Below are 57671 nucleotides of genomic sequence, written 5' to 3'. Positions count from 1 at the left end.
TATTGAATTAGGTCAATTTCCACTTCCCCACCCCCATTTTTAAGCATAAAAAAAGCCCCAAAAGAGACTTTATAAAGCGTGCCATGTTATTTTTAAATCAAAGTTTTCAGTTGTGCTTGATGAACGATTGTAAAACGTCAATTTCAGAGCAATGACTTCTGGGTCATCGGGATCAGGCATTAAGTCGGCATCATATAAATAAGTGTAGCTTTTACCGAACACTTTTGGATCAAGGATATAGACTCCATAGTTTCCTTCCCTCCTTCCAGTGACTTGTCCAGAGTTACCAGAACTGTCAACGTAAGTACCCCATATTGAACGTCCTAAACCGTCTGCATTGTTCGCTGACTTACGTCCAACAACCAATGAAGCACCATAAGTGTATTTATCGTAGTCACTTCCATCAGTTCTAGTTATAGAAATAGATGCTGACCGTTTACCTTTTCCAAGTTTAAGATAATGGGTTTCGTATTCTTTTCCTGTGACATTGAGATTAATCGTTTCAGCTCCGTAAGGAGTACCCCCTATCGCAATATCATCACCAGATGCACGTACAAGACGTTCATCTCTGTATCTACTATCGTGATAGATTCGTTCTTTGAATACAGGTGTGCCATTACTATCATAATCCTTAATCGTAACTAAAGTACCATCAGGCTCTTCAGTCCCATACCCAACTAAAATATATCCAAGTCTTACACTACCTTCAGGTGGATCAGGAGGGTAGTTACTAAGCCCTCCGCTAGTTCTAGCACTTTTATAATGGATATCTCCATTCGCATCTAAATAAAGATACCTAAACTCCCATCCATCATAATCATATACATTAGCGCCAAGAGTTTGATTTTCAAATCTCTTTTCTGGAATAATATATTTCACACCATTTGGCATTACAACTGTCATTGGAGATATTACAATATCTGCTCTAGGTCTTGAGTACTTGATAATTTTATCCCCTTCTTGCCAAGGATATAACCCACCTCCGTCCATATCTGTATCTGTCAAAGTTGTTGCTGTCTTCCCAGTCCAAGATATTGAATAATAATCATTATCAAGTTCTCTAATGACGTAATACTGATTATGTCCACTGCTTTCTGGCAAATTTGAGGTATCATCAAATAAGCTATAGTATACGATCCGTCTTGTGTCATAGTTGCTAAAATCTCATTATCAGCAGGAACATAGTTTTCTATACTAATTGTTCCACCTTCGATAATACCACTGCCTGCAACTTCCTCTAAATTTAAACCTTCTTCATTAACAACCACTTGACCATATTTATCTACGATGTAAATTTCACCATTCTCAACCTTCTCTTTTGTCTCGGAATATTCAGTATCAGCATGATTTATAGATGTAACCTCTGCTTCTTTTGCTTTCTGTTCTGCGTACTCTCTTGCTTCTTTTAAATCTTGTTCAATAGTAGAAATATTTTCTTTTTCTTCTTCGGTCAATCAATATCCCATCAGCAAAGGCAATAGCATTTTCTTGCGCCAACTGAGCTTCTAATTTCGCAACTTGTTCCAGTGCTTCTACAGCTTCATTCCTTCGTTTTTCTGAGTATTCTTCAAAGTTTCCCTGTCTCTTTTTCATCTTTACAAAGTCGTCAATGGTAGATTCAACAAATGAGGAAAGAGTGATATATCCAAGTTTAGGAACATAGGGAAATCTGACGTATTCCACTACTCTAGCACCAACTGTCTGTAAATTAAGTGGCAAATGAGTGAGTGTTACTTCATCCCTACCTCTATGTCCTCACCTTCATATCCTTGTTTACTTAACTCTACAAAATCCACTTGATAAGAGACTTGGATTGTGTCATGTTTTCGTAAATACTTCACCCCTCTTCTAGCAGCTCGACTGGATCAGTAATATCATTGAGTTTCACACTTGCTATTTTAGGTTTGCGGTACAATCCCAAATTAGGAGAATCAATATATTTTAATCCACCATTTACACTTTCAATTGTTAATCCGTCTTGACCATATATATAGAGCCTTGTAATTACATCGTTAGAACTCCATATCGAATATCTACCCCTTTACTTATGCCTTTTTTACCTAAGTACACATTCCTGTTGCTGAACCAAAGATCACAGTCCCATTTCTCACGAACGTTTTGAAGTGCTTTTAAAACAGACATTTCAGAGATTTCAATATCTTTTTCACCTTGAACATCAACATGACTAAGAATAAACTCAGAATCGTGCAATATTTCCTCGGCTGCTTCTTGGCAAGTACCAGGTATTAATTCAATCGTTCGGTCAATGTATTCATCCAACATTTCAATATATACGTGTGTGCATTGCACTTGATATCTAGTTGATTGATTTGAAGATGGCTCAATACTTTTTATAACGTATTTTTTATTTTCACATATGATATATCCTTCATGTTCAAGATGGTTCGTTTCATCATCAACTGGGATTTCAAAAGAAAGAAGCACCTCTTGATTAAGGCGCTCCCTCACTTCTACATTTATTGCTTTTGTTAAGATCCTAATGGTGTTTCCTGTCTGTTTAGGACTGTTAAGTATTTATCACTATCCATTTACTCACCTCCACTTATTAGGTATTAGACAATTAAAAAAAAGGAGTTATCATTAGGAAATTTTCTCCTAATGACACCCTTTTATATAATTTAATTAAATATCACTTTCAAAATCTTCGCCAGGGAAAATCTTTTTTAAATTATTTTCCTTATTTGATTTTTCGATTTCTTTTAGTTCATCTATGAAACTCTTAATTTCAAATTTAAGAGTCTTACTTTCATATTTGTCTCCTTTTTCTTTAAACTTCCCTTGTGTTTGACCTAATACATAATATCCGAAATCATCTTTATCTGGTCTTTTACCTTTATTGCTAGACAAGAATAAGATCACTTTTTCATCAATCTCAAAAGTGGGTACTTCATCTTCATGAACTATCAAAATCATATCATCTGTTTCTCCACCTTTAGTCCTAATTTCTACTTCTTTTCCTGGGTCACCTTTAAAGACTTTAGTGACTTTAACAAAAGTATCAGTAACAGGGTAACCTCGGAAATCTTTTTCAACTTCTTGTGAAACAACTTTTCCCTCTATTATGACATCTGAGTCATTTACCAATTCATTTTTATTAAATTCTACTAATTCTAGATTTGCCTCTAAGGTTAATTTTTCTTCACTATCTTCACCTGAAAAATTACACGCGCTTAATATACTTATGCAAAATATTGTTAACAATATTAAAGAAAACTTTTTCATTTTAATCCTCTTAGTAATTAATTTTTATATCTTTCGACTGAATCGTTAGCAGCAGCAATATCGTTTGATGTTACTGACCTTTTATATGTCGAGTTTTTATAGCCAGTTCCATACATCGTATCAGTACTTACTGTAGAATGATTTATACCTAAAGCATGTCCAAACTCATGAGTAAAAGTACTTTGAATATCATAATACCCTTCCTTTTTTGAGTTTGCCCAGTCTAAACTAGTATTTATGTAAATATCTGATTCTACTACTACTCCATTTGAGAAATAACCATAATGTTCACCAGTAAATGCGTCAGCTCCATATGCATCTTTTGTGATTGCATTTACTCCATCCCTAGCAGGATGAAAAAGACATAATTGCGATGTTTACTAAATTAAAAGATGAGTCATTAAAATGGCAAACCATGATTGATTTAGCTGTCACAACTGGGATGAGACGAGGCAAGTTACTTGCGATCGATATTAACAAACACATTCACTTTAAAAAAATTAATAGTCTGGAAGTTGGTTATATAGACGTAAAACAATCATTAGCATATGTGAATGGAAAGCCTATTTTTAAAGATGTTAAAACCAAAAAATCTGAAAGAACTATAACCTTAACCAATGAAACTATCCCTTTATTAAAAGAACAGATTAATGAAGTTAAAAAAACTAAAGAACAGCTTGGTGATGATTGGGAAGGCAACGACCGTTTGTTACTGTTTCCTCAATGGAACGGTAAGCCCATGTACTTCACATCACCTACAACTTGGCTGAGACGTTTTTTAAAAAAGAACGATCTCAAACATATTCCTTTCCATTATCTCCGTCATTCAATGGCAACATACATGTTAAGTAAAGGAAGATCATTAAAAGAAATTCAAGAGAGATTAGGACACGCAGATATTAGAACAACTGCAAACATATACACCCATTATTTAAAAGAATTAGATTTTGAATCGGCCCAAACATTCAGTGAATTAAAAAATAAAACTTAAAAAATCCGTTCCCAATCCGTTCCCAACTTAATTTTTTTCGAGAAATTCATTATATGATTACTTTATCTAGACGAATAAAAAAACCTTCTATATCAAAGGTTTTCAAGGTTTCATATATGGTGGAGCCAAGGGGGATCGAACCCCTGACCTCTACGCTGCCAGCGTAGCGCTCTCCCAGCTGAGCTATGGCCCCAAACTGCTACGACACCATTAATTATAGCTATATGATCTATTTTCTGCAAGCAAAAATTGCTTCATATTCACTGGATGGGTATCGATGATTTTTATATATTTTTTAGCTATAATTGCATGTCTCTTCTATTCATTTATCAATATGTAAAGGACTTTTGTGAAGAATATGATTCAGCTCTTTCATAAACATGTTGATATCTTTAAATTGACGGTATACAGAAGCAAAACGAACATAAGCTACTTCATCCACAGGATATAATTGCTCCATTACTAGTTCTCCGATTTCTATGCTTTTCACCTCTGCATGAGCTGTATTTCTCAACTCTTGCTCAACTTCTGAAACCATTTTTTCTAAACGTTCAACAGAAACAGGTCTTTTTTCACATGCTCTAATAAGCCCTCTTAGAATCTTGTCTCTCATAAATTCTTCTCTGCTGCCATCTTTTTTAATCACAATTAAAGGCGTTTCTTCAACCATTTCAAAGGTTGTAAACCTTTTATGGCATTGTTCACATTCTCTACGGCGTCTAATTGACTTGTTTTCATTTGCTGGTCTTGAATCCAATACTTTTGCCCCATCATTATCACAATATGGACATCTCATAATATGATTTCTCCTATCTATTTTGAATTTTTACAAATTGGTATACGTTTCCTGTTATGAATATAAGATTATCTTCACATAATAGAACTACAAACGACAAGGAGGTGATATGATTATGGCTCAAGGACAAAGCCGTTCAAGTAACGTACTTGTTGTACCTCAAGCAAATGCAGCTTTAGATCAACTTAAGTATGAAGTTGCTCAGGAATTAGGAATTGCTATTCCTCAGGATGGTTACTATGGTAACATGGCTACTCGTGACACGGGTGCTATTGGTGGTAACATTACACGTCGTTTAGTCCAAATTGCAGAACAGCAATTAGCTGGACAACAAAACTTTCAATAATTAAACTTCTTCAATATTAATAAGGTGTCAAACTGTTATAAAATAACAGTTTGGCGCTTTTTCTTAACATGACCACTTTATTACTAATCTTTATAAATTGCTTCATACTTCTCATAATAATATAAAATTCTAGCTATATAATGTCTTGTTTCACCAAAAGGTATTTGTTCAACTGAATTATATTTACCATCCCATATTTCTTTATCCAACCATCTTTTCACATTTCCAGGGCCTGCGTTGTATGCAGCTGAAAGTAAAGAAATTTGATCCTTTGTAGGTTTGTCTTGTAAGTAAGGTTTAAACTCTACATATAAGGCGTTTAAATACCATGTACCCAAATCAATATTTACTCTAACATCCATTAGTGTTTCCATATTAAGGTGAGATGAACGTTTCACCTCAGTGATCCATTTTGCAGTGTCGGGCATAATTTGCATAAGCCCCATTGCATTTTTCGATGAAATCAAATCTGGTTTATAATTGCTTTCTACTCTTATAATTGCTGCAATAAATAATGGATTAATATTGTAATCACTTGATATTTCTTGTATTTCATCTTTGTATTTTATAGGATATATTAATTTTCCTAACCAGTTATGATTGTAAAATAAAATACCAATACATAATATAAATAAAACCAACAAAAATCTCTTCTTTTTAAGTATTTTCATTTCATATAAATTTCCTCCCAGAATTCTTCCACTTGTGTTTCTGTATGTTCCAAGCTTTTGCTGTTGTCTATAATATAATCAGTAAGCTCTTTCTTAATTTCAATAGGCATTTGTGCTTCCATTCTTTTTTTTGCTTCCTCTAGACTCAAGTCGTTTCGTTTCATTAATCTTTTCACTTGAATAATCTCAGGAACATACACTAACACTACTGAAGAAAAGAGTTCTTGAAGATTGGACTCAAATAATAAAGGAATATCAACTACAACTAATCGATTTGGATCTTCCTTCTCATATTGGACCATTCTTTGTTTCATTAATGAGCGGATTGGTGGATGCAAAATTCCTTCAAGGTCTTTACGGGCTATTGGATCATTAAAAATGATTTCTCCTAGCTTTGTTCGATTTAAAGCTCCATCTTCCATTAGTACTACTTGTCCAAATCGTTGTGCAACTTTTTGTAAAACAGGCTGACCAGGGAGAACAACTTCCCTGGCTATCACATCTGCATCGATTAGAACCGCACCACGATGCACAAGCATTTTGGATACTGTACTTTTACCAGTTGCTATGCCACCTGTTAATCCAACATTCATAAAACTCACCTTTATTATTAAATTTCAATTTCTTCACTTCACTTTTGTGGGTATATTACAGTAGCTTTAATAATCCCATTACTATTAGTATAATCCCAGGCAGCACTGTAAGTCTATGCACCCACCTTACTTCTGAAAAAATAAAACCAATGCGCAATCCCAATATAATAAAACAACCAGATGCAAAAGCAATGACAATAGATGTTAACAACGGGGAAAAACCAATCAATGCAGCACCAATTCCCGCTCCAAAAGCATCCAAAGATAATGCAATCCCTAATAATGCTGCTTCACTTGATGAAATAACTCCAGAGCGGTCTACATCCGCTTTCACAGGTGTCTTTAATATTTCAATCACTAATCCAATTCTTTTTAATTCAATGTGAACGATTGTTTTTTTCTCATCTGAAACAATGGAAACAGGCTCACGTTCCTTCTCATTCTTCTGTTGGATCTTCATTTGAATGATGGCCCAGATTCCTATAGAGACTAAAATCAAGGAGCCGATTATTTTTGCAACAAAAGGAGATAAAACCTTTAACAACAAAACACCTATTTGCATTGAAGTAAAAATAACTGCACCAGAACAAATCGCTATAATAATAATGGAGAGCAGTGGAATTTTAATTTTTCTTAGTCCATACATAACCCCTACTCCAAAACCATCTAAGCTAACTGCTAATGCAAGGATAAACATTGAAATAGCAGTGACCATAACATCATCCCCTCCTCTCACATCATATGGAGAGGAGAAAAAATAGGTGCATGACTATTTGGCAAGCTGACAATTCGGACAGAAGTGAGTCCCTCTTCCACCAACTACTGTTCGTTCTATTATTGTTCCACAGTCATAACATGGCTCAGACTTTCGACCATATATTTTTAACTGATGCTGAAACATTCCCATTTCACCTTGACCATTTACATAAGATTTAATGGATGAACCCCCTGCATCAACAGCATTTTGTAAAGTAATTATAATAGCGTCATACAGTTTTTTAAGCTCTGAATCCTTTAATTGAACAACTGTTTGTTCAGGATGTATTTTTGCTAGGAATAATGCTTCATCCACATAAATATTACCTAAACCTACCACAATTTCTTGATTCAGTAATAAGGGCTTGATTTTTGTTTTTCTTTTTTTCAACCTTTCTACAAAGGCTTCATAAGTAAATGTAGACTCTAGAGGTTCTAGACCAAGCTTATGCAAAGGAGGCTGTAAAAATTCTTCCCCAGGCTCAAACAAGTGCATCGTTCCAAATTGACGAACGTCTTTATATCGCAGATCAGTGCCATCTGTAAAATGAAAAATCACATGTGTATGTTTTTCAACAGGTTCATCATTTTGAAAAACACCATATCTTCCTTCCATCCTTAAATGAGATAACAGGACTAAGTCGTCAAGTATAAAACGTAGAAATTTACCTCTTCTCTCTACTTTCTGGAAGGTCCGATTTTCTAATAAAGCACTAAACTTCACTACATCATCTGGCTTTTGGATAATTCTAGGCAGCTGCACCGTAACATGGTCGATCGTTTTATTTAAAATTAATTCATTTAATGTTCTCTTCACTGTTTCTACTTCAGGTAATTCTGGCATTCGAATATCACCCCCAATGCTAGGTTACATGACTTGCTGTTATTTGTCTCTATTTTGCTTCAAACCAATTTCTACCGTAGCTTACATCCACTTTAAGAGGAATTTTTAAGTCAATTACCGACTCCATGATTTCTGGTACAATCTGTTTCATGATATCCAATTCGTCCTCAGGCACTTCGAAAACTAACTCATCATGAACCTGAAGCAGCATTTTACTTTTTAAGCTTTCAGCTTGAATACGTTCCTCAATTTGAATCATAGCAAGCTTAATAATATCTGCATTACTTCCTTGAATTGGTGTGTTTAGTGCCGTTCTTTCGGCAAATGATCTTAAATTAAAGTTTCTGGAATTGATCTCAGGCAAGTAACGTCTGCGGTGAAGCAAGGTAGTTACATAACCGTTCTGTTTGGCTTGTTTTTTAATGTTGTCCATAAACTGATCTACACCTGAATATACAGATTTATATTGATCAATAAATTGTTTAGCTTGCTTACGTGTAATATTCAGATTTTGAGATAATCCATAGTCACTAATCCCGTAAACAATACCAAAATTCACTGCCTTGGCTGTTCTTCTTTTCTCAGCATCCACTTCATCTTTTGACACTCCAAAAACGTCCATCGCTGTTTTAGTATGAATGTCCATATTATTTTGAAATGCTTCAATTAATTTTTCATCATCTGAAATATGGGCTAATATCCGCAGCTCAATTTGTGAATAGTCTGCTCCTAATATGTATGAATTCTCACTTGAAGGAACAAATACTTTTCTTATCTTTCGCCCTTCCTCTAAACGGATTGGGATGTTTTGAAGGTTAGGAAATTGACTACTTAATCTACCTGTAGCTGCAATCGTTTGTCTAAAATAAGTATGAACCTTCTGTGTATCCTGATGAACCTCCTTCAAAAGCCCTTCTATATAAGTGGATTGAAGTTTTGCTAACTGACGATATTCTAATATTTTTGAAACGACTTCATGCTCATTTGCTAGCTTTTCAAGCACTTCTGCATCTGTAGAATAACCTGTTTTCGTTTTTTTGATGACAGGCAGCTGAAGTTTATCAAATAACACTTCTCCTAATTGCTTTGGTGAATTAATATTAAATTCAGTTCCTGCCAATTCATAAATTGTTTTCATGATATCATCCAATTTCAATTGGATTTCTTCACCATGTAATTTTAATCCATTTATATCTATTTTTACCCCTTGAATTTCCATACCTGCCAACACTTGTGCAACTGGAAGCTCTATTTTATAAAACAAATCAACTAATTCATTTTCTTCAAGATTGGCTTCAATTAATGGGGTAAGCTTATGTATAAGAGAAACTTTGCGACATAAAAATTCACTTAAACTATCCATTTCAGGCACCTTGAATTTAGCACCTTTTCCATAGAAATTCTCATCATTTTTCAATCCAGATAATCCATATCTCTGCGCTAGACCACTAATCGTATGGTTTTTTGTTTCTGTTGGGTCTAATAAATAGGCAGTTAAATAAATATCGAAGGTAACTCCATGAAGTTCTATATCCTGCCAATAGAGTGCAACCTTTGTTTTATGATAGTCATACATCCATTTTTCTTGTTTCTCATCTGCCAGCCATTCTCTTAAGCCACGAGCTTCATCTGATTTTAATATGTCAAAAGGTATGTAATAACTTTCCTCATCTGTAAATAAGGATAAACCTAAAATTTCAGCTTGATGTGGATTATCACCGATAATTTCAAAATGTATGGATTTCATTGAAGGCAGCTTGTCCAAAACCTCTGCTAAGTTATTATGTTCAACAACTTTAACGTTAATCTCTTCTTGAACTACTTCATTATCTAATTGTACTGATCCATCCATTTTTTCTAAAAGAGATTTAAACTCTAATTTCTCAAACATTTCACTAACTGCTTTTTGATCAAATCCATCAAATTTCAATTGCTCTAGCGATTTCTTTACAGGAACTTCTCTGAAAATCGTTGCTAACTCCTTACTCATTGTAGCTTGGTCTGCATTCGTTTGAATCTTTTCTTTCATTTTTCCCTTTAATTCATCTGAGTGCGCTAACACTTCCTCAACACTTCCATATTGGTGAAGCAGCTTTAATGCTGTCTTCTCTCCAACACCCGGTACTCCTGGAATATTATCTGAAGCGTCTCCCATCAAACCCTTCATATCAATAATCTGATTTGGGATAAGGTTATACTTTTCTTTGATTTTCTCTGGGTCGAAACGATCCACCTCACTAATTCCTTTTCTAGTAAGGGCAATAGTTACATTGCTTGAAGCAAGCTGTAGCAAGTCCTTATCTCCAGTAACAATAAGCACTTGTTTATTATTTTCCTCAGCTAACTTAGAAACTGTTCCAATAATGTCATCCGCTTCATAGCCTTCAAGTTCAAACTGATCTATTTTAAATGCTTGCAGCAGCTCTTTCATGAGAGGAAATTGCTCTGAAAGTTCAGGAGGTGTTTTGGCTCTTCCCCCTTTATATTCCTTGTAATCTTTATGTCGAAACGTAATCTTGCCAGCATCAAATGCAACAAGAAAATGTGTTGGTTTTTCCTCCTCAATTAAGCGGAGTAGCATTGTTGTTACACCATAAACTGCATTTGTGTGCATCCCTTTAGAGTTGTTCAACAAAGGCAATGCATAAAAGGCGCGATTCGCTATACTATTACCATCAATTAAAATTAACTTATCCATGAGTAGCTCTCCTCATTTTTATTACTATCATAGCATAATGTAAAATAAACGGGTAATTAGGGGCGATAAAAATGAGTAGATCCTTTTCACCTAAAACTAAAAAAGTTATTTTTTTTGATATGAACAATACACTTATAGATCATCAAAGATCATTTAAAGTCAGTTTTTTATCTGTGCTGGAGGATTTTACAGCCAGATGGGATTCAGAACAAGAAGAATGGGATCCTAATAAAGTTTACGTTAAATACATGAAAGAACTGAAATTAGCAAAGCAAGATAAGAATAAATACAATATTCCAAAAAACAAACTTCAGCATTACTGTCTTCGTCAATCACTAAAAAACTATCCCATAGATGTAAATCGTGGTTTTTCTGAGCATTTTTTTAATACGATTCAAGAAACAAGACCACAAAATGTTCAATTATTCCCTGATGTGATGCAACCATTAGATACCTTATCTAACAAATACAAGTTAGCCATCATAAGCAATGGCAAAAAAAATGACTATGATCATCTAGATATTAAAAAATATATTCCTGAAAACCAAGTATTCACCTCTAAAATGTTTGGTCATCACAAACCACATCCAACTATATTTCAAAAAGCACTTAACAAGATGGATTTAAATCCAGAACAAAGTGTAATGGTCGGAAACTCGTGGAAAAATGATGTGTGCGGTGCTATAGACATCGGGATGGATGCGATTTGGATTGTCAGAAAACCAAGAAAAGGCAGTCGAAGAAGAGCCGACAAAAAAGGAGTAACCTATATTCAAAGCTTAAAAGAATTAATTTCTGTCTTCGAAGTGTAAAATATACCCACAAAAGTGAGGCTGAGCGTTGTAGCATTCCCACTTTACAAAACAGGATGTTTTGGTGCATCAATGACCATAGGAAGTGGTCGGTTTCAGATGTAAACCTTAGAGAACTGGTGTCGGAATTGCCAAAAGGAGGAGACAGATTATGATAGACCTATTACTTTTGCGGGGTCCGAACAAAAAATCACCCCAGAAAATGAAGTGTAATCTTGAGTTGATAAATCCTAATACTTTTCGGGGATTATGCTTTCAGTCCAGGTCGTGCTGATAAAGTAAAAATAAAAAACATGAAGTAAACCAATGGGTTTTTACTTCATGCTTTTTTAAACTAATTCAAATCCGGTCTTGTTCCTTTTACTAAATAAACGACACTTTCTCCAATGTTTGTCGCGTGATCAGCCATACGTTCTAAATATCTACTAACAAAACATAAATTAAGTACCTGATTTACGTTTTTAGGTTCTTTCGCCATCATCACAAATAACTCACGTAATATTTCACTATGAAGTTCATCAACCTCATCATCCATTTTTGCCATTTTATAGGACAAATCAACATTCTCTTCAATATAAGCAGTAATGCTGTCTTTCGTCATTTGCTGAACAACCTCTGCCATTCTTGGAATATCAACAAGTGGTTTAATGAATGGCTGATTACCATTTCTTACTGTAACCTTTGCAATATCAACCGCTAAATCAGCCATTCTTTCTAAATCTCCAGCCATTTTAAATGCGATTAAAATCCTTCTTAGATCTGTAGCTACTGGCTGTTGCGTAGCAATTAAACGGGATCCAATATCATCCACTCTTTCTTCAAATACGTTGATTTCTTTATCAGCATCAATGACTTTTTTAGCTAATTCCACATTCGAATCCTTCAGGGAATTTACGGAATCCAAAATTGCTTTTTTTACTAAATCCCCCATTTCAATTAACACTTGTCTTAATTTTTGTAAATCAGCATCAAATTGCTGGCGATTGGCTAACATACTATCCCTCCCATTTCTTAATCTAAAAAGAATCTATAACAAAAACTCCTATTGGAGCCTCTCGAAGAGGTTGTCGAATACTTCTTTAGAGGTAGTTTTTGTTTGAAACTTAGAATTTGTAATTTTATTAATTCTTAAGTTATAACATATAATTTATTTCCTTAAACAACTTTTATTAATTGTATACTTAGATACCATATTTTTCTACTTTTTTATCCAATTATCCAAAACGTCCAGTAATATAGTCTTCTGTTTTCTTCTCATTAGGATTTGAAAAAAGTTTTGAAGTATCAGAGAACTCTATCACTTCTCCATTTAAGAAAAAAGCAGTTTGATCAGAAACCCTCGCAGCCTGCTGCATGTTATGTGTAACGATAATAATTGTATAATCACCTTTAAGTTCTTGTATTAATTCTTCAATTTTTAATGTTGAAATTGGATCTAAAGCTGATGTTGGTTCGTCCATTAACAAGATTTTTGGATTGATTGCTAGAGCACGGGCAATACACAAACGCTGCTGCTGACCTCCTGATAAACCATAGGCTGATTTTTTCAAATCATCTTTAACCTCATCCCAAAGTGCTGCACCACGCAAGCTAGTTTCTACAATTTCGTCCAGCTGTTTTTTGTTACGTATACCATGTATTTTGGGTCCATATGCTACATTCTCAAAAATTGATTTAGGAAAAGGATTGGGCTGCTGAAAAACCATCCCAATTTCTTTTCTTAACAATTCTACATTTACAGTAGGGTTGTATATATTAGTATCATTGATGGAAACTGCACCTGATATCTTTACTGAATCAATCATGTCATTCATTCGGTTTAAAGTTCTAAGAAGTGTAGATTTCCCACATCCTGATGGGCCGATAAATGCTGTAATTGATTTTTCATTTATATTCATAGATACATTTCTTAATGCATGAAAGTCACCATAATATAAGTCAAGGTCTTTGATTTGTACAATTGACATGAATATTTCCCCCTAGTTTTTCTTCTGATATTTATTTCTTAAAAAGATAGCGACCGCGTTCATAGTCAGCAACATCAGTAACAAGACGATAATACCTGCAGACGCAACATTATGGAATTCCTCTTGCGGCAAATTAGCCCATGTGTATATCTGAATAGGCATGACTGTAAACTTATCAAACACACTATTAGGTAATGTCGTTATATAAGCTACTGCTCCTACTACGATAAGTGGGGCCGTTTCACCAACTGCTCTTGAAAATGAAAGAATAGATCCTGTTAAAATCCCTGGCAAAGCTGAAGGTAATACGACTCTTAGAATCGTTTGCCAACGATTTGCTCCAAGTGCAAATGAAGCATTTCGCTGAGATCCTGGAATGGCTTTAATTGCTTCCTGAGATGCTACTATAATAATAGGGAGAATGAGAAGAGTCATAGTCAATGAACCAGCTAGCACACTTTTCCCAAACCCAAACACTCTAACAAAGATCGTTAAACCTAATAAACCATATACTATAGAAGGTACTCCTGCTAAATTTGCAATATTTGTTTGTATAAATCTATTGAACCAGTTGTTTTTTGCATACTCCTCTAAATAAATGGCTGTTGATACACCAATAATGAAACTTAAAGGTGCCGTAATGCTCATCATCCATAATGTCCCGAATATTGCAGCTTTGATACCCGATTTTTCTGCTTTTCTGGAGGCATTGTTTGTTAGGAAGTCCCAGTTTAGCCACCCTAATCCATCAACTAAGATTTGTATTAATAACAGAGCAAGTGCTACAATACCAAACAAGGTAGACGATAAGAATAAAATATGGAATATTGTGTTTTTTCTTTTTCTCCTTCTCATTTGTTTTTCTGCATCTAGTTGCATCATTCGTATTCCTCCCTAAACTTCCTTGAAATATATCCTGCAAGAATATTCATTATTAATGTAATTACAAACAAGGTAATACCAACAGCATAAATCGTTCTATATTCGACACTTCCATAGGCTGTGTCCCCTTGACTTGTCGTAACAATATAAGCTGTCATCGTTTGAATACTCTTTAGAAAATCAAAATCCATATTAGGCAACGCCCCTGCGGCTAAAGTTACAATCATCGTTTCACCGATTGCTCTAGAGAGCCCTAATACGAATGATGCAATAATACCAGAGAATGAAGCAGGTACAACTACTTTAAGAGCTACTTCTAGTTTAGTTGAACCCATTGCATAAGCTGCATTACGAAGTGAACTTGGAACAGCGTTCATTGCGTCCTCACTTAGTGAAGAAATCATCGGAATAATCATGATACCAACTACAATACCTGCACTTAAAGCGTTAAATAAATCTGTCTGAGGTATGACCATTTTAATAATTGGAGTAATAAAAGTTAAAGCAAAGAATCCATATACAATTGTAGGAATACCAGCTAAAATCTCTAAAATCGGTTTAATAAAATTTCTAACTTTCCTTGGTGCATATTCGCTCAAATAAATCGCGCTTCCAAATCCTATAGGTAATGCTACAATACTAGCCACTAATGTAATCATAAATGTACCCATGATTAATGGTAGAACACCAAATTTAGGATCTGCAAACAATGGAGTCCACTGAGTTCCAAATAAAAACTCAGTAATAGATACAGCTTGGAAAAATCCAGCTGACTCTGTAATTAGTATGACGACAATTCCAATGGTAGTTAAAACAGAAATTCCTGCTATAGTTGCTAAAATGATTGGCATCATACGATCCCATGAATAGATGCCTTTTTTCTTCTGCATAAAGCTGTTGAGTTCTTTGGCATTTTTCGATTGCTTCATTCTTGCCATATGCGTTACTTCCCCCTAAATCAATATTCATAAAACACCTCACAAAAGTAATTCATAACAGATATTTCACGTCTCTAAATTACTTTTACGGAGCTTATACCAAAATAATGCAAATATAAACAAAAAAATTCATAACCGTGACGTATCCTATTTTTTAAAGATACGCCACGGTTTTATTATTAATCAATAAAGAGAACTTGCTTTCAGTTGGAGTTTTTGTATCTCCCGCTGAAAGTTAGACTAGTATACGTGATTAATATTACTTCTAATTGTAGATCTTACTTCAATCATTACTTATATAATTAAGGTAGAAGGCTTAAGTTCTCTGCGTACATTTCAGCAGGTAATGCTACATATCCTACTTCTTCAGCTAATGCTTGACCTTCTTCACTCATATAATATTTAAGGAATTCTTGAATTTCCTTTTTTTCTAAAGCACTCTTTACAGGATAAATATAAATTGGACGAGATAGTGGTTTATAAGTTCCGTCTTTGATTGTTTCTACTGTTGGAGCAACTGCTGCTGCACTTTCATCAACTTTAATAGAAACAGCATTTAATTTATCTTGGTTTTCAACATAGTATGAGAATCCAAAGTATCCCATTGCATATTTATCTCCAGATACACCAGTTACTAATACATTGTCATCTTCAGATGGTGTGTAATCTTCACGAGATTCGTTTTTCGTTCCGTTGATTGCACCTGTAAAGTATTCAAATGTCCCTGAAGCCGTTCCTGGACCATAAAGCTTGATTGGTTCATTTGGCCATTCTGGATTTACATCGCTCCAGTTTTCAACTGTACTTCCAACTTCCCATATTTTCTTCAACTCATCCACTGTCATTTCTGTAGCCCAATCATTCTCAGGGTTAATTACTACTGTAATCCCATCAAATGCTACAGGCATTTCAACAGCTTCTTGACCTTCTGCTTTAAGAGCGTCAACTTCTTTATCCTTAATTTGACGAGAAGCATCAGCAATTTGAATCTCTCCAGCGATTAAAGCTTTAAAACCATTAGAGCTTCCAGATAAGTTAACGGTAACCATAACATCGTCATGAATTGCCATAAATTCTTCTGCTACAGCTTGAGAAACTGGGAATACTGTAGATGACCCATCAATATTGATTTCTCCTGAAAGTTCATTTCCTTCATTTGAACCTTGATTAGCTGGTTGTTCTTCTGATTCAGTACCACATGCTGCTAAAGAAAATAATAATATAAATGCTGTTAAAATAATTGACCCCTTACGTAACCAAGAATTAAACAAGTTTGACCACTCCTTAGATTTAATCTTAACTTCAATATGATTTTGTCTCTTACAATGGTTATCTTACTAGGGGATTGTTTTCGCAATTTTATAGTTTTGTAAACGTAATGTAAATTTTCTTTTACAATTCATACTTAATGTGTATCATCCATATTTCAATTCGTACATGCATTTTAATCATTCAAATTGTCGTACTTAATTTTGTAATATTTCGTTCAAATGTTGATCACAATTATGTGATTTTTTTCACATATTTTTGTCGTACAATGTATTTAGTCATTTAGTCTTATACTATTTCTTAAATAATAAATCCAATTAGAATAAAGTAAAAACAATCGTTCATTCTAATGTTATAACAAAAATTCCTATCGGAGTCTCTCGGAGATATAGTCGAATCCTTCATTAGAGGTAATTTTTGTTGAAACATTGAATTTGTAAACTTATAAATTCTTATGTTATAAAGAAAACTCGCCGATTGGCGAGCCTTAAAGCGAAAGAAGGGTAGTTGCACTTATACTTTCTCCTTTAAAATATTTATAAATTCTTAAAGTGTAAAAAAAACTCCTATCTGAGACTTTCGGAGATGTCATCCGGTTAAACTTATTAATTCTCTAAGTTATAAATGAAAACTAAAATGAATAGGGTGAGAACAAATGGACAACAATCAATCAAATTCTAAAAAGTTTGAAAAACAAGAAAAGAAACTGATTATGCTTTGCATCATAGTGGCAATTATTATGTCCATAGCGATACTAAGAAACTTCTTTTAATGGTTTAAATACAAAGATGTATATTGCAAGAAATCAACTTAACTACTCTGTCCTTTGAAAAAAGAATACATCATACAATCAAGATTCTATCAACATCTTCATTAGTTATATTGCATTTACAAAGGAGTGATTCATATTGTTTTCAAGTTACGATCCAGTCATTTTTAGCAGAATATTAACATCATTAACATTGATATTCCATATTATCTTTGCCACGATTGGTGTCGGTGTCCCTGTTATGATTGCATTAGCAGAATGGATAGGAATTAAAAGGAATGATTCACACTATTTATTATTAGCCCGCAGATGGGCTCGTGGTTTCACAATCACTGTGGCAGTTGGAGTTGTCACAGGAACAGCCATAGGACTTCAACTAAGTTTATTATGGCCTAAATTTATGCAGGTAGCGGGGCAATCTATTGCACTTCCTTTATTTATGGAAACTTTCGCATTTTTCTTTGAAGCTATCTTTTTAGGTATATATCTGTATACATGGGATCGATTCAAAAATAAAATGACACACTTTTACTTGTTAATCCCTGTTGTTATTGGTTCTTCAGCTTCTGCCTTTTTCATTACGATTGTGAATGCGTTTATGAATGCTCCTCAGGGATTTGATATCGATGCTGCAACTGGGAAAATAATTAATGTACAACCACTTGTTGCTATGTTTAATCCAGCTACATCTACTAAAGTAGCTCATGTACTTGTATCTGCTTACTTAACCTCTGCTTTTGTTTTAGCTGGTATAGCGGCCATATCAATTCTTCGTGGAAGAAAACATGTTTACTATAAAAAAGCCTTAAAATTAACGATGGTAGCTGCTCTTATATTTTCTATTGGCACAGCTATTATTGGAGATTTATCTGGGAAATATTTAGCTCAATACCAACCGGAAAAATTAGCTGCTGCGGAGTGGCATTTTGAAACAACAGATCAAGCACCTCTCATTATTGGAGGAATCTTAACTGAGGATAATGAAGTAAAATACGGACTTGAAATTCCACTTGCTTTAAGCATACTTGCACACGGTTCTCCAGATGCAGAAGTGATTGGAATTAATGATTTACCTGAGGATGAAATTCCACCTTTATGGATACACTATATGTTTGATTTGATGGCGTTGATTGGAGTTACATTAATGCTCATTTCGTTAACATATATTATTGGGCAAAAAGTTGGGAGATGGAACGTACACAATAAATGGCTGCTAAGATTTATCGCTTTAGGTGGACCACTGGCTATGTTAGCCATAGAATTTGGTTGGATCTTTGCAGAAGTAGGAAGACAACCTTGGATTTTAAGAGGATATATGAAAACGGCTGATGCTGCTACAACTTCTAGTCATGTTGACACAATGCTTATCGTATTCTCTTTACTCTATATTGTATTAGGATTTACATGTGTCAAAGTCATCTTAAAAATGTTTAAAAATTACCCTGCTGAAGAAGAAATCGCTTCGAAGGGAGGAAAACTTTAAATGAATTATGAACTATTGGGCATAACTGTTTTATGGATTTTCCTATACGGTTATTTAATTGTCGCTTCTGTGGATTTTGGTGCTGGATTTTTCAGTTATTACAGTGAAGTCACTGGGAACAAACAATTAATTCAACCAATAATTGAACGTTACCTATCTCCAGTATGGGAAGTGACAAACGTATTTTTGATCTTTTTTATGGTAGGATTAATCGGTTTTTTCCCTGATACAGCTTATTACTATGGTACTTCATTACTCATTCCAGGTAGCATTGCTGTCATCCTATTAGCTATACGTGGCTCTTATTATGCTTTCAGTACGTATGGCGCAAAAAACAACCGATTTTATTTATTTCTATATGGAGCTAGCGGATGGTTAATTCCAGCTTCATTATCTACTGTACTCATTATTTCGGAAGGTGGATTTATCGAGATTGTAAATGGGGATGTTCAATTCCAATATATGAAATTGTTCACTAGTCCATATGCTTGGACAGTAATTGGGTTAGCATTAATCAGCGTGTTATACATCTCCTCTATGTTTTTGACTTATTACGCTTATAAAGCAAAGGACCATAAAGCATTTGAAATTGTTCGCAAATATGCTTTGACATGGAGTGCGCCAACAATAATAGCTAGCTTGCTTGTGTTCTTTGCCATTCAAAATCATAACCTTGAGCATTTTGAACGAATGGTTGAATTATCTTGGATGTTTGTTATCTCCTTTATTTGTTTTATTGTTGCCGTATATTTCGTTTGGAAAAGAAAAAATTTAGGATGGGCTTTTATTTTCGTAATGTTCCAATTTGCATTTGCATTTTTTGGGTATGGTGCTTCCCATTTACCTTATATCCTATACCCTTATATCAACATTCATGAACATTTTACGAATCAAACAATGGCTATTGCCCTTGTTACCGTGTTTATCTTAGGTTTATTATTGCTAGTTCCTTCATTATATTTGTTAATGCGTTTATTTTTATTCGATATTAAATATGTGCAAGGGCACAAGAATCCACCTAAGTAAAGCAAAAAGGACGTAGAGTCGGATTAAAACAGTCTCATTCATACGTCATTGTGAGCATCGGTAATAGCACCATCCAATCATCGAATTTATTAGCTGTAGAAATCAAACTTTTGAAATTAGAAAGGATGATCAAAATGGATCAATTTTTAATCACTTATGCACCTCCTATAGTTGTTGCTGCTTGTTTGTTCTTGGGGTTCTGGTGGGGTGCAAAAGGCAATACAAATGTAGAAGAAATGGACAATCAAGTTTCTAAATAAAATTTTAGCTTAAGTGAAACAATAAAAAGAATAGTAATAAATACAATCCCTTACACTGTAGAGTGAAATCTATAATGTAAGGGATTTTTTCTAATTATATTCCCTCGCTTCATTAACATATCTAATCTACTTGTAATTTTTAATAACCCATTTAGGTTGTAACTGATTTATAAGACAATCCTTTTTTTCATTTACCATTTTAATCCTATTGATTACTTTGTATAATAGTATAATTAATTTGCTAAGCATAGTACAAAACAACTATACAAATATCTAATTTACCAGTAGTAGTTCGTTGATATAGAATTTTCAACTCATAAATAGTTTCGATGTATTTAAACCAAGGATTAATGAAATCATTCCAAATGCAAAAAAGAAAATTGTGATCACTGAATGGTAATTTTAGCCTTATTCATTCTCATCTAAAATCGATGAAAATATCAAAATAAGATCCTTAATTTCCTCTATTTCTATTTAGAAGTTATTTTCTACTGACTTCTATTTCTTTCCGTCCCACTCCAGATAAAATCGATCCACAAATTCTTTCATATACTGATGACGTTCATCAGCTATTTTTTTAGCTGATTCTGTATTCATTAAATCCTTCAGCTTAAATAGTTTTTCATAAAAGTGGTTGATAGGAGTTGCTTGCGTTTTTCGATATTCTTCTTGATTTATCTTCGTTCTAGGTGCTGCGTTTGGATCATGCATAATACTTCCTTTTACTCCAGAATAAGCAAAAGTTCTTGCAATTCCAATAGCTCCAATGGCGTCCAGACGATCCGCGTCCTGCACTACTTTTCCTTCTAAAGTAGTCATTGGAGGTCGCTCTCCACCCTTAAATGACATTGTAGAGATAATCTCTATCACATGAGAAATATCTTTTTGATCCACAGAGTTCTCCTGCAACCAATTCTGCACTTTTTTCAATCCCGCTTCTTCAGAATCGTTTAATTTTTCATCCGCAACATCATGCAATAGAGCAGACAAGGTACAGATAAAAATATCTGCATCTTCTTCTAAAGCCATTCTTTTTGCTAATTCAGTAACTCTATAAACATGCCACCAATCATGACCGCTTGCATCATTCCCCAATTCATCTTTTGCAAATTGGGAAGCCATATCTATAATCATTTCCGTTTTTCTCATTCACATCTACCACCTACTTACAACATTTTGCAAATTTACTCCATCTAGGTTCTTCTAATAATTTTGTATCACTTCCCTAACCTACCATTACATATAAGGAATTATACATATTCATATTTTCTCACTCAACTATATTATTATATCACCTCTAAATTTCCACTTGTAAATATTAAACCGAAAACCATCCTGATAGAAAGGATGGTTTTCCTATTATACAGTAATATGATATTAATACCGATCTAAACCCACCACATATCTCCTAATGGTTCTTTTAGTAATACTTGATGCAAATTAGAAACGGCTTTTGTAAACCCTTCATCAATGGACATTAACCCATCCTCATGCTCAATGCTGATAACATAATCATACCCTACTAATCTTAATGTGCTGATGATGTCAGCCCACGTTTTTATATCATGACCAAATCCTACTGTGCGAAACTGCCATGCACGATCCAACATATTCGAATAGGATTGCATGTCTGTTAATCCAAATCGATTTACGTTGTTTTGATCTATAGTTGTATCTTTCGCATGGAAGTGATGGATGGCATTATGTTTACCTAATATCTTGATTGCTTCTAAAGGATCTATTCCCTGCCACCACATATGACTTGGATCTAGGTTAGCTCCAATCACTTCACCTACAGCATCTCTTAATCGAAGCAGTGTAGCAGGTGTATGAACGGAAAATCCTCCATGAAGCTCTAATCCAATTTTCACGTTTCGATCAGCCGCGTATTGCCCCACTTCTTTCCAATAAGGTATCACTTTTTCTTCCCATTGCCATTTTAATATTTCTTGATATTCGTTTGGCCAAGGGGCAACGGGCCAATTCGGATATTTTGCCCCTTCATGGTCACCTGGACAACCTGAAAATGTATTTACTACGGGAACTTCTAATTTATGAGCTAAGTCTATCGTTTTTATTAAATCATCATGGAATTCTTGTGCAATTTCTTTTTGAGGATGCAGTGTATTTCCATGTACACTAAGTGCTGAGATTTCGATACCTTTTGCATCTATCAATTGTCTAAACTCGTTTAATTTTTGTTCATTACTCAACAAAAGATCAGGATCACAGTGCGCTTTTCCAGGATATCCACCAGTTCCTATTTCTATCGCTTCAAGTCCTTTAGCTTGAATGTAATCTAAAGTTTCTTCAAGTGATTTTTGCGAGAACAAAACTGAAAACACACCTAATTTCATATATCCCACTCTCCCTTATATTTATACTCTTACCAAAAACTGATTCGTACCTGTGATATATCAGAACAGCATGCTCTGATATATCATTATTCAACTCAAGCGTTTGCTGATGTCGGTACGACACAAAACGTAACTGATTAAAAATATACATTCATAGATATGACTAATATTTAAATGCGGTATACTATATTAAGTGGTACGAATAGAAGCAAAACACTAATCAAAATAAACTGCTTTCCCTGTTTTTGAAGATTCATAAATCGCTTCTAAAATTTCCGAAACCACAAGTGCTTGTTCTGGTTTAACAATCGGTTCGGAATTTTTTAAAATGCTATCAATCCACAATCTCATCTCTAAGTCCGCGTCGCTCTCTTTTTTCCCATCATAAAAAGCAACTCCACCTACATCTGTTTGAATACGGTTAGTAAATAATCTCCCACGACTTTCTCCATTAATGCGAAGTCCATCCTTCATATCTGCTCCACCTTCAGTTCCTGCAAGCGTACATTTTGCTTCACCTTCATCTAAGGAGTTTAACGCCCAGCTAGACTCTAGAATAATGGTTGCTCCATTTTCCATTTTGATCATTCCAAAAGCTGAATCTTCTACTGTAAACTCACTTGGGTCCCATGGCCCCCATGCATTAGCTGCATTTTCCCTACTAGATAATTTATGAAATGCTGTACCTAATACAACTTTAGGTTTGTAATTATCCATCATCCATAGTGTTAAGTCTAATGCATGTGTACCAATATCGATTAATGGACCTCCACCTTGTTTTTCTTCATCTAAAAAAACACCCCAAGTAGGTACTGCACGCCGACGAATTGCGTGTGCTTTGGCAAAATAAATTTCGCCTAATTCACCCTCTCTACAGGCCTGATACAAATATTGACTGTCTGCTCGAAAACGATTCTGGTAACTAATCGTCAGCTTTTTGTTTGACTTCTTCGAAGCCTCGTACATCCGTCTAGCATCTGCTGCTGTTTTTGCCATTGGTTTTTCACAATTTACATGTTTGCCTGCTTCAAGCGCTGCAATAGTAATATCAGCATGTGAATCATTCGGTGTACAAATATGAATAACTTCAATTGAGTCATCCTTTAACATCTGATTGAAATCCGAATATACTTCTGCTCCTTCTATTCCGTACTCCTTTGCCGCTTGTTCAGCTTTTGTAATATCAGCATCACTAAATGCAGCTAATTGAACCGCTTTCAATTTTGAAAGTGAAGGTAAATGTTTACCTACAGCAATCCCCCCACAACCTATAATTCCAACTTTTAATATCCTAGACATTTGAATTTCCTCCTTTTACAACTATAAGTACTTTTATTGTATTTTGTGTTATATTAATTAAGAATGTAACACAAATTATACCCAACTAAAGGTTTGAATCATATTACCATAATAGTTTAAGTTTTATGTTATTTTGGGATATTGGAGGTTATTGATTTATGATAGTAAATGAAAAAATATCTTTTGAAAACCCTTTATTATCTTTAAAAATATTTCAAAACAAAAGAATTGATCATAATATAACAACTTGGCACTATCATAAAGAATTAGAGATTTTAGCAGTCATAAGTGGACAACTCGAAGTTCATGTGGAAGAAGATGTATATTCATTAGAAGCTGGGGATATTATTTTAATTGGATCAAATGAACTCCACAGAGACAGAATGATTCATGAGGAATTAAAATACATAGTGCTTCAGTTTGATATTGAACAATATTTTGACTATAGCATTATGCCTTATATCAAGTATTTTGCGGGTACAAATGATCCGTTAAGTCATCTCAATTATATTTTCAAAAATAATGATCAAGCAAAAAAAGAAATCTTTGAAACCGTATCTAATATTTATAATGAGTCTAAAAATAAAGAGACGGGTTATGAGATTGCCGTCACTCTATTTATACACAAAATTATGCTGGTATTGCTTAGAAATGATACAAACAAAACACTTAATGTTCAGCACAATGCAGATTTTCTTCGTCTCAAACCTGTACTTGATTATATTGATTCACATTTAACGGAAAAAATCAGCATAGATACAGCTGCAAAAATGGTGAACATGAGTTATTATCATTTTGTTAAATTTTTCAAAAATACAATTCAAATGACATTTATAGAATACGTCAACTACAAAAAAATAAAAAAAGCGGAAAGAATGTTATTAACTAAAGAAGATAGCATAACTCAAATAGGTGAGAGCATCAATATGAATAACATGGCGCATTTCTATAAAATTTTCAAAAAGTATAACGGGTGCTCACCTAATGAATTTCGAAAAAAAATGCTTCAGTGGAAGTCCAAATAAGCATGTATTTTAGCTTTTAACCACTAACTTGTAACCAACTCCACGGATAGATTCTATCTTCACTGAATTTTGTCCTAGTTCTAGTTTTTTTCGCAGTGAGCTAACATGAACATCAACCGTTCTTTGTCCTCCAATGTAATCAAATCCCCATACAATGTTCATAAGATCATCTCTAGTAATCACTTTACCCTGTCTCTCTACCATATGAAGCAAAACTTCAAATTCTTTAGGTCTTAATGAAATGCTCTCCTCATTTAATAAAACCTCATATTGATCAGGGTAAATTTTCAAATCACCTAGAATAATGACTCTCTCATCTGTTGTTTCTTCTGTTGGTAAATCATCTGAATTTGATCTTCTTAAAACAGCAGATACTCTTGCTAATAATTCTGCTACTCCAAACGGTTTAGTAATATAATCATCGGCTCCAAGTTTGAGACCTTGAACAATTTCTTCTTCTGCCGTTTTTGCAGTTAAAAGAATAATGGGTGTTTTGACTTTTTGATCTCTTAATTTTGAGAGAATTTCAAAGCCATTTAAACCAGGCAACATAATGTCAAGAATAATCAAATCAAAATATTGCTGAAGCGCATGCTGCAATCCAACTCTCCCATCCTCTGCAACCTTTGTCTCATAACCAGTTTGAGAGAGATTGTAAGATAATAGTCTAGATAATGTAGGTTCATCTTCAATGACAAGTACTTTTTTCGACATGCAAAGCTCCCCCCTATAATGAACGAGTCCAATATTAACTTCATCACGTTCTACATGCTCCTCTTCTTCAAAAAGGAGATGAAAGCATGATTTTCACCTTATAATATCATCTAACATTAAAAATTCTTTTTATTTTATTATTTTATCATCATTTTATTAAATCTATGTAAACAGTATGTAAATTATTGTACAAGAGGTAAATCAATGATGAATGTCGTTCCACTGCCAACCTCACTAAGCACATTAATTTCTCCTTTATGCAACTCAATAATATGTTTTACAATGGAGAGTCCAAGTCCAGTTCCACCGGAACCTCTTGAGCGTGCTTTATCTACTCTATAAAAACGTTCAAATATTCTAGGCAAATCTTTTTTTGGAATACCAATACCTGTATCAGAGATTCGAATTCGTACCTTTTCCTCGTTCACATCCTCCGACAAATTTAAATATTCTATTCGAACTTCAATGTGTCCACCTTCTGGCGTATAATTAATGGCATTGGACAATAAATTAATGAAAACCTGTCTCAAGCGATCTTCATCCGCTTCCATATACAAATCTTGATTCACTTGAAAATCGAGATTTATTTGTTTTTCAAGTGACTGCTTTCCAACCATTTGTATCGTTTTTTGTACAAATGGCTGCATGGCTATTGCTGAGTAGTTAAGCGGTACGGCTTTTGATTCTATTTTTGAAAGATCTAATATGTCACTAATCAATCTATTAAGACGATCACTTTCATCATATATAATTTGCAAAAATGATTTTGCAGTCTCTTTATCATCAAGAGCCCCTGATAATAAGGTTTCTGAAAATCCTTTCACAGCTGCGATCGGTGTTTTTAATTCATGTGACACATTTGCTGCAAAATCGCTTCTCATTTTTTCTAACTTGCGAATCGCTGTAATATCATGCATGACAATTAATATGCCAGACCACTGCCTATGATCCTGATAAAGCGGCACAAGATTCATTTCAAGCATTCTTTCTTCTGGATAATAGAAAGTTAATTCTTCACGTATGTGTTGTTTGGTTTGAAAACAGTTTTGAATTAAAGTAACTAGTTCCTGGTTTTGTTTTGTATCATCATAACGCTTCCCTAAAATTTCATTCTCTTTCATTCCAAGAATGTTCTCTGAAGTCCGATTTAATAACACGATTTTTCCATGACGATCTATCATGATCACACCGCTAATTAAATGCTCCAGGACAGTTTTAAGCCTGATTTCATTTTCAGATATACGCTGCATTTGATATTGTAAGCTTGATGCCATCGTGTTGATGGCTTTTCCCAAACGGCCGATTTCATCCTTGTTGTATATTTTTACTTTAGATTTATAATTTCCTCTAGTAATCTGCTGAGCTACTTTCATAATGTTTTCTAGTGGGCGTGTTAATCCTCTAGTAATTAAATAACTAATCACTGCTGTGACTATTAATAAAAATAAGATACCGATAATATAATACGTCCATAACTCATTCGCGTTGTATTCTACCTCATCCAAATTGATTGATAAACGTAAATAACCCATAGGTTGATTTTGATTATGAAATGGTGCAGCAACATAGAGCATATTATGTTTGATTGTATCGCTGTATCTGATTGATGTCCCATACTCTCCATTTTCTGAAATTGATAAAATTTCTTCACGAAATAGATGGTTGTCCATTTCTTCAGGATTAAAATCGGACTCACCTACCACATTACCTTCAAGATCAATAAAAGTAATCCTAGCCTCTGTAGATTTGCTAAGTTCTTCAGCACCCTCACTAAAATAAGCAATAATTTCTTGATTACTCACAGTTTCTTGCCATGTCAACGTATTTTGAATGATTTTAATTTCCTGCAACAACTGTTCTTTTAAAAACTGAAGCTGTGAAGCCTTTAATCTCTCCACAGTAAAGATCCCAGCAGCAAGTGCTGTTACTGCTAGTAAGGCAATGATAATTAACGTGAGTCTCATTCTTAATCTAACCATTAGAGCACCTATCCTTTTACGTCCCAAAATGAAGAAATATTTTTTTAAAAAAAGATATCCTAGTATCTTGGGGATACTGGGATATTATTTCATCATTATTATTATTTTAAAATACAGTTTCTTTAAACTTAGCTAATTTTTCTAACGAAGATTTCTCTACATCAGCATGCAAGCTGTTTCCATGTGCATCCATCGTAACGATTGCTGCAAACCCTTCGACTTGCAAATGCCACATGGCTTCAGGAATACCAAACTCTAAAAAGTCTACGTCATCTACTTTTTTAATCGACTCGGCATAATATTGAGCTGCTCCTCCTATAGCATTTAAGTAAACACCACCATGTTCTTTCAAAGCTGATAATGTTTTTGCTCCCATGCCACCTTTTCCAATTACAGCACGGATACCAAACTTTTTAATAATATCCCCTTGATAAGGCTCTTCTCGAATACTTGTTGTTGGTCCCGCAGCTTTCACGATATATTCGTCATCCTCTTTACTCATTACTGGACCGCAATGATAGATGATTCCGCCATTTAAATCAACAGGTGAATCATTCTCCATCAAATATTTGTGTAAAGCATCTCGTCCTGTATGCATAGATCCATTTATGATAACAACATCCCCAACCTTCAGATTTCGAATTTGTTCTTCCGTAATCGGGGCCTGTAATACTACTTCTTTACGGTCATTTGACTTACTATCTTCTTTTGAAGCAGACTGTAATTGTTGTTTCTCTTCTTGTTCTTCACTACCTTTGTTATATACCCATTGTTTAATTTCTCCGGAATTAGCGTCTATTACTACACCTAAACGACGAAAAGCCCAACAATTGTAAGCTACTGATACAAAAAAACTTGCTGGCAAACGATTCATTACACCTATTTTACATCCAAGCAGTGTGACTTCTCCACCAAATCCCATAGTTCCAATTCCTAATTGATTTGCATTTTCCATCACATATTCTTCAAGCTTTTGTAAATCTGCATTAGGGTTTGTATCATTTACTTCTCGGAAAAGCTGTTTTTTAGCGAGTTCATATCCTGTTGTACGATCTCCTCCAATACCAACTCCTATAAATCCAGCACTGCAACCTTGTCCTTGTGCTTGGTAAACAGAATGTAAAATGCATTTTCGAATACCGTCAAGGTCACGACCAGCTTTTCCTAAACCTTCAAGCTCCATTGGCAAGCTGTATTGAATATTTTTGTTCTCACAGCCTCCACCCTTCAATATTAAACGAATATCAATGTCCTCTTTTTCCCATTGTTCAAAATGAATGACAGGAGTCCCTTCCCCTAAATTATCTCCACTGTTTTCTCCTGTTAAAGAATCAACAGAATTTGGACGAAGCTTGCTGTCTTGTGTAGCCCTTTTTATCGCTGATAAAATGACCTTTTTCATTTCAATTTGGTTGGCACCAACTGGAGTATGTACAACAAAAGTCGGCATCCCCGTGTCTTGACAAATAGGTGAGACATTCGTTTCAGCCATATTAATATTGTTAGAAATCGTTGAAAGAGATAAAGCTGCTCTTGTTCCCTGATTTTCTTTTGATTTTGCATTTTTGATAGCATTACGTACGTCAGTTGGTAAATTCGTTGATGTTTCAACAATTAATTGATACACACTTTCTTCAAATTGATTCATGTGAATAACTTCTCCCCTCGAATATATGAATGTATAATTGTATATTTCAATCTTTATCTTATAATAGATTCTGTTAAGATTAGGTTAAAAATCACCTTCATTATTATATCATAAAGTTCATCCATCATAGTATACAAGAGGAGGATAATAATATGGTTGCTGGTTTTAAAGCTCTGGTTTAAGCCCTGCAATTTCATAAGCATCACGGATTAAATCATAATCTTGATCATTAACTGGATCGAAAGATTCAAAGCCTGTTCCTTCTAATGCTTTTGATAATTCATCACTTTTTTCTGTAAAAGCTTTAACTACATTTTCTTTAATGTCTTCAGGCAAATCGCATTTAAATGAAATTGGATCAGGTGGAATTAAAACTGATTCTGCAATGATGCGAATGTTATCTCCATCAACAATTCCTTTTTCAACAAACCTAGGCAGTTTTCTGCTGGACATTACACCTACGTCCACTTGTTTCTTTTCTACTGAAAGTACATTTGCATCATGACTTCCGGAATAAATCACTTCCCCTAAATCCGTATCAGGATCGATCCCTTCATTTACAAGAGTGTATCTACCAAAGATATGACCAGAAGTAGAAGCTGGATCTGTAAATGCGATAGATTTCCCTTTAATATCTTCCAATGATTGAATATCTGAATCTTTATGAACTACAAAAATACTGCGATAAGGCACAGAGTCTTTAGATTGAATCGCAGAAGCGAAAGCTTCAACACCTACATCTACTACTTCTGTAGCCAACATATATTCTGAAGGACCGAACCAAGCTAAATCCAAATGTCCTGCGTTTATCGCTTCAACAACTGCTGGATAATCAGCACCTACACTTGCTTCAATCGTATATCCTGTTTTTTTTTCTAGGTACTCAATAAATGGGGCATAAGCTCTTAAAATTTCTGCTGAATCTTCATCTGGAGCAAGACCCAAACGAATAACAGTTTCCTCTGGACTTCCTGTTTCTGAACTACAGCCTGTGACTAGAATACTAACAACTAACAACAACATCATCATGAATGAAGTAATACGTTTCATTTTCGTACCCCCAAGTGTTTTTTAACTAGACCAATTAGGTTTCGTTACTTTAATAGTAAGACAATTGGGTCAACTGAGAGTTATCTTCATGTAAAAAACGATGTTAATATTATTTATTTTTCAAAAGTTAACTATTAATAAAATTAATAATTAACTTATAGTCTCAATAAATATATTTCGTCCTAGTTGGATGACAAATTATCATTCTTAAAAATCTATTTTCTGCATAGAAAAAAGCGAAAAGAAAGTCATTTTCACCCTTTCTTTTCGCTCATTCAGATGCTTTATATTATATATATTAAATTACTTTTTGACGTAGTTTTCCTGAAACAAAATCTGTTAAAGATACTGTTATGATAATAACTAAGATAATCGTCAGTGCTTCATCATAACGGAACAATCTCATAGAAACTATTAATTCATGACCCAATCCACCTGCTCCAACCAAACCTAAAATAAATGCATGACGAACGTTGGATTCTAGACGATATAATGTATAGGTGATGGCCTCAGGTAATATTTGCGGTAAGATAGCCCAACGAATCACTCTAAAACTCCCTGCCCCTGTACTTTCCAAAGCTTCTCTTGGCCCTGGATCTATATTCTCAATCGATTCTGCATACAACTTTCCAAGTTCACCACATGAATAAACTGCTAAAGCCAGAACACCAGGAAATGTACCAAGTCCAACTGCTGCTACAAACACTAGTGCCCAAATCAAATCAGGAATAGAACGAAGTGTATTTAGAATCCCCCTTGTTAGACCATATATAATCTTATTAGATCCAAATAAATTTTTTGCTGCACCAAATGAAAGAATCGTACTAAAAACTACAGCTATGAATGTTCCCCAAATTGCAACTTCCAATGTTCTTAATGCTGGTGTGACCAATCGAGATAAAATGGATAAATCAGGTGGAAGCGAGCGATAAATCAAATTAAAAATATCAGGTATACCTGCAATAAACTTCATAGGACTTAACTCTAAATCATATGCACTCCATACTCCAAATGCAATAACGGAAATAAAAATCAGTATTTTAGACAGCGTGCTTTTTTTCTCCATATTCTACAACTCCACCATTATATGATCTGTTTTTCAATTGAATGATTCGTATTTTCTTTTTCTTTGGTTACATCATAAATCTCAGCTAGATCTCCATCAGTCAAAAATCCTGCAGTTGTGTCAATGACAACTTTCCCACCTGCAAACCCAATCATTCTTTCTCCATATTGCTTAGCAAGCTCTATTTGATGCAAACTAATCACTACTGTTATGTTTTCTTCTTTATTAATTTGTTTTAATAATTCCATAATTTCTCCTGAAGTCACTGGATCCAAGCTGGCGACTGGCTCATCTGCTAATATTATTTTTGGATCTTGTGCTAAAGCTCTTGCTATACCTACTCGTTGTTTTTGTCCTCCACTTAATTGATCTGCTCGTTTATGAGCAAAGTCAGCAAGCCCTACGCGGTCTAAAAGTTCAAGTGCTTGTTTTTTTTCTTTTTCTGTATACCACCCTAGTATCCCTCGCTGAGATGGAATGTTTTGCAACATTCCACATAAAACATTTTGCAAATTCGTTAGTCTGTTCACAAGATTATAATGCTGAAAAATCATAGCAACATTTTTACGAATCTTTCTTAAAGAAGAAGAATAATAACGAAGCTCATCACCATTAATAAAAATACTTCCTTCTTCCACTTGCACAAAACCTGTCATACTTCTTAAAAAGGTTGATTTCCCTGCTCCACTTCGTCCTAAAATCGTACAAAATTCACCTTTTTCTATTTCTAAATGAACTTGATTTAGTACCTTTTGAGAATTGCCTTTATATGAATGACTTACATCAAAAAAATGAATTGCTGCATTACTGTTCATCATTTTTTAATCAACCTCCATCATTTGTCATACGCAGTTTTGATCTGTTTCCTTCTTAATGAAGATTATAAGTTAACATATTTATCGTTAAGTTAAGGGAATGTAAAATACATTGTTAACACTATTGTTTTTTAAGACATTTCGTATTAAATTTATTAATAAAGTGGACAACAAAATTCAAAATGATATAACTATGAAAATGATCATTATAAACGACTGTTCATTTCTGGGAGGTCAACGATTTGGACTTTAAACAGTTAGAAGCGTTTCAAGCCGTACTTGATGAAGGCAGCTATTCTGATGCCGCAAAAAATTTATTCGTAAGTCAACCTACAATCACAGTTAGACTAAAGGCATTGCAAGATGAACTTGGTGTAGCACTATTTCAGCGATACGGACGGAAAGTGAAACCAACTTTGGCAGGCAGAATTCTTGCTTATTATGTCAGCGATATATTGAACCTGCATAGCAATGCAGTTCAAGCTATTCAAGATACTAAACAAAACAATAGTAAAACTTTAAAAATCAGCACAACTTCAACTGGTACGTATGTCCTCCCCCCAATTACTAAAGGATTTCAAGAATCATATGAAAACACTCGTATTTCATTATCTATAAGCAATGTAAAATCTGCAGTTACCCAACTGAGAGAACAGAAGACCGATCTCGCTGTAATAACTTCACCCATTGAAAAAAACGAATTAAGTTCGGTCATTGTTGGAGAAGATGCCTTAGTACTTGCTGCTCATTCAGATCATCCACTTGCAGGCAAAAAAAACGTCTCCATCAAAGATTTGAAAAATGAGTGCTTTATTATACGGGAACAAGGTTCTGATACGAGGCAGCAATTTGAACTATGGTGTCATCAAAATCATTTTTATCCCAACAATTACATTGAAATCGATCAACCTGAAGCTATTCGTATCTCTGTACTAAATCATGTTGGGCTAGCGGTCATGTCTAAATTCATTGTGCAAAGCGAATCAAAATTTTCATCACTGTCGATTTTAGATGTAGAAGGATTCCCTATTCATCGATACGTTCAAGTATTAATGCAGCCGGATAAACAAGAGGACGTACTCACTCAAGCGTTTGTTCAGTATTTGAAAGAAAAGCTGAGCACTATGTCATAACTAAAAAGCGGAGTATCTATTTGCTCCGCCTTCTTTTTCTTATTATTTATTTAGATAAGTCCTGCATCATAAATTTCACAATATCACAGTTGAATTCATAGTCTTCCTTAGGTCTTCTCGCATTCACAGCTAAAATAGGGACATCTTGCTCAAACTTGGAGCCATGTGTACGGACATTCACTTCTAGTTCCTCATCTTCTAATTCTCCAAATGCTACTTCTCTAGTAGAAAAAATTACAATATCTCCAATTGGATCAGGTGGTAACAGCAATTCTTTTACAGCCTCTTCTTTTGTATAGATACTCTCAACAAAATCGTATGTTTTTAGATGTTCTAATAAATCCTCTGTTTGACTCTTATCTTTTGCAAATATATAAATTGCTGATCCTTCTTGATAGCGATGGTTTTCTAAGTAACGGTCTTTCAAAGGCAACATACAGAAAGTATCAAATGGGGTTTTATCCAACTTTTTCTGCAGATCAACAAGAAGCGTTTTAGATTGCATTCCATGGTCTGCCGTAATATATATTTCTCGTTCAGGATCAAGTTCCAACATTTTTCCTATCCAATAATCCAATACTTCCATTTGTTTTTTTGCAACATCAGTATCTGGCTCATAATTATGCATAGTATAATCGTTTGTTGTGCAATATACTAAATCTGGATTTTCTTTTTCAAGCAATTTATAACAAGCTTCCATAATCCAGTTGTTCGCTTCTGGTTTTGATACTGTTTCAGGTGGCATTTCCATCCCTAAGTGATGAATCATTTCTGGATCTGTTTTTTCTGCATTTAATCCAAAAGTAACATTTTCCCCGAACACCTCTTGCACTTTCCCTTTAACTACAAATAATCCAGTACTAGCTCCACGAGAAGCATAAAAATCAAGAATCGTTTCTTTATTTAAAAAACCTTTTCCTTGAATATAACCATGCTCTCCTGTCTCAGGATTATAAAAATAATTTCCAGCTACTTGATGTTCTATTGGGAATGAACCTGTCAAAATCGTAGCATGGTTTACATTTGTCACAGAGGGAAGTGCAGATTTAATCATTTTATGGAATCCACGTTTCCCTACCTCAAGAATGTTTGGAGTAACCCCTTGTTCTAAATATTCTTTTGCGCATCCATCTATCAAGATGATTAGTGCTTTTGGCATCATATTCATTTCCTCCTTGTTATAATCTTGAATTTATATTTTCTTTTTCATGTCACACATCCATTGCGTGTAACATCTATTTGCTTGATTAAAAGTATAAGTCAGCAAATTCATCATCAGGTTAACGGAATGTAAAATCACATGTTAATGTTATTCCTTTTTCATATGTAACTGATTAATTTTTTTAATATTAATTTGACACTAATACACCCAACCTATCCTGAACAAAAAAATAACCATACAACTTATGCATGATTATTTTTTCATTTATGATCAATAGAACCTATGAGGAAAACATTTTCTAATTGGTGCTAATAACGCTAAGATGATAACCAGCAATATAAATAAGACTAAAACAACTATAGCAAGACCTACAATGAAAAACATAAAAGAAATCACCTCCAAAACAGTTCCTGCTACAGTATATGTCTAGTACAATCTAAAGGTTTGGACGTATCCCTATATACAAATGTCTAAATTTCAATATAAATACTCAAACATCTGTTTTTATTTATTTCGTTTTTTTCATTTAATTCTTCATAACAATTATCGTATAGGCCTCATATGATATTGGAAATCATAAAAAGTTGGAGCGAGATCTTTATGGAAAATCATCACTTTTTAGCTTATATGTACAGACTTCGGTACATTAAACGGTGGAGTCTAATGCGTAATGTTGTGGATGAAAATGTAGCAGAACACAGCTACCATGTCTCACTTATTACACATATTCTGTGTTCTATAGCAAATGAGGTTTTTAATAAGCCTATTCATACAGAAAGAGCAGTTAGTTTAGCTTTATTTCATGATGCCACTGAGGTTTTCACAGGAGACATCCCAACCCCTGTTAAACATCATAATAACCAAATCTTAAATAGCTTCAGAGAAATAGAAGAATTAGCATCAGATCATTTAATGAATACGGTTCCTGATGTATTAAAAATGCAATATGAAACTTTAATACAAAATAAAGATGATGATGAACTAATACAATATGTTAAAGCTGCGGACGATTTAGACGCTTATATAAAATGCATTTCGGAACTGTCTGCAGGTAACAAGGAATTTGCAACCGCTAAAAAAGATATTGAATTAAGTTTACAAAATATGAACATGCCAGAAATTGACTATTTTCTATCTTATCTTGCCCCTAGTTTTGAAAAAACCTTAGATGAACTAAGTCTATTTAGCAGGAATAAAGGGAAGCCTAAATAGATGAAATTTCTAAAAATAGCAACTGCATCACTCAAGCTATATGGTTTATCCAATAGTTGAAATGATGCAGTTATTCCGTTCGAATACTATCCTATTCATTAAAAGGAGGAGGTGCTCCAAATCTAATTTTTCTCACTAAATTAAAATTGTGAGATAATACATACTATGCTTAGAACACTGATTTGGTCTAGACTAGGTTCATAGTTCTAATAACTATTTTAAGATTTGTTCATTGTTCAACCTCACTAAATATACAGTGAGGTTTTTTGAGATTGCAAAAGAGCGCATCGGTGGTTTGCTTTATTATCCTATTCATATCCCATTATAAGGGATAATATATTCTATGTTTCCAAAATCTATTTTGTATACATAGATTACCCAAGACAAGCACACATATTCTCATGATTCCTTGACTAGCATAACCTAAAAAATAACTTTTTCTTGAAGAAGGGGTTAACAAAAGAGCTTCAAGTGTTCCTTCGCGTAATTCTGTAATTAAGGCTCGTCTCACTAAATCCACTCTAACCATTTACCTTGTCATTGCTATTGTATGCGGCATTACTTTCCCAATTGAATATTTACCTGAATTTATTCAAAGTATTGGTATCATCATGCCTATGACCTATGGTTTAGAAGCTTTTAGAGGCAGCGTACTAGAGGGCAGCAGTCCAATTATGATCAGTCCGTCATTATGGAAGTTAACTCTGACAGGTATCGTTTATTTTATCATTGGCTCAATATCTATTAAAAAAATGGAGAAAAAAATACTTGAGAAGCATTTTTCATAATAAGGAGGAAATGATTTGATTGAAGCTAAGGGAATCATAAAAACATATCAACTAAAAGAAAAACTAGGGTTTTTTAAACAAAAGAAAAAGGTAGTTGAGGCAGGTATAGATTTATCCATCCATGAAGGAGAGATTGTTGGTTTATTAGGATTAAATGGGGCAGGCAAAACAACTACAATTAAAATGTTATCTACATTACTAACTCCAAATAAAGGTTCAATAAAAGTTGATGGATTAGATATTATAAAGGATGCTAAAAAAATTAAAAAGAATGTGAACATGATCGCAGGTGGCGAGAGAATGTTGTACTGGAGATTAACAGCAAGAGAAAATTTAATATATTACGGAAAATTATATGGTTATACAAGTCAGCAATTACATCATAAAATTGAAGATTTACTTCGATTAGTAGGTCTTGAGGATACAGGAGATATACCTGTTGAAAGATTTTCAAAGGGTATGAAACAACGATTACAAATTGCAAGAGGGTTAATTAATGATCCAAAATACTTATTTTTAGATGAACCCACCCTCGGTTTAGATGCACCCGTTGCAAAACATCTCAGAAATACAGTAAAAAAACTAGCCAAAGAAGATCGTAAAGGAATATTATTTAGAAGAGGTGGAGGAGCTTTGTGATCGAATTTATATTATAAATAAAGGAAAGGTAATCCTTCATGAAACACCAGAAAATATAATAAAAAAAGCAGCAAATCATCATTATTTGGATTTAGTAGTAGAAAAGCTTTCGAATGAAGCAGAAATAAAAATTAAAAAAGCATTAGGTTTAAAAAATGCACAAATGCATACCAACTCATCTGAACAAGAGATAGGAATGCAGATTACTTCATCATCAGACTTATCTTCCTATGCTATAGAATTGCTTGCAAATGAAAATATAAAGGTGATTAGAATGGAGACAAAAAAACCAAAATTAGAGGATGCCATATTGGCTTTAGCAGAGGAGAAAAGTGCATGAGTATCTTCCATATTTTAATTGCTGAATTTCAAAAAGCACATAAGCACCACTTTCATAGCAAAATGGTCTATTTTTCATTGTTTCTGTGGCCTATATTATTATTTATAGCTTCATATTACTCCTTCAAACCATTCAATTTAGGAGAACATAGTCCATTATCCAAATATATTGAAGTAGATCAACTAGGCTTATTTTTATTAACTGAATTTTTAGCATACACTTTTTTTTGGTGTTTAGTTCAATCTGCTTGGCAAATGTCTTATGAGAGAAGCGCAGGCACACTTGAACTAATATTTTTAACTCCTGTTTCTAGAATGATGTTCATGTATGCAAGAGCAGCGGCAAATTTATTCGAAGCGGTGTGGTTATTTACTTTGTTCACTTTATTAGCTATTTTTTTTGTAACAGACGTTTCATCCTTACATTGGATTAACATTCCATTAGCATTTATGATGCTGTCTATTTCTGCCATAGTATGGGGAGGTTTCTTAAATATCCTGTTTTTGTTTTCACGCGACTCCAGCATTTTATTTACCGTACTTGAAAAACCCATGCAGTTTTTTTCTGGTGTTCGTATCCCTGTACTAGCTTTTCCGCTTTGGGGAAAAATAATCGCATTTGCCTTTCCTTTAACTTATGTATTGGATATTTTTCGAGATCTAGTCATAAAAGGAGTTCCATATTCTGAATTAACAACTTCATTTCTTTTACTAGCTGCAATACTGATCGTTCTTTTCCTTATATCCATTTGGATCCTAAATAGGGCTGAAAACCATGCGAAAAAAACAGGAAATATGGTTTTAGTTTAAATATTCTTCTGGTTCGATAATCATATTTGAGGTCAAAAAAAACATCAAACGCATAGATATAACGTTTGATGTTTTTTATTTTAGAGCAATGTAGGATTATACATTAAAACTAAAATAAAAACTAAAGCGATCGCATTAATAAAACTAAACATTTTTGCTTTTTTATGATCCGAATCAATTGCACTTCCATCTCTTACTCTTTTTAAAGGTTTTGAGATCATTCCTGTCATTGCAAACATAACTAACAGCAATAATATTACAACAATCATCCAAGGTACTGTAATACCTTCTACTTGACTAATTAGATATCCACCTGAAAGAAAAGCGACAATTAATATGTACATTCCTACTCGATTGATAAATACAGATACTTTTGCCATTTCTTCTGACCCATTTTTTAAAGTCGTAATAAGAAATGGAAGTAAAATGTAAGCGATCAATAATAAACCTACTGTTGAATGAAGATAAAAAACAATATCCATTTTTAATAACCCTCCATCATAATGATACCCACACTACTACTCAACCCTTGCACATGGGCAAACTTAGATTTTGTCATCACCTGTGCGTTAATGATAACAAGCACTGCTTATGCCAATTCTAATACCGCATAGTCATGAGAGAATTATGAACTTTGCAGCCTAAATTGTCTATAAGCTCAAAAAAGAGTATGGAAAATTCCCATACTCTTTTTATCCTACCATGTTTACCCTTTGTCTACAACACTTATCACTTTACGAACTGATTCTGCTGATTTATCTAGAGCAGATTTTTCTTCATCCGTTAATTCCAACTCAATGATTTTTTCAATTCCGTCTCCACCAAGAATCGTTGGAACACCAATAAATAAGTTGTCGTATCCATACTCACCCTCTAAAAATGCAATGGAAGGCAATACTCGTTTTTTATCCTTTAAGATGGCTTCAGTCATCTGTACTAAAGAAGCAGCAGGAGCATAATATGCACTACCGTTACCTAGTAACCCTACGATCTCTCCACCACCTGTACGAGTACGTTTTACTATGGCCTCAATACGTTCAGCAGAAATTAGTTTATCAATTGGAATACCAGCAACATTTGTATATTTTACAAGAGGTACCATATCATCCCCATGACCACCTAATACAAATCCATGAACATCTTCAACGGAAACATTTATTTCTTGAGAAATAAATGTAAAGTAACGTGCTGTATCTAATACTCCAGATTGACCAATCACGCGATTTTTAGGAAATCCAAGGGTATTATATGCTACATAGGTCATAGCATCTACAGGGTTGCTCAAAATAATTACATAAGAATCTGGGCAATATTTTTTTACACTCTCACATACAGATTTCATTATACCTGCATTTGTATTAACTAAATCATCTCTACTCATTCCTGGCTTACGAGCGATACCAGCAGTAATAATCACTATATCAGCACCTTCAGCATCCTCATAACTAGAAGTACCAACAATATTGCTGTCAAAACCCTGAACAGGACTCGCTTCTAGCATATCAAGTGCTTTACCTTTTGTAGGATTTTCCAACTGTGGAATATCAATTAATACAACATCTCCTAATTCCTTCTGTGCAAGCATTAACGCAGTAGTAGCTCCAGTAAAACCAGCTCCAACCACCGCTATTTTTTTTCTTTGAATCGCCATCTAACATTCCCCTCTCTATATGTAATATTTTTACTTCTATACCTTTTAAATTCCCCTCACTTTATTCAGTGAGGGGATCATAGTGAAGCATTATTTATTTAAATTATGCCATATGTTTAATAATTTCATCTGCAAACTCAGAACATTTCACTTTTGTTGCATTTTCCATTAATCTTTCAAAATCGTAAGTTACTGTTTTATTAGAGATTGCTGTTTCCATTCCTTTATAAATTAGATTTGCAGCCTCTGTCCAACCTAAGTGTTCAAGCATCAATACACCAGATAAGATTACAGAACCAGGATTCACTACATCTAAATCAGCATATTTAGGAGCAGTTCCGTGTGTAGCTTCAAAAATTGCATGTCCAGTAACATAGTTGATGTTTGCCCCTGGAGCAATACCAATACCACCTACTTGTGCAGCTAAAGCGTCAGATAAATAGTCTCCATTTAAGTTTAATGTTGCGATTACATCAAAGTCTGTTGGACGAGTTAGAACTTGTTGAAGTGCGATATCTGCTATAGCATCCTTTACAAGGATCTTACCAGCAGCAACAGCTTCGTCCTGAGCTTTATCAGCTGCTTCTTTACCTTCAGCCTCAGCAATGCGATCGTATTGACCCCATGTAAATACTTTATCCCCATATTCTGCTTCAGCAACTTCATAACCCCAGTTTTTAAATGCACCTTCAGTAAATTTCATAATGTTTCCTTTATGTACTAAAGTAACACTTTTACGTCCATGTTTAATTGCATATTCAATCGCACCTTTTACAAGACGTTTTGTCCCTTCAGAAGAAACAGGTTTAATACCAATACCAGAAGTTTCAGGGAAACGAATTTTATTTGCGCCCATTTCTTTCTGTAAGAATTCAATAACTTTCTTCACTTCGTCAGAACCTTGCTCATATTCGATACCTGCATAAATATCCTCCGTATTTTCACGGAAAATAGCCATATCAACCAATTCTGGACGTTTAACCGGTGAAGGAACACCATCAAAGTAACGTACAGGGCGAAGACAAGTATATAAATCCAATTCTTGACGAAGAGCAACGTTTAAGGAACGAATGCCTCCTCCAATAGGTGTAGTTAAAGGACCTTTAATTGCCACCATGTATTCTCTTATTGCAGTTAAAGTATCCTCTGGCAACCACTCTTTATATTTATTGAAAGCTTTTTCCCCAGCAAAAACCTCATACCAAGCGATTTCCTTTTCACCATTATAAGCTTTGTTCACTGCAGCATCTAAAACACGCTTTGAAGCCGCCCAAATATCTCGACCAGTTCCATCTCCTTCAATGAAAGGAATAATGGGTTTATTAGGGACTTGTAATTGTCCATTTTCGATTGTAATTTTTTCTCCGTTAGTTGGTAAATCGTATTCTTTGAATTGTACCATGTGAATTGGTACCTCCTTCATTCTGTTTATCTTATTTTATTATCTGTTTTCTATGTCTACATATGGTTGGTTTGCTGGGCCAATATATTCTGCACGAGGGCGAATTAAACGGTTATTGTCCAGCTGCTCTAAAATATGCGCTGTCCATCCTGATACACGACTAAATGCAAAAATTGGTGTGAACAAATCACGTGGGATTTGCAAGGAAGTATATACAGAGGCTGAATAAAAATCAGTGTTCGGTTTTAATCCTTTTTTCTCAGTGATCATTTTGTCAATGATAACGGACATGTCATACCATTTCATATTGCCTGTAATTTTTCCTAATTCATAGGACATTTTTTGTAAATGTTTTGCACGAGGGTCACCTGTTTTATATACACGGTGTCCAAATCCCATGATTTTTTCTTTGTTTTCTAATTTCTTCTCGATGTAAGGTTCAGCGTTTTGGGTTGTTTCAATCTCTTCTAACATCACCATTACAGCTTCATTCGCTCCACCATGAAGAGGTCCTTTTAATGTGCCAATGGCAGAAGTCACACCTGAATAAACATCAGATAGCGTTGCAACGGTTACACGAGAAGCAAAAGTAGAAGCATTCAACTCGTGGTCAGCATGTAATATTAACGCTTTGTCCAATGCTTCAATCGCAACTGGATCTGGCTCCTCCCCTGTAAGTGTATACAAGAAATTGTAACATAGAGAAGCATCCTTTTTCGGTTGAATAGGATCTTTCCCTTCGCGAATTCTTGCAAATGCAGAAATGATGGTAGGGATCTTCGCTTGTAGACGAATTGCTTTTCTTACATTCGCCTCCTTGCTCATATCCTCTGCTTCTACATCGTATAAGGCTAAGCTTGAAACCGCTGTACGTAGAGCCGCCATTGCATTTGCACCCTTAGGAAATAACTTGATTTGATCAAGTACTTCATTAGGGATTACCATATTTTCAACTAATTGTTTACTAAATTGTTCTAATTCTGTTTGATTTGGCAATTTACCAAACCACAATAAATAAACAACTTCTTCAAATGTAGCTTTTTCAGCTAAATCATCGATATTGATTCCACGATAAGTTAATACACCATCAATAATTGAGCTGACGGAAGAAGTAGTCGCTACTATACCTTCTAAACCTTTTGTAGGTGCTGTCATTATATACTCTCCTTTGTTTGAGATATAATTTTATTTGAATTGATAATCCAAATATTTACTCTAAAAATTTAATATTCATTCACATTAATGATAAAGGATTTCGAACAGATTGTGAACTCATCTGGACATAAAACTTCATTATCATATGTATAAAGATTATTTTTGCAACAATAACTCCTGTTCATACATTACAGAAAAACTGATAGAATTTTACACTTAAAGTGGTTTCTTCATTTCCTTTAAAATCGGATAATGGTTCCCTTGGACATTAGTTTTTTTATAAAATACAAAATCCATCCCTTAAAAAAACCGCGAGTCACAGGAAGTACAAGCATAAAACCAATCGTATCTGTGAGAAATCCCGGGGTAAGTAAAAGAAGACCACCAGAAAAAATACAAATCCCATCTAAAATAGAGCCTGTTGGTACTCTTCCTGACGACATTTCGAACCTTGCTTGATTCATAACTTTTGTTCCTTCACTTTTAGCTAAAAAAGCACCTATGAATCCAGTCAGTAAAATTAAAATGAAGGTTTCTAAACCACCTATAATTCCGCCCACCGCAATTAAACCCATTATTTCTATAGCAGGTACAACGATCATGATGATCACAAGAAAACGAAACATGACTTCACTCCTTTCAATATCATTATCAGTAAAAAGAACTAATGAAGCATCAGAGGTTGTTTTATATAGATATTATTACCCTTTCAACAAACGTTCATATAATTCTGGTGCTTCTACATCCAATCGAATTGTTTTCCATTGTGAGTTTAACCATACGTGTACTGTTTTTCCAGTTACTAAAATATCTTCACCCTTACGAACTACATTTTCAAAAATAATCTTTTTACTAGTGAATTCAGCTACTTTAGTGTATATATCAACAACATCATCATATTTTGCTGGTCTTTTAAAACTAATTTGTGCATCAACGACAGGAAGATACAACCCTAGTTTTTCAATATTACGGTAACTATATCCCATCTCTCGTACATATTCTGTCCTCCCTATTTCAAACCAATTCAAATAATTCCCATGATATACAACTCCCATTTGGTCTGTTTCCTGATATCTTACCCGTACTGTATGTTTACGCCATTCTTTACTCTCCATTCATACCCCTCCTATTTAATCCATTCTTCTATTTTAACATAATAGAAAAACATAAAGAAAACTCTCCACTTAACGAACCTTGACGAAAAAAAGAGCCGGTCCGATCAGACCATAGCTCTTTAAATGGGAAATTATTTTATTTAATATTTTATAAAGTTTCAGATTTACCAGAATAAATGAACCCTAGTTCACTGTAAACTGAAACGTCCATTCCGTCCTTAAATATGTTTAAAGCATCTTCCACACCAACGATAACAGGAATTCCTAATTCAACACCTACAACAGCTGCATGACAAGTAAGTCCACCTGTTTCTGTAATAATTGCTGCTGCCTTTTGCATCGCAGGAATATAATCTTTATCTGTAGAAACTGCAACTAGAATAGACCCTTCTGTTATCTTTTCATTTGCTTCCTCTGGCGTGCGAGCTGCAACTACTTTTCCAGTAACACTGTTGCTGCCAATCCCTTGTCCTTTTGCAATCAATTCACCAATGTGATGAATTTTTATTAAATTTGTTGTTCCTGATCTACCTATAGGAACCCCAGCAGTAATGACAACTAAATCCCCAAATTGAACATATCCTGCACGTAAACCACTATTTACAGCCATTTCAAACATTTCATCTGTGGATTCAGCTTGTTCACCTTTCACAGGATTTACTCCCCATACTAATGATAAACGACGCATGACTTGTTCGTCTGGCGTAACTGCTATGATTGGTGCTTTTGGACGATATTTGGATACCATTCTAGCTGTATATCCACTTTGTGTAGAAGTGAAAATCGCCTTTGCGTTTAAATCTAAAGCTGAATTTGCAACAGACTGACTTATGGATTCCGTAATTGAAACCTGCTGAAGGCTGGACTGTTTCAAAAAGAATTCTTCGTATTCTAACGCAGATTCTGCTTTTTCTGCTATGCGTGCCATTGTTTGTACAGATTCCAACGGATATTTACCTTGAGCTGTTTCACCAGACAACATAATCGCATCTGTACCATCAAAAATGGCATTTGCAACATCACTAGCTTCGGCTCTCGTTGGACGAGGATTACGCTGCATAGAGTCCAACATTTGTGTAGCTGTAATTACTGGTTTACCCGCTTGGTTACATTTTTCAATCATTCGTTTCTGAACTAAAGGTACTTCTTCTGCAGGAATTTCAACTCCAAGATCTCCACGTGCTACCATTAAGCCATCAGATACTTCTAGAATTTCATCAAGATTGTCTACACCCTCTTGATTCTCAATTTTAGAAATGATTTGAATTTGCTGAGCATCATAACGTTGAAGTAAATCCCTAATCTCCAAAACATCACTTGCTTTACGTACAAATGAAGCTGCGATAAAATCAACACCTTGCTCAATACCGAATATGATATCATTGGTATCCTTTTCAGTGATGCCTGGTAAAGAAATTTTTACACCAGGAACATTGACACCCTTCCTGCTTCCAAGCAAACCGCCATTTACGATTTGACATTTAATTTCTGTTCCTTCAACTTCCGCAACCTTTAAACCTATAAGACCATCATCAATCAAGATTGTTGAACCCACATGAACTTCACTTGGAAGCTTATCATATGTAATCGAAACACGATGCTGATCTCCCAAAATTTCTTCTGTAGTCAAAGTGATAAATTCGTTTGCTACAACCTGAACTTTATCTTCTTTTAATTTTCCAGTTCTAATTTCAGGTCCTTTAGTATCTAAAAGAATGGCAACGGTTTTGTTTAAATCCTCACAAGCTTTTCTAATGTTTTTAATACGATTTCCATGCTCTTCAAAGTCACCGTGGGAAAAATTTAATCTCCCTACGTTCAACCCTGCTACAATTAATTCTTTTGTCTTTTCTAATGATTCACTCGCTGGTCCAATAGTACATACAATTTTTGTTTTTCGCATGATTTCTACTCCTCCTAGTCAAACTAAAATACATTTTCAAGCGTGGTAAAACTTCCTATTCCTCTAAATTTTTTGTATCTATCTTCTTTTATCTCAAATTCATCCAACCCATTAAGTTGTTCAAGATGTCTCAGTATAGTATCTTTTATGTTTTCAGCTTGTTCCTTAACATTCTGATGAGCTCCTCCTTTTGGTTCAGGAATGATATCATCAGCAACTCCAAAATCTTGAATATAGTTTGCTGTAATTTTCATGGATTCTGCAGCAAGAAGGGATTTGGAAGCATCTTTATAAAGAATTGAAGCAGCAGCTTCTGGACTGCTTACAGAATAAATAGCATTTTCCAACATCAGCACTCGGTTACCTACACCTAATGCTAACGCTCCTCCACTTCCACCTTCACCAATCACAATACAAATAATAGGCACTCTAAAACCAGCCATTTCCAACAAATTCTTAGCAATAGCTTCTGCCTGACCTCTTTCTTCTGCTGCTCCACCAGGATACGCACCAGGCGTATCAATAAATGTAATAATGGGTCTTTTAAATTTATTTGCTTGATTCATTATACGTAATCCTTTTCGAAATCCTTCAGGATGAGGCATTCCGAAATTACGTGCAATATTGTCCTTTGTATCTTTTCCTTTTTGATGACCGACAATAGTGACTGGAATTCCATTTAACTTGGCTATCCCACCAACAATAGCTAAATCATCACCATATGAACGATCTCCATGCAATTCAATAAAATCCTCAAAGATATGTTGAATATAATCTAACGTAGTAGGTCGCATGGGATGTCTGGCTATTTGCATTTTTTGTGAGGCTGATAAATTTGAATAAATCTCTACTTCTAAATCCGCATATCTTTGCTCTAATCGATTGATCTCTTCCGCAATATCGATTTCTTTCTCAATACCAAACTTGCGAATTTCTTCTATTTTTGCTCGCAACTCAATAAGAGGTTTTTCAAATGGCAGCTCATTCGCCATAATCACTTTCCTCCTTCGTTAAATGTAAATCCAATAATTTAATTAAAGTGCTTCTCATTTGATCACGTGAAACAACTTTATCTAGCTGACCATGTTTTAAATTAAATTCAGCCGTTTGAAAAGTTTCGGGCAAATTCTGACGTATAGTTTGTTCAATAACACGTCTTCCTGTAAACCCAAATGCTGCACCAGGTTCAGCTATGATGTAGTCTCCCAACATAGCAAAGCTGGCAGGCACACCTCCGAAGGTCGGGTCTGTAATAATGGAAATATATAATCCACCCTGATCACTGAACTTTTTGAGTGCTGCGCTTGTTTTTGCCATCTGCATCAAACTTAAGATACTTTCTTCCATTCTAGCTCCACCAGATGTAGAAAAAATAATTAAAGGATAATTTTTATTCATAGCTGTTTCTATCGCTCTAGTTACTTTTTCACCAACTACTGAACCCATGCTTCCGCCAAAAAATTCAAAACTCATGCCTGCAACAACTACTGGAAATCCCCCGATTGTACCTTCTCCTGTAATAACTGCATCCTTTGAACCCGTTTTTTCCTGATGCTTTTTAATTTTTTCCTTATAACCAGGAAATTCAAGCGGATCTTCAGAAATCATTTCACTGTCAAACTCAAATAAACGTCCTTCATCTAACGTAATTTGAAATCTTTCTTTAGCGTTTAATCTAAAGTGATATCCACAGCCAGAACAGACTTTTAAATTTTTCTCTAACTCTTTATTAAATTGAATGGTTCCACATTTTGAACATTTGTTCATTAATCCTTCTGGAATGTTGTCTCTTTTAGAGTTTTCAGACGGAATGGTTGCATATTTTCTTTTTTTATTAAAAAGATCTTTAAACACTATTACACCTCACAAGGCGTTATATTTTTTTGAAACTCGAGAAGCTCCAACAAGAGCTTTTTTATAAAATAGAATTTATAAGGTTTACAAATTCCATATTTCAAGAAAATCTACCGCTAAAGAAAACTCGATGATTGGCAAGTTCAACGATAGGGGATTTTCTTATAAGATTGGTTTAACATGTATGTATCAATAATGGGACTCTACGTACGAAGCAAAGAGCTCAATACTTCTTGCACTTCTTCTACTTCCCCTTCGGGAACTAAGATTTCATACTGTTTTTTGGATAAGCCGCTAGGTTTTACTTTCACAAAAAAACCTTCAGCAGTTAGGTTATCTTTTAATCGCTCTGCCAATTTTTCAGTAGGCGCAATATAAATTACAGTCCACATAAATGAAGAACCTCCTGAATTTATTCATAATGTATTGATTAAGTATGCACGATAAACCTTATCCTTCCCCATAACAAAGCTTATCCTAGATTTTGAGAATTGTAAAGAGATGAAAAATGATCAATATGTGATTTCTAATATCATACCCAATTATCTTACTTTTACTGTTTCTTTTCCCATAAACGCTTCAATAGCTGAAAAAAGCTCCTTAGAAGGTTTAATGTTATAGGAATCATTTAAAGCTACAATTTTTTGGGTCTGCTCATAATATAATATCACTTCAAGCGCACCAGCATGATTTTTTAAAAGTTCCTTTAATTTCACTAACTTGTCAGCACTTTGATTTATTTCCTTAATTTTAATATATACATGTTGTTTTTTGTTCGATTTTAGAGATTCTTTTTTATTATAATATTCCTTTTCAGAAGGACTTTCTTTAACAGTAAATGGTTCATTTATTTCATCTATAGGAGCTGCTCGTTGAGCCAATAACTTTACTCCCTCCTCTTGATGCTGCACTTTACCTTCAATGTACAATATTTTTCCTTTTTCAATATTGTGACCGTATTTTTTCCAAGCCTCTGGAAAGATGACAACTTCTACTTTTGCAATGCGATCCTCTACTTCCATAAACGCCATCTGCTGCCCCTTTTTTGTTAAAATCATTCTAAAAGATGGAATCATCCCAACAATCCGAGCAATGGAATTTTCCCTCAACTCCTGTAGAAGATGAATTTCATTTGTTTTCATATTAGATATTTTCTGTTGATAGGCATCCAGTGGATGTCCAGATACAAATAAACCTAACATTTCTTTTTCTTGTTCTAATTTTTGTGTTTCTGTAAAGGAAATTACCTCTGGATAATCTATTGTCCAGTTCATTTCCTCTGTTAATCCGAACAAATGAATTTGCAAATCCTCTCTTTCTTTTTTCCATTTCACCGCCGCGTCCATCGTTTCGTCCAATACAGCTAACAATTGTGCCCGGTGACCAGGAAGCTGATCAAAAGCACCACTTAATATCAGCGATTCTAAAACGCGAGTATTACATGCTTTTGAGTCTATTTTTTGACAAAAATCCAACAAGTTTTCAAACGGAGATTCCTTTCTTTCATGAATGATGGATTTCATTGCTGTTGTTCCTACATTTTTTATGGCAGCCAATCCGAAACGAATCGCGCCTATCCATTGATTTGTTCGAGTTTCATTAAAGACAGGAGTAAACAAAATATCACTCTCATTAACATCTGGAGGTAATATTTTAATTTTCATTCTTCTACATTCATCGATATATTCTGCTAATTTCCCTTGATTGCCAATAACAGAAGTTAACATGGCAGACATAAACTGAACCGGATAGTGAGCCTTCAGGTAGGCTGTTTGAAAAGCAAGAACACCATAGGCTGTTGCATGTGCTCTTGGAAATCCATAATCAGCAAAACGGACAATCATATCATACACCTTATTTGCATCTTTTTCTTTATATCCCTGTTGTATGCTTCCTGCAACAAAAGCAGCTCGCTGCTCATCTAATACTTCTCTTTTCTTTTTTGAAACTGCTCTTCTTAGAAGATCCGCTTCTCCAAGACTAAAACCAGCCATCTTTGATGCAATTTGCATAATCTGCTCCTGATATACGATGATGCCATACGTATCCGACAGTATAGATATGAGCGAAGCGTGAGGGTATTCCACCTCGATTTGCTCATGTTTACCTTGAATATATTTAGGAATGAACTCCATCGGTCCTGGACGATATAAGGCTAATACAGAAATAATATCCTCAAAATCAGAAGGTTTTAGTTCCTTTAAAACACGTCTAACACCTGAAGACTCCAATTGAAAGATCCCTGTAGTATCTCCTTTGCTTAACATTTCATATGTTTTTAAATCACTTACATCTAAACTTTGCAGATTTATTTCAATACCAACTTGTTGTTTAATCCAACCAAGTGTTCTTTCAATAATCGACAATGTGCGCAAGCCTAAAAAATCCATTTTTAACAAACCTATGGATTCCAATTGCTCCATTGGATATTGAGTTAATGGGATATGCTCTGTCCCTTCCTGTAAAGGAACATAGTTAGTTAAAGGTTCTTTAGAAATGACAACACCCGCTGCATGCGTAGATGAATGTCTTGGAAAGCCTTCTACCTTTGAAGCCATATTCAACAATTCGAAAATCTTTTCATTATTTTCATAGGCATTTTTTAAATCTGGATTATAGGCAAGTGCTTTTTCTATCGTAATACCAAGTTGATTTGGAATCATTTTTGCTGTTTTATCCACTTCCTGATAAGAAAAATTGAGCACTCTCCCCACATCTCTTACCGCTGCCTTTGCCGCCATTGTACCGAAAGTAATAATTTGAGCTACATGTTCCGAACCATATTTCTGCACGACATATTCAATAACTTCATCTCTTCGTTCATCACTAAAATCAATATCTATGTCTGGCATTGAAATTCTTTCTGGGTTTAAAAACCGTTCAAATAATAGCTGATAACGAATTGGATCAACGTTCGTAATATTCAAAACATAGGCGACTAAACTACCAGCGGAAGAGCCCCTACCTGGACCAACCATAATATCATTCTCATGTGCAAAACGAATAAAATCCCATACAATTAAAAAATAATCTGAATAACCCATATTTTGAATAACCTTCAGCTCATAATTTAATCTACCCTTCACTTCTTTCTGAAAGGACAGATCCTTCCAATCTTGCTGGTCTTTATACCTTTTAACTAAACCTTCCTCGCAAAGCTGCTTTAAATAAGTATGTGCGGTTATTGCCTCTGGTATTGGATTGTACTCAGGTAAAATCGAAGCCCCTAGTTCTAAATGCAAGTTGCATTTTTCTTCAATCACTTTCGTATTTTCAATTGCTTCAGGGACAAAGGAGAATAAATCAGCCATTTCTGACTGACTTTTTAAATATAACTGATCTGTTTGGAATTTCATTCGTTTTGTATCTTCAATCGTTTTACCTGTTCCTATACAGATTAATACATCCTGAACTGAAAAGTCATCCTGCTCGATATAATGAACATCGTTTGTCGCAACTAAAGGAATCTTAGTTTCACGACTTAATTCGATCATGCTTTTTAACACTTTTTTTTGTTCAAACATCCCATGGTCCTGTAGTTCTAGATAAAAATCTTCTCCAAAAATATTATGATAACGTTTAGCCGCAGCCTTTGCTTTATCCCACTCCTCATGAAGCAAATATTGTGAAACTTCTCCACCAAGACAAGCGCTTAAACAAACCAGACCCTCTGCATGTTGTTGTAAGATCTCTTCATCCACTCTAGGTTTATAGTGATGTCCTTTGAGATGGGCTAAAGAACAAATCTTCATTAGATTTTGATACCCTGTTAAATTCTTGCACAATAAAATCAGATGATAAATGGGACTCTCTTTTCTTGATTTTTTTTCATATATAGATTCGGATGTAAAATAAACCTCACAGCCAATAATTGGTTTTATATTGTTTTTTAGACATGATTTATAAAAAGGAAGCGCACCATACATCACACCATGATCAGTTAGTGCGATAGCACTCATGGACAATTCAGATGCTTTCTTTGTTAGGTGGTCAATTTTTGCAGCACCATCCAGCAAACTAAATTCACTATGTACATGAAGGTGAGTAAAACTTTTCATTATTCGCTGCTCCTTTTATATTTAAGTTATATTTTACTTTATTTTATCATAAACCAAGCACCTAAACAAAACATATGTTCGAGAAAAGATCTCTTTCGTCCATTTTAGCATATTTCACTCCTCTTCCCCCATACATTAATACTAAGAAGGCTTGTATACTAATTTCATTCATATGAGGATATCATGTCATATTTTCATAGAAAGGAAGAATCATAATGGGAAACTTATTAACTAAAATGATTACAGATTATATGATCGCTTTTGGTGTTGTGCTTGGTGCAAGCTTGATGGCGGGAATTGCTGCTACACTTACACTGCAGCCCCCTTCCTTTACAATGCAAGAGGTTGCTAAAAATGTTAAGATTTGGGCGGTTGTCGTTGCAATTGGAGGAACGATAGATCCTTTAAGACTTATCGAGAGCAATGTAATAGACGGACAGCTCTCACCTGCCATCAAACAAATACTACAAATTATCAGTGCTTTTATGGGTGCACAAGCAGGAACAGCACTTATGCTTTGGTTGAGCGATGGAGGGAATTCCTCTTGAGAGTTCCATCAATCTCGAGATTTTTAAAATATTTGCAGGCCATCGCGCTCATTATTTCAGGTATGATTATTGGTGCAGCTATTTATATGATTATTTACCAGCATAATATGCAAGTGCTGTTTAAAATGAATGAAACAATCCGACAAGAAAACAAAGATTTATTATCAAAAATAGAAGGACTAGAAAAATATAAAGATTCCAATACTGTGATCAACTCTATCGTGATTAACATTCAAGAAAAAGAGGATAAAGAACCACTGGATGATCTTATTAAAAACGATATCAAAGATTTAGTGCGTGAAGATTTAAAAGTATTAAAAGGGAAACAAGTATCTCTCATTTATAAAGACCCAGATTATATTAGACAGCTATACGGACGTAAAAACTACCCTAATGTTCATGAGAAGGCATATGTTGTTGAGATTCAAAATATGTTCATTGTTTACGGTGAGGCAACCTTTTGGATTCATGTTGAAGAATTCAATCCAGAAGCTTAAATATAACACACGTGAACGTCTCCTCTTTTTTTGGTACAATAAATAACGCATAGAAGTGACCGTTTCTCAAAACAGAAATATTGGAGATGTGAACATATGAGTTTTGTTAACTTTATACCTATTATCATAGCATTTATTGCTGCATGGTTTTCTTTTTACTTCAGCATGAAAGCGAGACGTACGAATGATGTCAAAGAACAAGGATTGATGAGAGCACGGATGAATATAAGTATAGGAATTGTATTAACTACTATAGCTTGTATACAGCTGTTTTCATTTGGCTTCAGCTGGCCTCGTTTCATTGTCGGTATACTATTTATATTATTAGGTTTTGCTAATTTATACGGTGGTATCCGCAATCATAAGCATATTATGAACTTTAAGAGTCAATAATTTGTGCGGTTAACATCGCTTTACAAATTAAATCCACCTCATGGAAAATTTGAACTTCCACTTTTGCAAATTTACGACTCACTTCTATGATTCCTGGGGATATTTTTATTTTACTATCTATTTGCAGAGGTCTTACAAAATAGGTTGAGATATTATCTAACACGTAATCTCCTTTTTTGACTTCTCCGATCGCTTGATAAGCTGCTTTTGTCATTAAAGTAGTTAACACACCTTCAGACACAGTTCCTAGTTGGCTTGTCATCTGGGGAGTAATCTCACCATGAAACTGCAGTTCTCCATTAACTCCATGTTCTTGTTCAAACCCAGACCAAATTAGATTTTCAAATGTTTCTCCCATTTGTGGTTGTTTTTGAAGATGCTGCAAAGCATGTAAAACATCTTTTCTACTAATCACACCTAGAAGTTTTCTATGATGGTCCACAACAGGCAATAGTTCAATTCCTTCCCATACCATCATATGGGCAGCTGATGTGATCGAGGTTTGAAGATTTACGGTAATTGGATTTCTAGTCATATATTTGTCTAATGTTTGATTCTTATCTGCCCCAATCATATCTTTAGAAGTGATCATACCGGTCACTCGATTCCACTCATCTACGATCGGGAATCTACTGTGTCCAGATGTTTCAGCAATTTCCTGCATATCCTTCACGGTATGGTTACATTTCAAAACAAACACGTCGGATTTTTTTACATAAATCATATCCTCTACCAACATGATTTTCTTTTTGATTAATCGATCATAGATCGCTCTATTAATCATGGATGCCACAGTAAAAGAATCATAACTAGAAGATATTAAAGGAAGTTCCTTTTGATCTGCAATATTTTTCACATCTTTTCTTGCATCAAATCCCCCTGTAATTAAAACACCTGCTCCATGTTCCAACGCTATTTTATGTACTTCATCACGATTCCCCACAATTAATAAGCTATCTGGATCAACATATCTCATCATAGCTTCCAATTTCATGGCACCAATGACAAATTTATTAAGTGGTTTGTCTAATCCTTGTGCACCCCCAAGAACACTTCCGTCTACTATTTTAACTACATCAGCAAAGGTCAGTTGATCAATGTTCATACGATTCTTCTTTTCAATTCTAATGGTTCCAATTCTCTCTTTTGTACTGACTAAACCTTGAATTTCTGCATCCTTAATTGCTCGGTAAGCCGTTCCTTCACTTACTTCCAAATCCTTTGCAATTTGTCTTACAGAGATCTTAGTGCCTATTTCAAGACTTTCTATATGTTCTAAGATTTGTTCATGTTTTGTTTTCGTTGAATTTTCTATATTTTTCATTATCAACACCCACCCACTCATAAAGCTTTATTCATAGTATATATAAAAATCTCTCGTTGGTCATCTTTCTGTAAAGTTACGAAACCTTCCATCAATAGCCTACTAAAATTCCACTCCAGTCCATACCATCTGTTGAAGCTATGAATATAATAATTCAACAATTAATATTAGGAGGGTGATTTAATGTGGCTGTATTCAATTTAACACCAGCCAACAATATTCAGGATGTAATAAATAATGATGCAAATCCTGGGGATACCATTAATTTGGCTAGAGGCACATATAACCAAACCATCATGGTGAACGGACTAGATCGCATTCGAATCGTTGGAGCAGGTATTGGAAAAACAATTTTGGAAGGAAATGAGACATTAGGGATTGGCGTTCAGATTCAAAACTCTACGAAAGTTACACTTGAGAATGTAACGATTCAAAATTACACGGATAATGGCGTAGTCATTCAATCGAATGAGAATATCTTGCACAATGTAAAAGTGATCAACACCGTATTCGGTAATGGGATATTCATAGATCAAGGTGCTGTTAGAAATATGATTATGGAATGTGAATCAAGTTTTAATAAAGGAGAAAATAGTGGAATTGGTAATGGTCTCATCGTTCGTGGGGATCAAAATTATATCGTAAAAAGTAAGTTTATTGGTAATGCTGATGATGGTTTAGAGTTTGCAGGTCAGAACAACATCGCACTTCAGAATTTCTCAAGTAGAAATAATGATGATGGATTTGTAACAATAGTAGATAGTTTATTTTTTAGTACTTCTAACCTGTTTATTTGTAATTGCTCTGTTAGAAATGAAGATGAGGGGATTGACAGTAGGGGAGAAAATAATCTTTTGCTCTTTAATAAACTAAATAATAATGAAGATGATGGAATTGTATCTAATTTTGGGGGCAGTTTGATTTGGGGAAATGAAGTAAAATGTAATAATGAAAATGGAATTATTTTATTTTCTTCTGAAAACAGAATCATTCGAAATATCATCGACTGTACAGAGAATGGAAACGGAATTAATATAGGATTTAATTTTAATAATATTGTTGACAATAATTTAGTCAAAAACAACGCTTTGCCTGGTATTTTCCTTGGTTCAGACGTTATGAACAATGCTATCCGTAATAATGTATTACAAAACAACGATCCTGATATTGAAGTTGGTCAACCAGAAGATCCTTCTAACATATTTAGTGATAATAAGTGTAATACAAGTGTTCCTCCTGGAGTCTGTGACAGAAAAGCAGTCCTTCATGTACCTGGAGATTTTAAAACCATTCAAGCAGCTGTTGATGCAGCCACTCAAGGAACCACCATTCAAATCGGTGAAGGCAAGTTTAACGAATCTATATTGATAGAAAGCGATATGGGTGATAACAGAAATCGGATCAAAATAATAGGGGCTGGCAGGAACAAGACGATTATTGATGGTACGAACTTAGTAAATGCAACTGGAATTGATATAGACAATAATGCCAATTTTGTTACGATCGAAAATCTTACAGTCCAAAACTTTGACAATCACGGTGTTAGAATCAACACCCGCCACAATATATTACACTGCATAAACGCGTTTGAAAATAAAGAACATGGCATTCTGATTGAGAGTCCAGCTCTTGAGGGAAATGAACAAAACATGATCATAAATTGTGAGTCAAGTTGGAATTTTTTTGATGGTATTCATATCAATAGCAGACACAACTACGTCGTTTGTTGTAAATTACAGCAAAACGGAAGTAATGGATTAAGTGGGGAAGGTGATTTAAACCTCATTCTTCAAAATTTCATCAATAAAAATGTAAGAGATGGAGTAGAGGCAGGAATACCCGCGAATCAAGGTTGGTTTTATATCAGTAACATTGGATTGAATAATGGAGAAGGTGGTTTTGATTTATCAAGCAATAATAACCTACTCCTTTGGAACAAAATCAGTGATTCTGGAGATGAAGGGTTTGAAGTAAATGATAATAACTTAGTTTGGGGAAATGTCCTATGTAATAATGGTACAGTTGGAATCAATGCAAATGGGGGTAATAGAATCATTAAAAATATGATTAAGAACAATAATGAACAAGGGATAGACATCAGTGACCAAAATGGAGATATTTCCATGAATATCATTGACAACAATATAGTTAATAACAACCCACAAGCTGGTATTTTATTAGATAATAGTGATAATAACGCCGTTCGCTCCAATTGTTTATTTAACAACAATCCTGATATTCAAGACGATGGATCAGAAAACGTAATTGATGAAAACAACTGCCAAACAAGTAATCAAGCTGGTGTTTGTAATAACTAAGAGGGGTTTGAAGCAAAAATCTCTTATTCCAGTTTACAGAATAAGAGATTTTTTGTTATATTACACTCCTGACAGAACATGTTCATCTATCATCGCATCATTTTTCGTTTATTTCCATACACAAGCTGTTCTCTCTTCCAACGTTGATATTGTTTCACTCTTCTCATTTCTTTTTTCGTTTCCTCATCAACACCTAACACTTCGTGTAAATGCGCAGCAATGATTAACAAAACCATACCAATCCAAACGACTGCAAATATGGTTGGCGTTGTCCACCCTTGACCTACCTCTAGTCTTGGAATCGCAAAAATTAACAAGCCTATCGCTAAACTCAGACTTAATATCGGTTTGATTCCCTTCAACCTTACCAACTCCTTAAAAATCGTACAACCTATAGTACAATCCTATGAAGAAAAAGAGTTAAAAAGAACCTAGATATTTACGCCCGTTATTCTGACCCTGATCCCTGCAGCGGCTCGTTTATTATCTTATGAACATCTTGAACGATAACACCTATACGTTGTTCCGAATCAAATAATTTTGATAATAGTGGATTTAATTGCAATACTTCGTATAATTTTTGAATTTGCCCCATTTCTTCTTCAGAAGGCTGCTCACCAGCCATCATTTTTTGCTGCAGTAAGTTTTGAACTTGTGAAAAATCCTCTAACATCTTATTCGCTTCCTCATTACTTTTTACTGCTTCTCTTGCTTCAATTAGAATTTTAAGTTCATCACTTTCCTTTAATGCTTTTGCTAAGTCATGCGCTTTATCATAAATATTCATCTAATCGCTCCTTAATTATTTAAATTTAAATAAGTGCTCAAAAAGTTCAGTTTTCAGCACCGAGAAAACTACTTCTCTATGTATAGGATATGAATAATACAAATTGTACTAATCCTATCAATCCACCTAAAAATGCACCTAACCATGTAATTGCACGAAACTCTTTCCCTGAAACACTTAACACAATTTCCTCTACTCTTTCTATTGGAAATTTATTCACTTCGGACTGAACTAAATTTGGCAGTTGAATTGCTGAGACAATGCGATCCACATTTTTACTTAATTG

At 34.5% G+C, this 57671-nt stretch carries 60 protein-coding genes, 1 tRNA gene and 2 pseudogenes (2 of these 63 running past the window's edge); 17 read left to right on the top strand and 46 right to left on the bottom strand.

Annotated features, from left to right (window positions below):
• The 8 genes and pseudogenes from Q5Y73_RS24830 to Q5Y73_RS24825 all read right to left on the bottom strand — a co-directional run.
• Positions 1–23, bottom strand: a pseudogene (locus tag Q5Y73_RS24830) (BhlA/UviB family holin-like peptide); its annotated part reaches 154 nt to the left of the window's first position; the annotation flags it as partial.
• Between the two features lie 46 nt (positions 24–69).
• Positions 70–1005 (bottom strand): hypothetical protein, encoded by a 936-nt coding sequence (locus Q5Y73_RS10080; protein ID WP_305991765.1) that lies wholly within the window; start codon positions 1003–1005, stop codon positions 70–72.
• Positions 1002–1454, bottom strand: coding sequence for a hypothetical protein (locus tag Q5Y73_RS10075; protein ID WP_305991764.1), 453 nt, complete (start codon positions 1452–1454; stop codon positions 1002–1004). Before Q5Y73_RS10075 ends, Q5Y73_RS10080 begins: the two co-directional genes overlap by 4 nt.
• On the bottom strand, positions 1417–1683 hold the full coding sequence (locus tag Q5Y73_RS10070) for a hypothetical protein (RefSeq protein ID WP_305991763.1): 267 nt from the start codon (positions 1681–1683) through the stop codon (positions 1417–1419). Before Q5Y73_RS10070 ends, Q5Y73_RS10075 begins: the two co-directional genes overlap by 38 nt.
• A 154-nt stretch (positions 1684–1837) precedes the next feature.
• Positions 1838–1966, bottom strand: coding sequence for a hypothetical protein (locus Q5Y73_RS25025; protein WP_503366720.1), 129 nt, complete (start codon positions 1964–1966; stop codon positions 1838–1840).
• A 38-nt stretch (positions 1967–2004) separates the two neighbouring features.
• Positions 2005–2535: a hypothetical protein gene (locus Q5Y73_RS10065; RefSeq protein ID WP_305991936.1), complete on the bottom strand. Its 531-nt coding sequence runs from the start codon at positions 2533–2535 to the stop codon at positions 2005–2007.
• 108 nt (positions 2536–2643) lie between these two features.
• The gene (locus Q5Y73_RS10060) at positions 2644–3243 is read right to left on the bottom strand and encodes a hypothetical protein (RefSeq protein WP_305991762.1); all 600 of its coding nucleotides are present in this window, start codon (positions 3241–3243) and stop codon (positions 2644–2646) included.
• A 17-nt stretch (positions 3244–3260) separates the two neighbouring features.
• Positions 3261–3572, bottom strand: a complete 312-nt coding sequence (locus tag Q5Y73_RS24825; RefSeq protein ID WP_371320191.1) for a matrixin family metalloprotease — start codon at positions 3570–3572, stop codon at positions 3261–3263.
• Between the two features lie 44 nt (positions 3573–3616).
• On the opposite strand from Q5Y73_RS24825, the gene Q5Y73_RS10055 reads away from it, so the two are divergent.
• Positions 3617–4234 (top strand): site-specific integrase, encoded by a 618-nt coding sequence (locus Q5Y73_RS10055; RefSeq protein WP_371320184.1) that lies wholly within the window; start codon positions 3617–3619, stop codon positions 4232–4234.
• Positions 4235–4351: 117 nt separating this feature from the next.
• On the opposite strand, the gene Q5Y73_RS10050 is transcribed toward Q5Y73_RS10055, so the two are convergent.
• Together Q5Y73_RS10050 and nrdR are read right to left on the bottom strand one after the other, a co-directional pair.
• Positions 4352–4427: transfer RNA gene (locus Q5Y73_RS10050), tRNA-Ala, on the bottom strand.
• Between the two features lie 129 nt (positions 4428–4556).
• The gene (nrdR, locus tag Q5Y73_RS10045) at positions 4557–5030 is read right to left on the bottom strand and encodes a transcriptional regulator NrdR (protein ID WP_305991761.1); all 474 of its coding nucleotides are present in this window, start codon (positions 5028–5030) and stop codon (positions 4557–4559) included.
• A gap of 115 nt (positions 5031–5145) precedes the next feature.
• Here nrdR and Q5Y73_RS10040 point away from each other — a divergent pair, with 115 nt between their 5' ends.
• A complete protein-coding gene (locus Q5Y73_RS10040) occupies positions 5146–5376 on the top strand; it encodes an alpha/beta-type small acid-soluble spore protein (RefSeq protein ID WP_305991760.1) in 231 nt (76 codons plus the stop codon).
• Between the two features lie 83 nt (positions 5377–5459).
• Here the strand turns inward: Q5Y73_RS10040 and Q5Y73_RS10035 are convergent, their stop codons facing one another.
• The 5 genes from Q5Y73_RS10035 to polA are packed head-to-tail and all read right to left on the bottom strand — an operon-like array spanning position 5460 to position 10938.
• A complete protein-coding gene (locus Q5Y73_RS10035; protein WP_305991759.1) occupies positions 5460–6047 on the bottom strand; it encodes a lytic transglycosylase domain-containing protein in 588 nt (195 codons plus the stop codon).
• Positions 6044–6640 (bottom strand): dephospho-CoA kinase, encoded by a 597-nt coding sequence (gene coaE, locus Q5Y73_RS10030; protein WP_305991758.1) that lies wholly within the window; start codon positions 6638–6640, stop codon positions 6044–6046. Before coaE ends, Q5Y73_RS10035 begins: the two co-directional genes overlap by 4 nt.
• Before the next feature lie 55 nt (positions 6641–6695).
• Complete coding sequence (gene ytaF / locus Q5Y73_RS10025) at positions 6696–7355, bottom strand: sporulation membrane protein YtaF (RefSeq protein WP_305991757.1); 660 nt, start codon at positions 7353–7355, stop codon at positions 6696–6698.
• Between the two features lie 54 nt (positions 7356–7409).
• The gene (gene mutM, locus Q5Y73_RS10020; protein WP_305991756.1) at positions 7410–8240 is read right to left on the bottom strand and encodes a DNA-formamidopyrimidine glycosylase; all 831 of its coding nucleotides are present in this window, start codon (positions 8238–8240) and stop codon (positions 7410–7412) included.
• A gap of 49 nt (positions 8241–8289) precedes the next feature.
• Positions 8290–10938: a DNA polymerase I gene (gene polA / locus Q5Y73_RS10015; RefSeq protein ID WP_305991755.1), complete on the bottom strand. Its 2649-nt coding sequence runs from the start codon at positions 10936–10938 to the stop codon at positions 8290–8292.
• Positions 10939–11009: 71 nt separating this feature from the next.
• Between polA and Q5Y73_RS10010 the strand changes: the two genes are divergently transcribed.
• Entirely contained in the window at positions 11010–11750 is a 741-nt protein-coding gene (locus Q5Y73_RS10010) for an HAD family hydrolase (RefSeq protein ID WP_305991754.1), read from the top strand.
• 334 nt (positions 11751–12084) lie between these two features.
• Here Q5Y73_RS10010 and phoU read toward each other — a convergent pair whose 3' ends face one another.
• The 5 genes from phoU to Q5Y73_RS09985 form a co-directional block, all read right to left on the bottom strand.
• Positions 12085–12744: a phosphate signaling complex protein PhoU gene (phoU, locus tag Q5Y73_RS10005; RefSeq protein ID WP_305991753.1), complete on the bottom strand. Its 660-nt coding sequence runs from the start codon at positions 12742–12744 to the stop codon at positions 12085–12087.
• Positions 12745–12964: 220 nt separating this feature from the next.
• Entirely contained in the window at positions 12965–13717 is a 753-nt protein-coding gene (gene pstB, locus Q5Y73_RS10000) for a phosphate ABC transporter ATP-binding protein PstB (RefSeq protein ID WP_305991752.1), read from the bottom strand.
• 12 nt (positions 13718–13729) lie between these two features.
• Positions 13730–14599 carry a phosphate ABC transporter permease PstA gene (gene pstA, locus Q5Y73_RS09995; RefSeq protein ID WP_305991751.1) on the bottom strand — a complete coding sequence of 290 codons (870 nt, stop codon included), beginning with the start codon at positions 14597–14599 and terminating at the stop codon, positions 13730–13732.
• Positions 14596–15528 carry a phosphate ABC transporter permease subunit PstC gene (gene pstC, locus Q5Y73_RS09990; RefSeq protein ID WP_305991934.1) on the bottom strand — a complete coding sequence of 311 codons (933 nt, stop codon included), beginning with the start codon at positions 15526–15528 and terminating at the stop codon, positions 14596–14598. Before pstC ends, pstA begins: the two co-directional genes overlap by 4 nt.
• 311 nt (positions 15529–15839) lie before the next feature.
• A complete protein-coding gene (locus Q5Y73_RS09985) occupies positions 15840–16808 on the bottom strand; it encodes a PstS family phosphate ABC transporter substrate-binding protein (protein ID WP_305991750.1) in 969 nt (322 codons plus the stop codon).
• Positions 16809–17714: 906 nt separating this feature from the next.
• Here Q5Y73_RS09985 and Q5Y73_RS09980 point away from each other — a divergent pair.
• From Q5Y73_RS09980 to cydS, 3 genes are all read left to right on the top strand, one after another.
• Positions 17715–19058: a cytochrome ubiquinol oxidase subunit I gene (locus tag Q5Y73_RS09980; RefSeq protein WP_305991749.1), complete on the top strand. Its 1344-nt coding sequence runs from the start codon at positions 17715–17717 to the stop codon at positions 19056–19058.
• Positions 19059–20084 carry a cytochrome d ubiquinol oxidase subunit II gene (locus tag Q5Y73_RS09975; protein WP_305991748.1) on the top strand — a complete coding sequence of 342 codons (1026 nt, stop codon included), beginning with the start codon at positions 19059–19061 and terminating at the stop codon, positions 20082–20084.
• Positions 20085–20218: 134 nt separating this feature from the next.
• Positions 20219–20344: a cytochrome bd oxidase small subunit CydS family protein gene (cydS, locus tag Q5Y73_RS09970; protein WP_305991747.1), complete on the top strand. Its 126-nt coding sequence runs from the start codon at positions 20219–20221 to the stop codon at positions 20342–20344.
• Between the two features lie 498 nt (positions 20345–20842).
• Here cydS and Q5Y73_RS09965 read toward each other — a convergent pair whose 3' ends face one another.
• The 3 genes from Q5Y73_RS09965 to Q5Y73_RS09955 all read right to left on the bottom strand — a co-directional run bounded on the left by Q5Y73_RS09965 (position 20843) and on the right by Q5Y73_RS09955 (position 24000).
• Positions 20843–21493: an HD domain-containing protein gene (locus tag Q5Y73_RS09965; protein ID WP_305991746.1), complete on the bottom strand. Its 651-nt coding sequence runs from the start codon at positions 21491–21493 to the stop codon at positions 20843–20845.
• Between the two features lie 239 nt (positions 21494–21732).
• Complete coding sequence (locus tag Q5Y73_RS09960; RefSeq protein ID WP_305991745.1) at positions 21733–22701, bottom strand: sugar phosphate isomerase/epimerase family protein; 969 nt, start codon at positions 22699–22701, stop codon at positions 21733–21735.
• 216 nt (positions 22702–22917) lie between these two features.
• On the bottom strand, positions 22918–24000 hold the full coding sequence (locus Q5Y73_RS09955) for a Gfo/Idh/MocA family protein (protein WP_305991744.1): 1083 nt from the start codon (positions 23998–24000) through the stop codon (positions 22918–22920).
• A 158-nt stretch (positions 24001–24158) separates the two neighbouring features.
• Between Q5Y73_RS09955 and Q5Y73_RS09950 the strand changes: the two genes are divergently transcribed.
• Complete coding sequence (locus tag Q5Y73_RS09950; RefSeq protein WP_305991743.1) at positions 24159–25025, top strand: AraC family transcriptional regulator; 867 nt, start codon at positions 24159–24161, stop codon at positions 25023–25025.
• Positions 25026–25034: 9 nt separating this feature from the next.
• Here Q5Y73_RS09950 and Q5Y73_RS09945 read toward each other — a convergent pair whose 3' ends face one another.
• The 6 genes from Q5Y73_RS09945 to phnC form a co-directional block, all read right to left on the bottom strand.
• A complete protein-coding gene (locus Q5Y73_RS09945) occupies positions 25035–25739 on the bottom strand; it encodes a response regulator transcription factor (protein ID WP_305991742.1) in 705 nt (234 codons plus the stop codon).
• A 182-nt stretch (positions 25740–25921) separates the two neighbouring features.
• Entirely contained in the window at positions 25922–27718 is a 1797-nt protein-coding gene (gene pnpS, locus Q5Y73_RS09940; protein ID WP_305991741.1) for a two-component system histidine kinase PnpS, read from the bottom strand.
• A 106-nt stretch (positions 27719–27824) separates the two neighbouring features.
• Positions 27825–29366, bottom strand: coding sequence for a fumarate hydratase (locus Q5Y73_RS09935; protein WP_305991740.1), 1542 nt, complete (start codon positions 29364–29366; stop codon positions 27825–27827).
• 165 nt (positions 29367–29531) lie between these two features.
• A complete protein-coding gene (locus Q5Y73_RS09930; RefSeq protein WP_305991739.1) occupies positions 29532–30416 on the bottom strand; it encodes a phosphate/phosphite/phosphonate ABC transporter substrate-binding protein in 885 nt (294 codons plus the stop codon).
• A 298-nt stretch (positions 30417–30714) separates the two neighbouring features.
• A complete protein-coding gene (gene phnE, locus Q5Y73_RS09925) occupies positions 30715–31482 on the bottom strand; it encodes a phosphonate ABC transporter, permease protein PhnE (protein WP_305991738.1) in 768 nt (255 codons plus the stop codon).
• A gap of 17 nt (positions 31483–31499) precedes the next feature.
• Positions 31500–32300 (bottom strand): phosphonate ABC transporter ATP-binding protein, encoded by an 801-nt coding sequence (phnC, locus tag Q5Y73_RS09920; RefSeq protein WP_305991737.1) that lies wholly within the window; start codon positions 32298–32300, stop codon positions 31500–31502.
• A 239-nt stretch (positions 32301–32539) separates the two neighbouring features.
• Between phnC and Q5Y73_RS09915 the strand changes: the two genes are divergently transcribed.
• Positions 32540–33430 (top strand): LysR substrate-binding domain-containing protein, encoded by an 891-nt coding sequence (locus Q5Y73_RS09915; protein ID WP_305991736.1) that lies wholly within the window; start codon positions 32540–32542, stop codon positions 33428–33430.
• A 46-nt stretch (positions 33431–33476) separates the two neighbouring features.
• Here the strand turns inward: Q5Y73_RS09915 and Q5Y73_RS09910 are convergent, their stop codons facing one another.
• Positions 33477–34592, bottom strand: coding sequence for an alkaline phosphatase family protein (locus Q5Y73_RS09910; protein ID WP_305991735.1), 1116 nt, complete (start codon positions 34590–34592; stop codon positions 33477–33479).
• A gap of 600 nt (positions 34593–35192) precedes the next feature.
• Here Q5Y73_RS09910 and yfbR point away from each other — a divergent pair.
• Entirely contained in the window at positions 35193–35804 is a 612-nt protein-coding gene (gene yfbR / locus Q5Y73_RS09905; RefSeq protein WP_305991734.1) for a 5'-deoxynucleotidase, read from the top strand.
• 394 nt (positions 35805–36198) lie between these two features.
• Here yfbR and Q5Y73_RS09900 read toward each other — a convergent pair.
• Positions 36199–36318: pseudogene (locus Q5Y73_RS09900) on the bottom strand (ABC transporter permease); the annotation flags it as partial.
• A 97-nt stretch (positions 36319–36415) separates the two neighbouring features.
• Between Q5Y73_RS09900 and Q5Y73_RS09895 the strand changes: the two are divergent.
• From Q5Y73_RS09895 to Q5Y73_RS09880, 4 genes are read left to right on the top strand one after another with little or no spacing between them, the layout of a single operon-like run.
• A complete protein-coding gene (locus tag Q5Y73_RS09895; protein ID WP_305991733.1) occupies positions 36416–36592 on the top strand; it encodes an ABC-2 transporter permease in 177 nt (58 codons plus the stop codon).
• A gap of 15 nt (positions 36593–36607) precedes the next feature.
• The gene (locus Q5Y73_RS09890; RefSeq protein ID WP_305991732.1) at positions 36608–37231 is read left to right on the top strand and encodes an ABC transporter ATP-binding protein; all 624 of its coding nucleotides are present in this window, start codon (positions 36608–36610) and stop codon (positions 37229–37231) included.
• Positions 37215–37571: an ATP-binding cassette domain-containing protein gene (locus Q5Y73_RS09885; RefSeq protein ID WP_305991731.1), complete on the top strand. Its 357-nt coding sequence runs from the start codon at positions 37215–37217 to the stop codon at positions 37569–37571. Before Q5Y73_RS09890 ends, Q5Y73_RS09885 begins: the two co-directional genes overlap by 17 nt.
• Positions 37568–38380 carry an ABC transporter permease gene (locus Q5Y73_RS09880; protein ID WP_305991730.1) on the top strand — a complete coding sequence of 271 codons (813 nt, stop codon included), beginning with the start codon at positions 37568–37570 and terminating at the stop codon, positions 38378–38380. The genes Q5Y73_RS09885 and Q5Y73_RS09880 overlap by 4 nt, the downstream gene beginning before the upstream one ends.
• Before the next feature lie 80 nt (positions 38381–38460).
• On the opposite strand, the gene Q5Y73_RS09875 is transcribed toward Q5Y73_RS09880, so the two are convergent.
• The 11 genes from Q5Y73_RS09875 to Q5Y73_RS09825 form a co-directional block, all read right to left on the bottom strand.
• Entirely contained in the window at positions 38461–38862 is a 402-nt protein-coding gene (locus Q5Y73_RS09875) for a hypothetical protein (RefSeq protein WP_305991729.1), read from the bottom strand.
• A 224-nt stretch (positions 38863–39086) separates the two neighbouring features.
• Positions 39087–40031 carry a malate dehydrogenase gene (gene mdh / locus Q5Y73_RS09870; RefSeq protein ID WP_305991728.1) on the bottom strand — a complete coding sequence of 315 codons (945 nt, stop codon included), beginning with the start codon at positions 40029–40031 and terminating at the stop codon, positions 39087–39089.
• 103 nt (positions 40032–40134) lie between these two features.
• Positions 40135–41433 (bottom strand): NADP-dependent isocitrate dehydrogenase, encoded by a 1299-nt coding sequence (gene icd / locus Q5Y73_RS09865; RefSeq protein WP_305991727.1) that lies wholly within the window; start codon positions 41431–41433, stop codon positions 40135–40137.
• A 39-nt stretch (positions 41434–41472) separates the two neighbouring features.
• Positions 41473–42588 (bottom strand): citrate synthase, encoded by a 1116-nt coding sequence (citZ, locus tag Q5Y73_RS09860; RefSeq protein WP_305991726.1) that lies wholly within the window; start codon positions 42586–42588, stop codon positions 41473–41475.
• 239 nt (positions 42589–42827) lie between these two features.
• Positions 42828–43214: an FxsA family protein gene (locus Q5Y73_RS09855; RefSeq protein ID WP_305991725.1), complete on the bottom strand. Its 387-nt coding sequence runs from the start codon at positions 43212–43214 to the stop codon at positions 42828–42830.
• A gap of 75 nt (positions 43215–43289) precedes the next feature.
• Positions 43290–43703 carry an acyl-CoA thioesterase gene (locus Q5Y73_RS09850; protein ID WP_305991724.1) on the bottom strand — a complete coding sequence of 138 codons (414 nt, stop codon included), beginning with the start codon at positions 43701–43703 and terminating at the stop codon, positions 43290–43292.
• A 148-nt stretch (positions 43704–43851) separates the two neighbouring features.
• Positions 43852–45606 carry a pyruvate kinase gene (pyk, locus tag Q5Y73_RS09845; protein ID WP_305991723.1) on the bottom strand — a complete coding sequence of 585 codons (1755 nt, stop codon included), beginning with the start codon at positions 45604–45606 and terminating at the stop codon, positions 43852–43854.
• A gap of 23 nt (positions 45607–45629) precedes the next feature.
• Complete coding sequence (gene accA, locus Q5Y73_RS09840; protein ID WP_305991722.1) at positions 45630–46598, bottom strand: acetyl-CoA carboxylase carboxyl transferase subunit alpha; 969 nt, start codon at positions 46596–46598, stop codon at positions 45630–45632.
• Positions 46588–47460 (bottom strand): acetyl-CoA carboxylase, carboxyltransferase subunit beta, encoded by an 873-nt coding sequence (accD, locus tag Q5Y73_RS09835; protein WP_305991721.1) that lies wholly within the window; start codon positions 47458–47460, stop codon positions 46588–46590. The genes accA and accD overlap by 11 nt, the downstream gene beginning before the upstream one ends.
• A gap of 203 nt (positions 47461–47663) precedes the next feature.
• Complete coding sequence (locus Q5Y73_RS09830; RefSeq protein ID WP_305991720.1) at positions 47664–47852, bottom strand: glutamate decarboxylase; 189 nt, start codon at positions 47850–47852, stop codon at positions 47664–47666.
• A gap of 150 nt (positions 47853–48002) precedes the next feature.
• Positions 48003–51518: a DNA polymerase III subunit alpha gene (locus tag Q5Y73_RS09825; protein WP_305991719.1), complete on the bottom strand. Its 3516-nt coding sequence runs from the start codon at positions 51516–51518 to the stop codon at positions 48003–48005.
• Between the two features lie 215 nt (positions 51519–51733).
• On the opposite strand from Q5Y73_RS09825, the gene Q5Y73_RS09820 reads away from it, so the two are divergent.
• The 3 genes from Q5Y73_RS09820 (at position 51734) to Q5Y73_RS09810 (ending at position 52956) form a co-directional block, all read left to right on the top strand.
• Complete coding sequence (locus tag Q5Y73_RS09820; RefSeq protein ID WP_305991718.1) at positions 51734–52066, top strand: YtrH family sporulation protein; 333 nt, start codon at positions 51734–51736, stop codon at positions 52064–52066.
• On the top strand, positions 52063–52563 hold the full coding sequence (locus Q5Y73_RS09815; RefSeq protein WP_305991717.1) for a sporulation membrane protein YtrI: 501 nt from the start codon (positions 52063–52065) through the stop codon (positions 52561–52563). The genes Q5Y73_RS09820 and Q5Y73_RS09815 overlap by 4 nt, the downstream gene beginning before the upstream one ends.
• A 96-nt stretch (positions 52564–52659) precedes the next feature.
• On the top strand, positions 52660–52956 hold the full coding sequence (locus tag Q5Y73_RS09810; protein ID WP_305991716.1) for a YtpI family protein: 297 nt from the start codon (positions 52660–52662) through the stop codon (positions 52954–52956).
• Here Q5Y73_RS09810 and Q5Y73_RS09805 read toward each other — a convergent pair.
• Complete coding sequence (locus Q5Y73_RS09805) at positions 52943–54280, bottom strand: DRTGG domain-containing protein (protein ID WP_305991715.1); 1338 nt, start codon at positions 54278–54280, stop codon at positions 52943–52945. The genes Q5Y73_RS09810 and Q5Y73_RS09805 overlap by 14 nt on opposite strands.
• Before the next feature lie 185 nt (positions 54281–54465).
• On the opposite strand from Q5Y73_RS09805, the gene Q5Y73_RS09800 reads away from it, so the two are divergent.
• The gene (locus tag Q5Y73_RS09800) at positions 54466–56598 is read left to right on the top strand and encodes a right-handed parallel beta-helix repeat-containing protein (RefSeq protein WP_305991714.1); all 2133 of its coding nucleotides are present in this window, start codon (positions 54466–54468) and stop codon (positions 56596–56598) included.
• Between the two features lie 89 nt (positions 56599–56687).
• Here Q5Y73_RS09800 and Q5Y73_RS09795 read toward each other — a convergent pair whose 3' ends face one another.
• The 3 genes from Q5Y73_RS09795 to Q5Y73_RS09785 form a co-directional block, all read right to left on the bottom strand.
• Complete coding sequence (locus tag Q5Y73_RS09795) at positions 56688–56960, bottom strand: hypothetical protein (protein WP_305991713.1); 273 nt, start codon at positions 56958–56960, stop codon at positions 56688–56690.
• An 86-nt stretch (positions 56961–57046) separates the two neighbouring features.
• On the bottom strand, positions 57047–57385 hold the full coding sequence (locus Q5Y73_RS09790) for a YlbF/YmcA family competence regulator (protein WP_305991712.1): 339 nt from the start codon (positions 57383–57385) through the stop codon (positions 57047–57049).
• 76 nt (positions 57386–57461) lie between these two features.
• On the bottom strand, positions 57462–57671 hold the final stretch of the coding sequence (locus Q5Y73_RS09785) for a DUF445 family protein (RefSeq protein ID WP_305991711.1). 957 nt of this gene lie beyond the right edge of the window; 210 of the gene's 1167 nt are visible here — the last part of the coding sequence; its start codon lies off the right edge, out of view — the gene reads right to left on this strand; its stop codon occupies positions 57462–57464.

The sequence above is a fragment of the Chengkuizengella axinellae genome (genome assembly GCF_030730905.1).
Taxonomy (GTDB): domain Bacteria; phylum Bacillota; class Bacilli; order Paenibacillales; family KCTC-33759; genus Chengkuizengella; species Chengkuizengella axinellae.
This window is presented reverse-complemented; position numbering and strand designations above follow the sequence as displayed.

Bases quoted from the DNA above. Each gene is read 5' to 3' on its own strand.
- Q5Y73_RS09880 (WP_305991730.1), top strand. From the start codon at position 37,568: ATGAGTATCTTCCATATTTTAATTGCTGAATTTCAAAAAGCACATAAG.
- Q5Y73_RS10010 (WP_305991754.1), top strand. From the start codon at position 11,010: ATGAGTAGATCCTTTTCACCTAAAACTAAAAAAGTTATTTTTTTTGAT.
- Q5Y73_RS09975 (WP_305991748.1), top strand. From the start codon at position 19,059: ATGAATTATGAACTATTGGGCATAACTGTTTTATGGATTTTCCTATAC.
- Q5Y73_RS09895 (WP_305991733.1), top strand. From the start codon at position 36,416: ATGCCTATGACCTATGGTTTAGAAGCTTTTAGAGGCAGCGTACTAGAG.
- icd (WP_305991727.1), bottom strand. From the start codon at position 41,433: ATGGTACAATTCAAAGAATACGATTTACCAACTAACGGAGAAAAAATT.
- coaE (WP_305991758.1), bottom strand. From the start codon at position 6,640: ATGAATGTTGGATTAACAGGTGGCATAGCAACTGGTAAAAGTACAGTA.
- Q5Y73_RS09820 (WP_305991718.1), top strand. From the start codon at position 51,734: ATGGGAAACTTATTAACTAAAATGATTACAGATTATATGATCGCTTTT.
- cydS (WP_305991747.1), top strand. From the start codon at position 20,219: ATGGATCAATTTTTAATCACTTATGCACCTCCTATAGTTGTTGCTGCT.
- phoU (WP_305991753.1), bottom strand. From the start codon at position 12,744: ATGTTAGCCAATCGCCAGCAATTTGATGCTGATTTACAAAAATTAAGA.
- Q5Y73_RS09955 (WP_305991744.1), bottom strand. From the start codon at position 24,000: ATGTCTAGGATATTAAAAGTTGGAATTATAGGTTGTGGGGGGATTGCT.
- Q5Y73_RS09965 (WP_305991746.1), bottom strand. From the start codon at position 21,493: ATGAGAAAAACGGAAATGATTATAGATATGGCTTCCCAATTTGCAAAA.
- Q5Y73_RS10040 (WP_305991760.1), top strand. From the start codon at position 5,146: ATGGCTCAAGGACAAAGCCGTTCAAGTAACGTACTTGTTGTACCTCAA.
- ytaF (WP_305991757.1), bottom strand. From the start codon at position 7,355: ATGGTCACTGCTATTTCAATGTTTATCCTTGCATTAGCAGTTAGCTTA.
- accA (WP_305991722.1), bottom strand. From the start codon at position 46,598: ATGGCGAATGAGCTGCCATTTGAAAAACCTCTTATTGAGTTGCGAGCA.
- nrdR (WP_305991761.1), bottom strand. From the start codon at position 5,030: ATGAGATGTCCATATTGTGATAATGATGGGGCAAAAGTATTGGATTCA.
- citZ (WP_305991726.1), bottom strand. From the start codon at position 42,588: ATGACAGCACCTACAAAAGGTTTAGAAGGTATAGTAGCGACTACTTCT.
- Q5Y73_RS09855 (WP_305991725.1), bottom strand. From the start codon at position 43,214: ATGTTTCGTTTTCTTGTGATCATCATGATCGTTGTACCTGCTATAGAA.
- phnC (WP_305991737.1), bottom strand. From the start codon at position 32,300: ATGATGAACAGTAATGCAGCAATTCATTTTTTTGATGTAAGTCATTCA.
- Q5Y73_RS09950 (WP_305991743.1), top strand. From the start codon at position 24,159: ATGATAGTAAATGAAAAAATATCTTTTGAAAACCCTTTATTATCTTTA.
- Q5Y73_RS10035 (WP_305991759.1), bottom strand. From the start codon at position 6,047: ATGAAAATACTTAAAAAGAAGAGATTTTTGTTGGTTTTATTTATATTA.
- Q5Y73_RS09935 (WP_305991740.1), bottom strand. From the start codon at position 29,366: ATGAATCAATTTGAAGAAAGTGTGTATCAATTAATTGTTGAAACATCA.
- pstC (WP_305991934.1), bottom strand. From the start codon at position 15,528: ATGAAGCAATCGAAAAATGCCAAAGAACTCAACAGCTTTATGCAGAAG.
- mutM (WP_305991756.1), bottom strand. From the start codon at position 8,240: ATGCCAGAATTACCTGAAGTAGAAACAGTGAAGAGAACATTAAATGAA.
- Q5Y73_RS09830 (WP_305991720.1), bottom strand. From the start codon at position 47,852: ATGTGGACTGTAATTTATATTGCGCCTACTGAAAAATTGGCAGAGCGA.
- Q5Y73_RS09875 (WP_305991729.1), bottom strand. From the start codon at position 38,862: ATGGATATTGTTTTTTATCTTCATTCAACAGTAGGTTTATTATTGATC.
- pyk (WP_305991723.1), bottom strand. From the start codon at position 45,606: ATGCGAAAAACAAAAATTGTATGTACTATTGGACCAGCGAGTGAATCA.
- Q5Y73_RS09790 (WP_305991712.1), bottom strand. From the start codon at position 57,385: ATGAATATTTATGATAAAGCGCATGACTTAGCAAAAGCATTAAAGGAA.
- Q5Y73_RS09930 (WP_305991739.1), bottom strand. From the start codon at position 30,416: ATGAAACGTATTACTTCATTCATGATGATGTTGTTGTTAGTTGTTAGT.
- Q5Y73_RS09805 (WP_305991715.1), bottom strand. From the start codon at position 54,280: ATGAAAAATATAGAAAATTCAACGAAAACAAAACATGAACAAATCTTA.
- polA (WP_305991755.1), bottom strand. From the start codon at position 10,938: ATGGATAAGTTAATTTTAATTGATGGTAATAGTATAGCGAATCGCGCC.
- phnE (WP_305991738.1), bottom strand. From the start codon at position 31,482: ATGGAGAAAAAAAGCACGCTGTCTAAAATACTGATTTTTATTTCCGTT.
- Q5Y73_RS09960 (WP_305991745.1), bottom strand. From the start codon at position 22,701: ATGAAATTAGGTGTGTTTTCAGTTTTGTTCTCGCAAAAATCACTTGAA.
- Q5Y73_RS10060 (WP_305991762.1), bottom strand. From the start codon at position 3,243: ATGAAAAAGTTTTCTTTAATATTGTTAACAATATTTTGCATAAGTATA.
- pnpS (WP_305991741.1), bottom strand. From the start codon at position 27,718: ATGGTTAGATTAAGAATGAGACTCACGTTAATTATCATTGCCTTACTA.
- pstB (WP_305991752.1), bottom strand. From the start codon at position 13,717: ATGTCAATTGTACAAATCAAAGACCTTGACTTATATTATGGTGACTTT.
- Q5Y73_RS10055 (WP_371320184.1), top strand. From the start codon at position 3,617: ATGTTTACTAAATTAAAAGATGAGTCATTAAAATGGCAAACCATGATT.
- Q5Y73_RS09850 (WP_305991724.1), bottom strand. From the start codon at position 43,703: ATGGAGAGTAAAGAATGGCGTAAACATACAGTACGGGTAAGATATCAG.
- mdh (WP_305991728.1), bottom strand. From the start codon at position 40,031: ATGGCGATTCAAAGAAAAAAAATAGCGGTGGTTGGAGCTGGTTTTACT.
- Q5Y73_RS09945 (WP_305991742.1), bottom strand. From the start codon at position 25,739: ATGTCGAAAAAAGTACTTGTCATTGAAGATGAACCTACATTATCTAGA.
- Q5Y73_RS09825 (WP_305991719.1), bottom strand. From the start codon at position 51,518: ATGAAAAGTTTTACTCACCTTCATGTACATAGTGAATTTAGTTTGCTG.
- Q5Y73_RS09810 (WP_305991716.1), top strand. From the start codon at position 52,660: ATGAGTTTTGTTAACTTTATACCTATTATCATAGCATTTATTGCTGCA.
- Q5Y73_RS09910 (WP_305991735.1), bottom strand. From the start codon at position 34,592: ATGATGCCAAAAGCACTAATCATCTTGATAGATGGATGCGCAAAAGAA.
- pstA (WP_305991751.1), bottom strand. From the start codon at position 14,599: ATGATGCAACTAGATGCAGAAAAACAAATGAGAAGGAGAAAAAGAAAA.
- yfbR (WP_305991734.1), top strand. From the start codon at position 35,193: ATGGAAAATCATCACTTTTTAGCTTATATGTACAGACTTCGGTACATT.